General features: G+C 62.4%; 56 protein-coding genes (2 of these 56 only partly in view). 22 read left to right on the plus strand and 34 right to left on the minus strand.

Going from position 1 to position 56,112, the window contains the following annotated elements:
- The 5 genes from AC3CCE_RS18600 to AC3CCE_RS18620 form a co-directional block, all read right to left on the minus strand.
- On the minus strand, positions 1-582 hold the 5' portion of the coding sequence (locus AC3CCE_RS18600) for an ABC transporter permease (RefSeq protein ID WP_023726632.1). Its footprint begins 423 nt before the window's first position; 582 of the gene's 1,005 nt are visible here — the first part of the coding sequence; the start codon lies at positions 580-582; its stop codon lies off the left edge, out of view.
- Positions 579-2,123, minus strand: a complete 1,545-nt coding sequence (locus AC3CCE_RS18605) for a sugar ABC transporter ATP-binding protein (RefSeq protein WP_023707501.1) — start codon at positions 2,121-2,123, stop codon at positions 579-581. Before AC3CCE_RS18605 ends, AC3CCE_RS18600 begins: the two co-directional genes overlap by 4 nt.
- 60 nt (positions 2,124-2,183) lie before the next feature.
- Positions 2,184-3,164 carry an ABC transporter substrate-binding protein gene (locus AC3CCE_RS18610; protein ID WP_023672664.1) on the minus strand — a complete coding sequence of 327 codons (981 nt, stop codon included), beginning with the start codon at positions 3,162-3,164 and terminating at the stop codon, positions 2,184-2,186.
- A 103-nt stretch (positions 3,165-3,267) separates the two neighbouring features.
- Complete coding sequence (locus AC3CCE_RS18615) at positions 3,268-4,887, minus strand: GMC family oxidoreductase (RefSeq protein WP_352626171.1); 1,620 nt, start codon at positions 4,885-4,887, stop codon at positions 3,268-3,270.
- Positions 4,884-5,606 (minus strand): FCD domain-containing protein, encoded by a 723-nt coding sequence (locus AC3CCE_RS18620; RefSeq protein WP_023706881.1) that lies wholly within the window; start codon positions 5,604-5,606, stop codon positions 4,884-4,886. Before AC3CCE_RS18620 ends, AC3CCE_RS18615 begins: the two co-directional genes overlap by 4 nt.
- Positions 5,607-5,820: 214 nt before the next feature.
- Here AC3CCE_RS18620 and AC3CCE_RS18625 point away from each other — a divergent pair, with 214 nt between their 5' ends.
- Positions 5,821-6,915: a mandelate racemase/muconate lactonizing enzyme family protein gene (locus AC3CCE_RS18625; RefSeq protein ID WP_352512101.1), complete on the plus strand. Its 1,095-nt coding sequence runs from the start codon at positions 5,821-5,823 to the stop codon at positions 6,913-6,915.
- Positions 6,916-7,208: 293 nt separating this feature from the next.
- Entirely contained in the window at positions 7,209-7,619 is a 411-nt protein-coding gene (locus tag AC3CCE_RS18630; protein WP_023738748.1) for a hypothetical protein, read from the plus strand.
- Between the two features lie 661 nt (positions 7,620-8,280).
- Here the strand turns inward: AC3CCE_RS18630 and AC3CCE_RS18635 are convergent.
- The 6 genes from AC3CCE_RS18635 to AC3CCE_RS18660 all read right to left on the minus strand — a co-directional run bounded on the left by AC3CCE_RS18635 (position 8,281) and on the right by AC3CCE_RS18660 (position 12,280).
- On the minus strand, positions 8,281-9,018 hold the full coding sequence (locus AC3CCE_RS18635) for an SDR family NAD(P)-dependent oxidoreductase (RefSeq protein ID WP_352626172.1): 738 nt from the start codon (positions 9,016-9,018) through the stop codon (positions 8,281-8,283).
- Between the two features lie 70 nt (positions 9,019-9,088).
- Complete coding sequence (locus AC3CCE_RS18640; RefSeq protein ID WP_023752250.1) at positions 9,089-9,586, minus strand: 2,4'-dihydroxyacetophenone dioxygenase family protein; 498 nt, start codon at positions 9,584-9,586, stop codon at positions 9,089-9,091.
- A gap of 205 nt (positions 9,587-9,791) precedes the next feature.
- Positions 9,792-10,559, minus strand: a complete 768-nt coding sequence (locus AC3CCE_RS18645; RefSeq protein ID WP_352626173.1) for an NADH dehydrogenase ubiquinone Fe-S protein 4 — start codon at positions 10,557-10,559, stop codon at positions 9,792-9,794.
- Between the two features lie 70 nt (positions 10,560-10,629).
- Positions 10,630-11,136, minus strand: a complete 507-nt coding sequence (locus AC3CCE_RS18650; RefSeq protein ID WP_352626174.1) for an Hsp20/alpha crystallin family protein — start codon at positions 11,134-11,136, stop codon at positions 10,630-10,632.
- 74 nt (positions 11,137-11,210) lie between these two features.
- On the minus strand, positions 11,211-11,687 hold the full coding sequence (locus tag AC3CCE_RS18655; protein WP_352626175.1) for an Hsp20 family protein: 477 nt from the start codon (positions 11,685-11,687) through the stop codon (positions 11,211-11,213).
- 239 nt (positions 11,688-11,926) lie between these two features.
- The gene (locus AC3CCE_RS18660) at positions 11,927-12,280 is read right to left on the minus strand and encodes a hypothetical protein (RefSeq protein WP_352626176.1); all 354 of its coding nucleotides are present in this window, start codon (positions 12,278-12,280) and stop codon (positions 11,927-11,929) included.
- Positions 12,281-13,058: 778 nt separating this feature from the next.
- Between AC3CCE_RS18660 and dusA the strand changes: the two genes are divergently transcribed.
- Complete coding sequence (gene dusA / locus AC3CCE_RS18665; RefSeq protein WP_352626177.1) at positions 13,059-14,054, plus strand: tRNA dihydrouridine(20/20a) synthase DusA; 996 nt, start codon at positions 13,059-13,061, stop codon at positions 14,052-14,054.
- A gap of 5 nt (positions 14,055-14,059) precedes the next feature.
- Here the strand turns inward: dusA and AC3CCE_RS18670 are convergent, their stop codons facing one another.
- Together AC3CCE_RS18670 and AC3CCE_RS18675 are read right to left on the minus strand one after the other, a co-directional pair.
- Entirely contained in the window at positions 14,060-14,764 is a 705-nt protein-coding gene (locus AC3CCE_RS18670; protein WP_023752257.1) for a TIGR02281 family clan AA aspartic protease, read from the minus strand.
- Positions 14,765-14,777: 13 nt separating this feature from the next.
- Complete coding sequence (locus AC3CCE_RS18675; RefSeq protein ID WP_023824914.1) at positions 14,778-15,011, minus strand: DUF1289 domain-containing protein; 234 nt, start codon at positions 15,009-15,011, stop codon at positions 14,778-14,780.
- A gap of 188 nt (positions 15,012-15,199) precedes the next feature.
- On the opposite strand from AC3CCE_RS18675, the gene AC3CCE_RS18680 reads away from it, so the two are divergent.
- Positions 15,200-16,198 carry a nicotinate-nucleotide--dimethylbenzimidazole phosphoribosyltransferase gene (locus tag AC3CCE_RS18680; RefSeq protein WP_352626178.1) on the plus strand — a complete coding sequence of 333 codons (999 nt, stop codon included), beginning with the start codon at positions 15,200-15,202 and terminating at the stop codon, positions 16,196-16,198.
- A gap of 9 nt (positions 16,199-16,207) precedes the next feature.
- On the opposite strand, the gene AC3CCE_RS18685 is transcribed toward AC3CCE_RS18680, so the two are convergent.
- Complete coding sequence (locus AC3CCE_RS18685) at positions 16,208-17,731, minus strand: sensor histidine kinase (RefSeq protein WP_023706851.1); 1,524 nt, start codon at positions 17,729-17,731, stop codon at positions 16,208-16,210.
- A 75-nt stretch (positions 17,732-17,806) separates the two neighbouring features.
- Between AC3CCE_RS18685 and AC3CCE_RS18690 the strand changes: the two genes are divergently transcribed.
- From AC3CCE_RS18690 to AC3CCE_RS18705, 4 genes are all read left to right on the plus strand, one after another.
- A complete protein-coding gene (locus AC3CCE_RS18690) occupies positions 17,807-18,430 on the plus strand; it encodes a thermonuclease family protein (protein WP_352626179.1) in 624 nt (207 codons plus the stop codon).
- Positions 18,431-18,469: 39 nt separating this feature from the next.
- Complete coding sequence (locus AC3CCE_RS18695; RefSeq protein WP_023752261.1) at positions 18,470-19,081, plus strand: glutathione S-transferase; 612 nt, start codon at positions 18,470-18,472, stop codon at positions 19,079-19,081.
- A complete protein-coding gene (locus tag AC3CCE_RS18700) occupies positions 19,081-19,698 on the plus strand; it encodes a uracil-DNA glycosylase family protein (protein WP_023714215.1) in 618 nt (205 codons plus the stop codon). The genes AC3CCE_RS18695 and AC3CCE_RS18700 overlap by 1 nt, the downstream gene beginning before the upstream one ends.
- A gap of 143 nt (positions 19,699-19,841) precedes the next feature.
- A complete protein-coding gene (locus AC3CCE_RS18705) occupies positions 19,842-20,333 on the plus strand; it encodes an Lrp/AsnC family transcriptional regulator (protein ID WP_023669013.1) in 492 nt (163 codons plus the stop codon).
- Between the two features lie 48 nt (positions 20,334-20,381).
- Here the strand turns inward: AC3CCE_RS18705 and AC3CCE_RS18710 are convergent, their stop codons facing one another.
- The 12 genes from AC3CCE_RS18710 to moaA all read right to left on the minus strand — a co-directional run bounded on the left by AC3CCE_RS18710 (position 20,382) and on the right by moaA (position 29,751).
- Entirely contained in the window at positions 20,382-20,951 is a 570-nt protein-coding gene (locus AC3CCE_RS18710) for a DUF3299 domain-containing protein (RefSeq protein ID WP_352626180.1), read from the minus strand.
- Between the two features lie 102 nt (positions 20,952-21,053).
- The gene (locus tag AC3CCE_RS18715; RefSeq protein ID WP_352626181.1) at positions 21,054-21,758 is read right to left on the minus strand and encodes a DNA alkylation repair protein; all 705 of its coding nucleotides are present in this window, start codon (positions 21,756-21,758) and stop codon (positions 21,054-21,056) included.
- A 9-nt stretch (positions 21,759-21,767) separates the two neighbouring features.
- Complete coding sequence (locus AC3CCE_RS18720; RefSeq protein WP_023690739.1) at positions 21,768-22,637, minus strand: NAD(P)-dependent oxidoreductase; 870 nt, start codon at positions 22,635-22,637, stop codon at positions 21,768-21,770.
- A gap of 103 nt (positions 22,638-22,740) precedes the next feature.
- Positions 22,741-23,571 carry an ABC transporter permease gene (locus tag AC3CCE_RS18725; RefSeq protein ID WP_023820729.1) on the minus strand — a complete coding sequence of 277 codons (831 nt, stop codon included), beginning with the start codon at positions 23,569-23,571 and terminating at the stop codon, positions 22,741-22,743.
- On the minus strand, positions 23,568-24,284 hold the full coding sequence (locus AC3CCE_RS18730; RefSeq protein ID WP_023669007.1) for an ABC transporter permease: 717 nt from the start codon (positions 24,282-24,284) through the stop codon (positions 23,568-23,570). Before AC3CCE_RS18730 ends, AC3CCE_RS18725 begins: the two co-directional genes overlap by 4 nt.
- Before the next feature lie 75 nt (positions 24,285-24,359).
- Positions 24,360-25,145: an ABC transporter substrate-binding protein gene (locus tag AC3CCE_RS18735; protein WP_352497388.1), complete on the minus strand. Its 786-nt coding sequence runs from the start codon at positions 25,143-25,145 to the stop codon at positions 24,360-24,362.
- 317 nt (positions 25,146-25,462) lie between these two features.
- Positions 25,463-25,966: a molybdopterin-guanine dinucleotide biosynthesis protein B gene (gene mobB, locus AC3CCE_RS18740; protein ID WP_023690740.1), complete on the minus strand. Its 504-nt coding sequence runs from the start codon at positions 25,964-25,966 to the stop codon at positions 25,463-25,465.
- Positions 25,963-26,595, minus strand: coding sequence for a molybdenum cofactor guanylyltransferase MobA (mobA, locus tag AC3CCE_RS18745; protein ID WP_023682493.1), 633 nt, complete (start codon positions 26,593-26,595; stop codon positions 25,963-25,965). Before mobA ends, mobB begins: the two co-directional genes overlap by 4 nt.
- A 7-nt stretch (positions 26,596-26,602) precedes the next feature.
- On the minus strand, positions 26,603-27,523 hold the full coding sequence (locus tag AC3CCE_RS18750) for a DMT family transporter (RefSeq protein WP_023682494.1): 921 nt from the start codon (positions 27,521-27,523) through the stop codon (positions 26,603-26,605).
- A gap of 228 nt (positions 27,524-27,751) precedes the next feature.
- The gene (locus tag AC3CCE_RS18755) at positions 27,752-28,108 is read right to left on the minus strand and encodes a hypothetical protein (RefSeq protein ID WP_023682496.1); all 357 of its coding nucleotides are present in this window, start codon (positions 28,106-28,108) and stop codon (positions 27,752-27,754) included.
- A 121-nt stretch (positions 28,109-28,229) separates the two neighbouring features.
- Positions 28,230-28,700, minus strand: coding sequence for a hypothetical protein (locus tag AC3CCE_RS18760; protein ID WP_352626182.1), 471 nt, complete (start codon positions 28,698-28,700; stop codon positions 28,230-28,232).
- A gap of 55 nt (positions 28,701-28,755) precedes the next feature.
- Positions 28,756-29,751 (minus strand): GTP 3',8-cyclase MoaA, encoded by a 996-nt coding sequence (gene moaA, locus AC3CCE_RS18765; RefSeq protein ID WP_031196299.1) that lies wholly within the window; start codon positions 29,749-29,751, stop codon positions 28,756-28,758.
- A gap of 200 nt (positions 29,752-29,951) precedes the next feature.
- Between moaA and AC3CCE_RS18770 the strand changes: the two genes are divergently transcribed.
- Both AC3CCE_RS18770 and AC3CCE_RS18775 read left to right on the plus strand, forming a co-directional pair.
- On the plus strand, positions 29,952-30,305 hold the full coding sequence (locus AC3CCE_RS18770) for a gamma-butyrobetaine hydroxylase family protein (RefSeq protein WP_023668999.1): 354 nt from the start codon (positions 29,952-29,954) through the stop codon (positions 30,303-30,305).
- A 64-nt stretch (positions 30,306-30,369) separates the two neighbouring features.
- A complete protein-coding gene (locus tag AC3CCE_RS18775) occupies positions 30,370-30,981 on the plus strand; it encodes a pyridoxamine 5'-phosphate oxidase family protein (protein ID WP_352626183.1) in 612 nt (203 codons plus the stop codon).
- Between the two features lie 26 nt (positions 30,982-31,007).
- Here the strand turns inward: AC3CCE_RS18775 and AC3CCE_RS18780 are convergent, their stop codons facing one another.
- Positions 31,008-31,460, minus strand: coding sequence for a MarR family winged helix-turn-helix transcriptional regulator (locus AC3CCE_RS18780; protein WP_023668997.1), 453 nt, complete (start codon positions 31,458-31,460; stop codon positions 31,008-31,010).
- Positions 31,461-31,508: 48 nt separating this feature from the next.
- Here AC3CCE_RS18780 and AC3CCE_RS18785 point away from each other — a divergent pair, with 48 nt between their 5' ends.
- On the plus strand, positions 31,509-32,417 hold the full coding sequence (locus AC3CCE_RS18785; RefSeq protein WP_352626184.1) for an alpha/beta hydrolase: 909 nt from the start codon (positions 31,509-31,511) through the stop codon (positions 32,415-32,417).
- 45 nt (positions 32,418-32,462) lie between these two features.
- Here the strand turns inward: AC3CCE_RS18785 and AC3CCE_RS18790 are convergent, their stop codons facing one another.
- Together AC3CCE_RS18790 and AC3CCE_RS18795 are read right to left on the minus strand one after the other, a co-directional pair.
- Positions 32,463-32,861 carry a rhodanese-like domain-containing protein gene (locus tag AC3CCE_RS18790; RefSeq protein ID WP_023688500.1) on the minus strand — a complete coding sequence of 133 codons (399 nt, stop codon included), beginning with the start codon at positions 32,859-32,861 and terminating at the stop codon, positions 32,463-32,465.
- Between the two features lie 62 nt (positions 32,862-32,923).
- A complete protein-coding gene (locus AC3CCE_RS18795) occupies positions 32,924-33,532 on the minus strand; it encodes a TetR/AcrR family transcriptional regulator (RefSeq protein WP_023710494.1) in 609 nt (202 codons plus the stop codon).
- A 101-nt stretch (positions 33,533-33,633) separates the two neighbouring features.
- Here AC3CCE_RS18795 and AC3CCE_RS18800 point away from each other — a divergent pair, with 101 nt between their 5' ends.
- Entirely contained in the window at positions 33,634-34,380 is a 747-nt protein-coding gene (locus tag AC3CCE_RS18800; RefSeq protein ID WP_352543594.1) for a 3-oxoacyl-ACP reductase family protein, read from the plus strand.
- 212 nt (positions 34,381-34,592) lie between these two features.
- The gene (locus AC3CCE_RS18805) at positions 34,593-36,473 is read left to right on the plus strand and encodes a L,D-transpeptidase family protein (RefSeq protein WP_352626185.1); all 1,881 of its coding nucleotides are present in this window, start codon (positions 34,593-34,595) and stop codon (positions 36,471-36,473) included.
- A 96-nt stretch (positions 36,474-36,569) separates the two neighbouring features.
- On the opposite strand, the gene AC3CCE_RS18810 is transcribed toward AC3CCE_RS18805, so the two are convergent.
- The 3 genes from AC3CCE_RS18810 to AC3CCE_RS18820 form a co-directional block, all read right to left on the minus strand.
- Positions 36,570-37,040, minus strand: a complete 471-nt coding sequence (locus tag AC3CCE_RS18810; protein ID WP_023668992.1) for a hypothetical protein — start codon at positions 37,038-37,040, stop codon at positions 36,570-36,572.
- A gap of 91 nt (positions 37,041-37,131) precedes the next feature.
- On the minus strand, positions 37,132-37,698 hold the full coding sequence (locus AC3CCE_RS18815; protein WP_352626186.1) for a hypothetical protein: 567 nt from the start codon (positions 37,696-37,698) through the stop codon (positions 37,132-37,134).
- Between the two features lie 256 nt (positions 37,699-37,954).
- The gene (locus tag AC3CCE_RS18820) at positions 37,955-38,212 is read right to left on the minus strand and encodes a PepSY domain-containing protein (protein ID WP_023668990.1); all 258 of its coding nucleotides are present in this window, start codon (positions 38,210-38,212) and stop codon (positions 37,955-37,957) included.
- Positions 38,213-38,569: 357 nt separating this feature from the next.
- Between AC3CCE_RS18820 and AC3CCE_RS18825 the strand changes: the two genes are divergently transcribed.
- A complete protein-coding gene (locus AC3CCE_RS18825) occupies positions 38,570-40,342 on the plus strand; it encodes an adenylate/guanylate cyclase domain-containing protein (RefSeq protein ID WP_488377177.1) in 1,773 nt (590 codons plus the stop codon).
- Between the two features lie 129 nt (positions 40,343-40,471).
- Complete coding sequence (locus AC3CCE_RS18830) at positions 40,472-44,794, plus strand: cytochrome P450 (protein WP_488377178.1); 4,323 nt, start codon at positions 40,472-40,474, stop codon at positions 44,792-44,794.
- Between the two features lie 30 nt (positions 44,795-44,824).
- Here the strand turns inward: AC3CCE_RS18830 and AC3CCE_RS18835 are convergent, their stop codons facing one another.
- Positions 44,825-45,511, minus strand: coding sequence for a Crp/Fnr family transcriptional regulator (locus AC3CCE_RS18835; RefSeq protein WP_023682508.1), 687 nt, complete (start codon positions 45,509-45,511; stop codon positions 44,825-44,827).
- A gap of 505 nt (positions 45,512-46,016) precedes the next feature.
- Here AC3CCE_RS18835 and AC3CCE_RS18840 point away from each other — a divergent pair.
- The 6 genes from AC3CCE_RS18840 to AC3CCE_RS18865 all read left to right on the plus strand — a co-directional run bounded on the left by AC3CCE_RS18840 (position 46,017) and on the right by AC3CCE_RS18865 (position 53,309).
- Positions 46,017-48,284: a DNA/RNA non-specific endonuclease gene (locus tag AC3CCE_RS18840; protein WP_352626189.1), complete on the plus strand. Its 2,268-nt coding sequence runs from the start codon at positions 46,017-46,019 to the stop codon at positions 48,282-48,284.
- Positions 48,285-48,532: 248 nt separating this feature from the next.
- Positions 48,533-48,805 (plus strand): hypothetical protein, encoded by a 273-nt coding sequence (locus AC3CCE_RS18845; protein WP_023706833.1) that lies wholly within the window; start codon positions 48,533-48,535, stop codon positions 48,803-48,805.
- A gap of 240 nt (positions 48,806-49,045) precedes the next feature.
- On the plus strand, positions 49,046-50,401 hold the full coding sequence (locus tag AC3CCE_RS18850) for a tyrosine-type recombinase/integrase (RefSeq protein WP_352573744.1): 1,356 nt from the start codon (positions 49,046-49,048) through the stop codon (positions 50,399-50,401).
- Between the two features lie 127 nt (positions 50,402-50,528).
- Positions 50,529-50,753: a helix-turn-helix transcriptional regulator gene (locus AC3CCE_RS18855; RefSeq protein WP_352512070.1), complete on the plus strand. Its 225-nt coding sequence runs from the start codon at positions 50,529-50,531 to the stop codon at positions 50,751-50,753.
- A gap of 33 nt (positions 50,754-50,786) precedes the next feature.
- A complete protein-coding gene (locus AC3CCE_RS18860) occupies positions 50,787-51,341 on the plus strand; it encodes a hypothetical protein (protein WP_352626190.1) in 555 nt (184 codons plus the stop codon).
- A gap of 9 nt (positions 51,342-51,350) precedes the next feature.
- Positions 51,351-53,309 (plus strand): bifunctional DNA primase/polymerase, encoded by a 1,959-nt coding sequence (locus tag AC3CCE_RS18865; RefSeq protein WP_352512067.1) that lies wholly within the window; start codon positions 51,351-51,353, stop codon positions 53,307-53,309.
- A gap of 214 nt (positions 53,310-53,523) precedes the next feature.
- Here the strand turns inward: AC3CCE_RS18865 and AC3CCE_RS18870 are convergent, their stop codons facing one another.
- Positions 53,524-53,883, minus strand: coding sequence for a hypothetical protein (locus AC3CCE_RS18870; RefSeq protein WP_352512065.1), 360 nt, complete (start codon positions 53,881-53,883; stop codon positions 53,524-53,526).
- A 308-nt stretch (positions 53,884-54,191) separates the two neighbouring features.
- Here AC3CCE_RS18870 and AC3CCE_RS18875 point away from each other — a divergent pair, with 308 nt between their 5' ends.
- Positions 54,192-56,112, plus strand: partial view of a hypothetical protein gene (locus AC3CCE_RS18875; RefSeq protein ID WP_352626191.1) — the 5' portion only. The gene runs 1,451 nt beyond the window's last position; the window shows 1,921 of its 3,372 coding nt (coding positions 1-1,921); its start codon is at positions 54,192-54,194; the stop codon falls past the right edge of the window.

Consider the following 56,112-nt stretch of genomic DNA (forward strand, 5'->3'; position numbering starts at 1 on the left):
AACCAGCACGGCCATTATGATGACCTGCGCGGGAATGCCGAGCGGGCGGGCAAGTCCGATCCACTGGAATTGCGGCACGCGGAAGGTCTGCAGATTGCCGTTGGTCATGACCTGCGCGATCCCGCGCCCGGCGATGAACAGCACGAGCGTTGCGACGATCGGTTGGATGCGGAAACGCGAGACCAACCAGCCGTTGAACAGCCCGAACAGGCCGGCGACGAGGATCGAGGCAACCATCGCGACGGCTACCGCCAGATAGATGTTTCCGACCGGGAAGATCGTGCCCATGAAGATCATCGGCGCCAATGCGCCGGAGATCGCCATCAGCGAACCAACCGACAGGTCGATGCCGCCGGTGGCGATCACCAGGGTCATCCCCACCGCGACGATCACAATCGTGCAGACCTGGGTCAGGTTGACGTTGAGTGTCTGCAGCGTCGCGAAATTGCGCGTATAGGCAAGGTTGAAGACGACCAGCAGCACAAGCGCGATCACCGTCCCGTAGCGCGCCAGGAAACCGAACACATCAAAGCGGCGGTTTCCAGCGTCGTTGGCTGCGGATGGTGTGGCCAGATCGCTCACGCTGCCTCCTTCGCCGCGCCGCCATGCGCCATCGCCGCGAGCACGTCCTCCTCGTCGGCTGCCTGGCCTTCCAGTTCGGCCACCCTCACTCCTTCGCGCAGCACGAATATGCGGTCGGCTCCTTCCATCACTTCCTCGAGTTCCGAGGAGATCATCAGCACGCCGAGCCCGTCATCGGCAAGCTTGCGGATGAGGCGCTGGATCTCGGCCTTGGCCCCGACATCGATGCCGCGCGTCGGCTCATCGAGAATGAGCAGCTTCGGGTTCATTGCCAGCCAGCGGGCAAGCAGCACCTTTTGCTGGTTGCCGCCCGACAACTCGCGGACCTTCTGGTTAGGCCCCGAGCATTTGATGTCGAGTTCACGAATGAAGCGCTCGACGATCTCCTTCTGCCGGGCCTCGTTCAGGATGCCATTGCGGCTGATTTTCGGCAGCAGTGCCAGTGTTATGTTCTCCGCGACGGTCATTTCCGGCACGATGCCCTCGGCCTTGCGGTCCTCAGTGCAGAAGCCCATCCCTGCGGCGATGGCATCAGCGGCACGTGCGGGATGGTAGGACGCGCCCTCCATCGTCATCTCGCCTGCGCTCCGGCGGTCGGCGCCGAATACGAGGCGGGCTGTTTCGGTGCGGCCGGCGCCGAGCAAGCCGGCAAAGCCGGCGATCTCGCCGCGGCGCAGGTCGAAGCTCACGTCACGCACCAACTGGCCGGCCGCCAGCCCTTGCGCGGTAAACAGCACATCACCGATCCTCGACCGATCGCGTTCGCCGAATGCGGTCGCATGGCCTTCGACGGCTGCGACGTCGCGGCCGAGCATGGCCGCGACCAGCTCCAGCTTGCCGATGTCGCTCATCGCCGCGCTTCGCACCGTGCGGCCGTCACGCATGATCGTGACCCGGTCGCAGACCTCGTACAACTCGTCGAGCTTGTGGCTGACGAACAGAACGGAGACGCCGTCGGCCTTGAGCTGACGGATAACGCTGAACAAGACCGAGACTTCACGCTCGTCTAGCGAGGAGGTCGGCTCATCCATGATCACGAGGCGGGCGGAAAAGCCGATGGCGCGGGCGATCGCCACCATCTGCTGCGTGGCGGTGTTGAAATCGCTGAGCGGGCGGCGCACGTCGATGCCGATCGAGAAGCGGCTGAGCAGGCGCTCGGCTTCCGCATGCATCGCGCTCCAGTCGAGCAGGCCGCGGCGGCGCTTCTCGCGTCCAAGGCAGATGTTCTCGGTCACCGAGCGCAGCGGTACGAGATTGATCTCCTGGTAGATGGTGCTGATGCCGCTGACCTGCGCCTGATGCGGAGACCCAACTTCGAACGGCTTCCGTTCGAACAGCACCTGCCCCGCATCCCGGCGGTAATAGCCGGTGAGCACCTTGATAAGTGTCGATTTGCCCGCACCGTTCTGGCCGATGAGTGCGTGGATCTCGCCCGGAAGAACCTGGAGCGAGGCATCGGCCAGGGCAGGGATGCCGGCAAAACGCTTCTGGATGTCACGCATGTCCAGGAGCAGCGCGGCTTGGTCCGGCTGAGCGGTCATCGTCAAACTCCCAAACCCTACCCGCCGAAGCGGGTAGGGCAACTGGAAAGAAAGTGGATATCAGAACGCAATATCGAAGTCTTTCTTCGCGTTCGTGGCGTCGAAGAAGGCATCCTCGTTCTTGATGAACGGCGGGATCTTCTTGCCGGCCGCATAGTCGGCCATCGTAGCGAAGGCCTTCGGCCCGAACAGCGGGCTGCAAGCGCAGATAGCGCCGATCTTGCCGTCAATGATCGCCTGGACGCCTTCCTTCTCGCCGTCGATCGACAAGATCAGCACATCCTTGCCCGGGGTCTTGCCGGCTGCTTCCAGAGCGGCGATGGCGCCCAGCGCCATCTCATCATTATGCGCGTAGATGATATCCGCATCAGGGTGCGCCTGAAGCAGCGTCTCGGCGACCTGCCGGCCCTTGTCACGGGCGAAGTCGCCGGACTGCGACGCCAGGATGGTGAACTGCGAGTGCTTGGCGATGAAATCGTCGAAGCCTTTCTTGCGGTCGGTAGCGGCCGAGGCTCCGGTCGTGCCTTCCAGCTCGATGATCTTCGACTTGCCATTGGCGTTCTTGACCAGCCATTCGCCGACGCGTGTCGCCTCCTCGATGAAATCCGAACCGATGAAGCAGACATAATCCTCGCCCGGCTTGGCCATGGTGTGATCAACGTCGCGGTCGACCAGAAACACCGGTATGCCGGCATCGCGCGCGGCAAGAATGACCGGCACCAGGGGCTTGTCTTCGCGGGGCGGCAGGAAGATTGCGTCGACGCCCTGCGCGATCATCGAGTTCACGTCGGAGGCCTGCTTGGCCGACGAACCGGCGGCATCCGTGTAGACCAGCTGATGGCCAAGCTTGGCGGCTTCGTCCTGCATGCTCTTGGTCTCGGCAAGACGCCACGGATTGTTGCTTTCCGTCTGGGCGAAACCGACCTTGTACTTGTCCTTCTTGGCGAGCGGCGGGAGCGCCGCGAAGGCGCGTGAGCCGAGTGTCAGCGCGACCGCGCCGGCGGCGGAGCCAACCAGTAGTTTTCGACGGGTAATGATCATGCTCTTTCCTCCTTTATTGTCGCTTCTGCGACTGTGTAATTTCCTCACGATAATCGGCCCAGACGGCTTCGGCGATGACGCAGTCGGCAAGCTGGATCAGGCGCTATGCCGCCTCCAAAATAAAGTCGGCGCAGCGGTCGCCCAGCATCATGGCGGGCGCCGCCGTATTGCCGGCATTGATGTTGGGGCAGGCCGACATGTCGGCAACCCGCAGATTGTCTATTCCGCGCACGCGCAGCGCCGCGTCCAGAACCGCCATCCGGTCGCTGTCCGAGCCCATCCGGCATGTCCCGGCCGGATGGTAGTTGGTCTTCACAAAGCGCTTGCAATGCTTTGTCATGGCTTCGTCGCTGAGATCACCCTGGCTTGGCACGGCAATGGCCTTGACCCGATCGGCGAGCGGCTTGGTCTGAAAAGCCTGCAGGAAATAACGCTGGCCGTAGATCATTTCCCTCATGTCGTCGGGATGTTTAAGGAGGTTCGGCGAAACGATCGGCATGTCCTTCGGATCCGCCGAACGCAGCCTCACGAAACCGCGCGACTTTGGCTTCACCACCACTGTCGTCACGGTAAGCCCATAGGTGTTCTCGACCAAGGTCAGGATATCGCGGTCCAGATAGACGTGCGGCACGCAGAAGGCCTGGATCGTCGGTTCGCCCTCGGGATCGGCCGGATTGACGAAGGCTCCGGCCTCCACCCCCGCTGACAGGATCGTGCCGGTGCCGAAGAGCTTGAAATGCAGGCCGTTCCTGATCATCCGCCAGCCTTGGCTCTGCCTGAAATAGCCGTATGGGCCGTTTGCGGTGGCGATGATCGGCACCTCCGGATGGTCGATCAGGTTTTCGCCGACCCCAGGCAGGTCGGCGACGCAGGAAATGCCGTGCCCGGCAAGCGCCTCGGCGGGGCCGATGCCGGACAGCATGAGCAATTTTGGCGAGACGAGGGCACCGGACGAGACGATCACGTCGGCATCCGCATGGACGGTATGCTCGGCGCCCGACGCATCCGAGTAGATGACGCCGGTGACCCGACCTTTTTCGATCAGCAGCCGGCTGACTGTGCAATTGAGTTTCAGCGTCAGCTTGGGATCATTCGTCAGCGGCTCGATGAAGGCGTAGGCGGCGCTGCTTCGCTTTCCCCGCCGGTTCATGAACTGGTAGAAGCCGACCCCGCGCTGCGACGGTCCGTTGAAGTCATGGTTGTACGGCAATCCAAGGCCTTGGACCGCTTGGACGAACCAACGGGAAACATCATCGATGTGGCCTGGATCCGAGACCAGCAGCGGACCTTCGCTGCCATGCAGTTCGCCGCCGAGGCGGTTGTTTCCCTCCATGCCGGTGAAATGCGGCAGCACCGCCTGCCAGTTCCAGCGCACGCCGGCATTGTTGCCGCGCAGCAGTTCGTCCCACTCCTCATAATCGGCCGAGCGGCCTCGCATGTAGACCTGGGCGTTGACCGAGGTGCCGCCGCCCAGCACGTTGCCTTGCGAGATTTCATGGACGCGCCCGTCGAGATGGGCCTGCGGCTCGGTGCGGTGATAGCGCATGAATTTCGAGCCGTTGATCATCTTGAAGATGCCGGGCGGCATGTCGAGCAAGGGGTGATGATGGGAATGGCCGGCCTCCAGCAGCAGGGTTCGCCGTCCCGCTTTGACAAGCCTTGCCGCCGCGACGCAGCCGGCTGCTCCGCCGCCCACCACGATATGGTCGTAGGACTGCGTCATGCTTCCGGCGCCTCACGGCTTTCGAATGTTCCGCGGACATACTCCCAGGCCGCCGAGAGGTGGTTGAGCAGCGCCCGCTCGGCGCCGTCAGGATCTCGCTCAAGGATGGCCGTGCAGATTTCACGATGGCTGAGGAAATTCACGCGGTTGCGCTCGGGCGACCGTGGCATGCGCATCCAATGCGGCGACAGCCATGCGGTAAATGCCTTGTGCACGACAGGCAGCACCGGGTTGCGCGCGATGTCATAGAGCGCTGCGTGGAACGCCACGTCCGTCGCATAGAATTTCTCAGAATCCGGGATGGCCGCCTCGTTCATCGCCAGCGCCGCCCTCAGGGCTGTGACGTCATCCTTGCGGGCATGGATGGCGGCGTTGCGCGCCAGCGACGCCTCGAGGAAGACGCGCATGTCGTAGAGGTTCTTCACGCCCGCCTGGTCGCTCAGCAGATGTCCTACAATGCCGTCGAGGGCGCCGAGCGCGGCATCCAGGCCAGGCCGACGCGCCACGGGCCGGAACCGCGGACGCGCTTCCACCAGGCCGCGGCTGGCCAGGCGCGCAATCGCCTCACGCACAACGCCCCGGCCGACACCATACTCGATCATCAGTTCGCGCTCGGCCGGCAGGTAGCTGCCGTCGCCAAGCCTTCCGGACGTGATGTCGGCCTCTATGCCGGCCACCATCGCGTCGGCCGCGCGGGCGGCGAGAATAGCCGCGGGCATCTCAGGACGCTCTTCCGTATCCACCAAGCCTTTTCCTCCCAGATGGTCCTGTTATTAGAAGGTAAATCGGACCAAAGCACAAGCCGATTGATGCGTTTGTAGGACCAAACATGACGGATTGGCTTCAGAACCGCTGAAAGATCAGCCACATTGTTGCCAGTCAGCGCTGCCGGTGCAATTATGGTCCGATGAAAAAACCTGAATGGAGCGCAGCATGAGCCGCACCGAAATCAAGGAAGCCGAGACCCGGCTGTTCCGGGTCCCACTGCGTGAGGTGATGACCGATGCCAAGCACGGCGCGCACACGCATTTCGAGCTGGTCACCGTCACGCTGAGGCTTGCCGACGGCACCGAGGGCACAGGCTACACCTACACCGGGGGCAGGGGCGGCTATGCGATCAAGGCAATGATCGATCACGACCTCGCGCCGTTCCTCAAGGCACGCGACGCAACGCAAATCGACACGATCTACGACGGCATGCTCTGGCACATCCACTATGTCGGGCGCGGCGGCATCGCTTCTTTCGCGATCTCGGCGATCGACATCGCATTATGGGACCTCAAGGGCCGGCGTAGCGGCCTGCCGCTTTGGCAGATGGCGGGCGGGGCCGGGAAGAGCGCCAAGGCCTATCGCGGCGGCATCGACCTAAACTTTACCCTCGATCAGCTTTTGGCCAGCATCGATTCCTATCTCAATGCCGGCTTCACCGGGGTGAAGATCAAGGTCGGCAAGGACGACCTGGCCGAGGATGTGGCCCGGGTGAAGGCAGTCCGCGAGCGCATCGGCCCTCATGTCACCTTTATGGTTGACGCCAACTACGCGCTCGACGTCCCGCGAGCGATCGAGGCAGCGAGAGCATTCGCCGCCTACGATCTGCTGTGGTTCGAGGAGCCCATCATACCCGACGACTATGAGGGTTACGCCAGCATTGCCAAGGCGACCGGAATGCCCCTGGCAATGGGAGAAAACCTGCATGTCATCGAGGAGTTCGAGCATGCCTTCGCTTGGTCGAATCTCGCCTACATCCAACCCGACGCCTCCAACTGCGGCGGGGTCACCGGCTGGCTGCGCGTGGCAGCGCTCTCACGCAAGGCTGGCATTCCGGTCTGCAGTCACGGGATGCAGGAACTTCATGTCAGTCTCGTTGCAGGTCAGACAAATGCCGGCTGGGTGGAGGCGCATAGTTTCGATATTGACCTTTACACCACCGAGCCGCTTAGGCTTCAGGATGGTTTGGCGATAGCACCCGACGAGCCTGGAGTGGGCGTTGTCTTCGATTGGCGCAAATTGGCGGATTTTCGCCAATAGCGCCCCCTGAACGGCGGCACGGCCGCATGCATTTTGTCCAGATCCTGCTTCCTCGTTCCGGCAACGCGGAGAGCGCTTCGCCGAGGAAGACTTCGACCGTCTGAAGAACGAACTCGCCGCCGCCGCAGCCAGCGGGCATACCACTTATCGGATGCCACACTTACATTTGTAATTGCAGCGACGCTTCACCGGCTTTAACTCACGCGATCATAGCAGCGACACGACAAATGCAGGCGGCCGCCCGAAAACGGGCAGAAGCTGCAAGCATTGGGTGCGCCTGCAGGGAGGCGGCGATGGTTGCAACGCGTACGGACACTGCACATCCGGTTATGGAGGACTTCATTCTATCACGGCACCGCTCACCGGTCCGCGAAGTTGGATTTTACGAGGCTATGAGTCAAACCCGACAAGCGATCGCCACATCGCGCGAGGTGCTGAGGCGCTTTCGCGAACGTCAGGGCGACGACACTCCTCGAGCAAAGAATACAGACCGTGGTCCTGTCGCCGTGTCAGCCTTCGATGCCGACATCATACGCGCTGCATGCCGAGATCTGATCGCGGAGATGAACGTGCCCGAGTGTCAATGGCGCGAGCTGGCGCGAAGTCTGGTGCGCGAATTCGTGGCCTGCGAGCAGACCGAAGCCGGTTTGGTGGATTGGATCGTCCGCCGGCCAGCGATGACGGAGACGGACGAGGCCGGCTGACCGGAGCCAACTGGCGGGGCGGCGAATGAGCCAGGAGTCAGTCGACCGCAATTAACGCGAGCAAACAGGTCTCCCGGCGACTTGTTGCGCGGGAACTGCGGTGATCCGAGGATCGGAAATTTTGGCGAGCGGCTTGGACACATCTGATCCTCCTCGTCTGTAGCGTCGCGCTCGTGTTCGCATTTGAAGCATGTAGCGAGGACTGGCCGATGGCGTGACCTTTGGTTGAGTGGAGACGAATGCGTCCAGCCTACTGTCCAAGGCACGGCGACGGCCATGTCGCGTTGCTCCCGGCCTTCGCACACAAGGAGCCCAGGCCGGATGCCAACCAGGCTGCATTAGGCCAGTGGGAACAATTTGCGCGGGCCGAGCTTGGGCTAGCGTCGTACAGAGGTGCAAGTATGCAAGATAATTTTGACCGAGCTTCATCCGTCGCGGAGGTTGCGGAATCCTTCGTGAGATCCCGGAGGCCGTTCTCTGTCGTATCGACCCGGGATGCGGTCACGATTGTCAGGAAACAGGCAGCTTTTTGCGAGCATACGGATGGCGAGCTTGCGGAGTTGGTGGCGGCAATTGCGGTCAGGCATGGTCGACTGGTCGCGTTCGATCTTGATCTCGACGACACAGGCTTGGAGATCGGTCGCGCAGCATAGCCAACGCCTCACGCAATGAGATAGCCACCGTCAACCGGCAGAATTGCCCCAGTGATGAACCCCGCGAGCGGCGAACACAAGAACAAGGCGGGGCCGGTCAGGTCGCCCGGCGTACCCCAGCGACCCATCGGAGTGCGTTTCATCAATTCCGCGTTGCGAGCTGGATCGGCCCGTGGCGCGGCGGTCATGGCGGTCTCGATCCAACCAGGCGCCAATGCGTTTACGCGAATGCCATCCCCGGCATAGGCGATGGCGAGCGACTTGGTAAGTTGCACGATGGCGCCCTTGGACGCGGCGTAAGCCGGCGCATGAGCCGCGCCGAAAAACGCGAACATCGAGGCGATGTTGACGATGGCGCCCCCGTTCGAGAGTGCCCCTCGGAACGCGCTCGCACTCCGCATGGAGCCGGTGAGATTGATATCGACCACCGTTTCGAAACCCTGGACAGTGAATTCGGCGGCGCGCAGGTTTACCCCTGCGCAATTTACGAGCGCTGCAACGGATGTGAACTGACTGGAATATCCGTCGACCGCAGTCATGTCCCGGACGTCGAGTACTGAATACGAGACGGCGGTGCCGTATGCACGAGCGGCCGCTACCTCGGCGGCCGTGGCCCCCGTCGCATGGACGATTGCCCCGGCCTCGGCGAACGCCATGGCGATGCCGTTTCCGATGCCTGTCGTGCCTCCGGTAATGACGACGGTCTTGCCCGCGAAGAAGGGCATCGCCCACATGGAATCGGTCACCAAGATCTCCTCGTTTCGCCTCTGTGGCGGAGCGCGAACTTACCGCAGCGGAAGACAAACGGGCGGATGTCTACCGCACGAATTGATCGACGAAATCGTCCCCGAGACCCACGCTCGCATAGTGGCTTCTGCACATGTCGATCTTGGTGAAAACGTCCTCGAAACCAATCTGCTTGTTATCCTTGTCCAGGTAAACCATGCAGCCGGAGATGTTGAAGAAGGTGATCATCTCGGGCACGTCGCTTGGGACCGTGAGCGTGTGGATTTCACCGGGCGGCTCGAAAACGTAAGATCCGGTCTCTGCCACCCAGTCGTGTTCAAGGTAGTGCCAACGCCCCTTGATCACATAGCCATGCACGGGGGCCGGATGCAGATGACGGCTTAATATCCCGGCCCGGCGTACGCGGAGCAGATTGCACCACTGGCCTTGCATTGTGTTGAGCATAAGTGGTCGGAACCACACGCCCTTAGCCTGTGGGACCCAGACACGCTCGTCTTCGGGGACGGCAGCGATCGCGATCTCTTTCGGTGCCAGGGGATGGGCGGAGCCGTTGAAGGATTGATACATAGGAACCTCTGTCGCCAATTCATTGGAGCGTCCATATCAGCGCGATCCTAACAACTGTGCCGAGTTCTGCCGAGGCGCAATCGGGCGCCCACGCATTGGGAAAGTTGTCGGCGCGCGCCCGCCCGCTGCCGCGACCGCAAGCGGGAAGGGTTTGGGGATGGTCCGTTGGGCGTCGAAGACGATCAGTGGGTTCCTTCTTGCCTCATCATGCGGCTATCCGGGAGTGCACCGGGCTGGTCCTGGTCTGGAAGCCCCGGTTTCGGACTTCCAAGGCCAGCAAGGCGAGTTCGACCTCGTCCAATCGCGACGGGCGTGCATTTTCCGGCATGCCTTCGGCGGTGGCCAGGTCGATCAGGTACTCGTTCCAGGCCCAGTTCTTGAGCACAGCGCGTTTCTCGTCGGGTGAAAGGACGGGATCATCCACCACCTGCATCGGAGAGGCGTAGAATGTCTCGGGCTCCGAAAGCGCCGTCTGTATGTGCGCTGCCTGTGCACCGGCGCCATAGCCGTGACTTGCCTGGAGCCAAGCCAACTGCAGCCGCTGCCAAACCAGGTCGGAAAAGGCCTGTTTCTCCTCCGATACATGTTGTCTCCTGATCTTGGCCGGGGAAGCAGGAGGTGCCGCCTGCACCACGTAATTGAGGCCTTGACGCTCGGCATAACGGATCGCCGCTTCCAGCGTCGGAAAGTTCAGTTCAACCTGGGTCAGGGTGTCTCGGCCACCGGTATAGCCCATCAGCGGCTCGATGAACGGGGCTGTGCGGCGTTCGAAGACCAATCGCCAGTCCTTGCGGGGCTTTGCCGAGGTCATGGCCGAGCGGCAGGGCTGGTAGATCCGCGCCGTTGCGCCGTCCGGAAACACTGACCGTCCCATTGACAAAGCCGGCCCGTCTAGACGAGGCCGATTGTCATTGTCCGGCCGGACGGACGTCTTGGTTAGGTTTCTGTTGTCGCTGCTTTGAACTGTCTCCATTGCCTGTCCCTCCCGTTATGAAGGGTCGCACGGGCAGCGGCCGTAAGGGCCGCCACCCATACTGCATCCGTCAGTTCTTCCCGTTGATTGCGATCCGCTTGGCCTTCGCCTGCGCCCGCTCGGTCTTGGGCAACGTCACGGTCAGCACCCCGTTCTTGAAGGCGGCGTTGACCTTGTCTTCTTCAACCTCGTAGCCGAGCGGAATAAGGCGCTCGAAGCGACCGTAGAAGCGCTCGGAGAACTGCCGGTCCTTGTCCTCGGTCTCGGAACGCTTCTCGCCTTTAAGCTTGAGCGCCCCATTTTCCAGCAGGACTTCTATGTCGCTCTCGTCCAGGCCAGGTGTTTCCGCCGTGACGCGGACTTCCTTGTCCGTGTCGGAGATTTCGACACTCGGCCAACTGGCGGCGAAAGAGGGACCGAAGGCCGGCAGTCTGGCGCCAAAGCTGCGGAAGGCGTCATCGAACAGCCGGTTTACCTCCCGGTGGAGGGAGACGAAGGGGTCTCGATCATCAGGGAAGAGACTGGGCGCCGAGTTTCCGTTGCCCCGGCCCCATGGGATCAAGTCACGTACGCTCATTGTCTTTCTCCTTTTGTAGGTCTCTGAGTCGGGCGGGACGCCCGGCTCAAGCGAAAGCCTTCATGGTGGATTGCTCAGGCGGCCAGCTTGTCGGTCTCTACCTTGGGAGCCTCGATCTTCGGCATGGGAGCCCCGCTGGAGATTTCGATCTTGCGCGGTCTCATCTCCTCGGGAACCTCGCGCTTGAGATCGATGCTCAGCAGCCCGTTCTCAAGGCTGGCGCCCTCGACTTTGACATGATCGGCCAGTTCGAACCGACGCTCGAAAGCGCGCCCGTTGATGCCGCGGTAGAGATACTGGCCGTTCTCATCGCCGGGTTGCGACCCGCTCACAACCAGCATATTGGGCTGGTAGGTGACGGTCAACTGGTCCTGCGGGAAACCGGCGACCGCCATCGTGATGCGATACTGATCATCATCAACCTTGGCGATATCGTAGGGCGGCCAGTTGTCGAACGAGGCCACACGACTCGCACTTTCAAGCATGTCGACCATGCGGTCGAAGCCGATGCTGGACCGGTATAGAGGGGTAAAATCGAGGTTTGTCTTCATACCCACATCCTCCTTTGAGCAACATGGACAACAGAAGGCGCCAAGAGCCTTGCCGCCTCCTGGTGCTGCCGGCCCATTAGGCTGCCGGCGACCATCAATTTAGAATCGCGACTTACACCTTCAAGAGCAAGAATAGGAAAATTTTCATCGGCAATCTGGGCGAACGCACCAATGCCACCCCTTCCGCCGGCGGGGTCACTCGCCGACGGGTCCATGGTGCAAGAACAACGACGTCGCCCTTAAATCCGATCGACGAATGGTACGAACGCGGCCACTGCCGCGTTGTCACTGCAGTCAGGACCGGCACGCTCATCCGATTGATCCAACTGTTGCAACGCATCCATGATCGTGTCGAAGCTGACCGGTTCACCCGCTCCCGGCAGCATGCGAAGCGCTGGCACGGATTCTACGGCGCAGGCATCCGACGCCCATGACGAAAGAATGGCGCGCTTCTCCTGAGCGTCCAGGGCAACGTCGGCCAAAACGTCGTGGGGCTGTTTGAAATGCCGCGCCGGATGCAGCAAGCGGTCCAGAAAAACGTCGGGGGCCACGGGTTCAATCGATGCAAAATAGGTCGAAATGGGTCCTTCCATGGATGGTCCTCGGCTTCAGACAATCTCATGCGTGTTTGAGTCTGGCGGCTCTCGCCATTCCCGCCGGCGAAATTTTGGAACGTCTCAAGCAAGTTTCAATGGCTCGGCACGGGTCACATTGCCGTCGTCAACGCCTTGGAACCATTTTATCGGGCCGGTCAAACAATCGGCGAGAATCTCAATTCTGACCTCGGGCGAACTCGAAGGCCGAATCCGGCAGGAGAAACAGTCATGTCTTACCCTCTCCAGGACCTTGTGCATTGGCTTGATCATTGAGCCCTGATGCTCTCGACCGGCCGCCTTGTTCCGGCCATCGCACAGGAAATTCCGAACGACTTCAGCGCAATCGTGTGTCAGAGACTGCCAGCGGCTGTCGCGATCACGACCAGGCAGATCATCCAGGATCAAACGACGCTCAAGGACTTCCCCAGGTGATGTCGATACCGAGACTCATCGTCCGGCACCCTGGGCGGCTCGATCACGACCGAAGGGAACGAGCCGTTCGCGATCGAGGGTGGCGATGCTGCACTTCCCCAGATGTCTTCGGAGCATAGCGAGGGCTGCGGCCTTGGAGCGGCGAGGGGACTTGCCTACATCGCACATGTCGTCGATATGGAGGTCGATGAGTTCGCCGAAGCCTTCAGGCGCGCTATGCTTTGTAGGCGTCTCACTGCGATCGACTTGGTGTTGGTGCCCCAGCGCCGCGCAACGTCGCGTTGCAGGAAGGTCTCGCTGACGCAGCGTGTGCGGCAGGTTCTAAGGTTCTGATGTTAAACAGATGCTGAAAAATCAAGATCATAGAGTGGCCGTTGCACCTATGATGGACTGGACCGACCGGCATTGCCGGTTCTTCCACCGCCAGTTGACGCGGCGTGCGCTGCTCTACACCGAAATGGTGGTGGCGGACGCCGTGATCCATGGCGCGCGCGAGCGGCTGCTTGGTTTTGACGAGATCGAACATCCGGTGGCGCTGCAACTCGGTGGCTCCGATCCGCAAAAGCTGGCCGAGGCGGTGCGCATCGGCGAGGGCTTCGGTTACGACGAAATCAATCTCAATGTCGGCTGTCCGTCCGACCGCGTCCAGTCCGGCACGTTCGGCGCCTGCCTGATGAAAGTGCCTGACCTGGTCGCCGATTGTGTGGAGGCGATGAAGGCGGCGGTGACAATCCCGGTGACGGTCAAATGCCGCATCGGCGTCGACGAGCAGGATCCGGAGCCCGCGCTCGACGCGCTGGCCGACGGCGTTTTCGCGGCCGGCGCCGACGCGCTGTGGGTGCATGCGCGCAAGGCCTGGCTGGAGGGTCTGAGCCCGAAGGAAAATCGCGACATCCCGCCGCTCGACTATGACAGGGTCTATCGCCTCAAGGCGGGAAAATCAAACAAATTCATCGGCATCAATGGCGGCGTTCAATCGCTCGAAGAGGCGGCTCGCCACCTCGATCATGTCGATGGCGCCATGCTTGGCCGCGCCGCCTATCACACGCCAGGCATCCTGGCCGGCGTCGACGCGGCATTCTACGGCGGCAAGGCCGGGGCCTACGATTTTGCCGCGCTGATCGACGCGATGGCCGACTATGCGGCGCAGCATATCGAGCAGGGCGGGCGGCTCGGCCACGTCACTCGCCACATGGTCGGGCTGTTCCACGGCCTGCCCGGCGCGCGCCGCTTCCGGCAGATACTATCTACCGACGCGACGAAACCCGGCGCCGGACCGGATGTGCTGAAGGCTGCGTTCGCTGCCGTCGATTTCGACCGTGTTGAAAAGGCCGCTTAAGCAGTTCAGTCGCGCAGAATCATCCGGTCGCCGCGCACGTCGAAACCCGACAGGGAACCGATGAAGTTCATGCCGAGCAGGCTCTGGCTGAGCGCGCCGGGCGCGGCGACCATCACCTGCATGTTCTTGCGCACGATGCCGCCGATCGCCAGTTCGTCGGTGCGCACCGAAGCGGCGCGTGCCATGCCATTGGCGGTCGAGACCGGGACGGTGAAGCTCAGCGCTGCCGGATTGAAGCCGGCCGCCTGCGCGTCTTCGGCGGTGAGCACTGTACTGGTCGCGCCGGTATCGACGACGGTGCGGATCGGCGCGCCGTTGATCGTGATGCGGGCCTCGAAATGGCCGCTGCCGGCCTTGTCCAGGGTCACGGTGGCATGGCCGTCCTCGACGCCGAGCGCCAGCGGGCTGCCGGGAACGAGGCCCGCCGTCACCCGGCTGGCGAAATCCTGCAACTCGTAGCGGTACTGGTAGCCGGCGACGAGCGCCAGCACGATCAGGGCCCACGTGCCGAGATTGCGGGCCATGACGCCGAGCGGCCTGCCGGACCGGACAAGGCCGGCGCTGACGAGCAAGCCGATCGCCCCCAGCCAGACCAGACGGCTGAAATCGTAATTCTCGATGCCGAACGTGCTGCCGGCGTCGTTGTTGATCATCAGCAGCACCAGCCCGAGGCCGATTGCCGCCATCACGATCCAGAACAGTCGGTTCATTGGACCTGCCGCCTCAAGAGAGGACGTCGCGCTCGCGCGCCATGCGGCTGCGGCGTGTTTCCCGGCGCGGCCGGCGCTCGACCGTTTCCAATCGGGCCGGCAACTCGGCCATGACGCTGCGGCGTACCTCCGGCGTCATCCCCATCCAGGCGCCGATTTCATCGCGCGTGCGGCCACAGCCGAAGCAGAAGCCGGTTTTCATGTCGATCGAACAGACCAGGATGCACGGGGATTCGATGGCCGTCATGACTTTCTCTTGAAGGTTCCGTCCGGAATCCCTCGTTCCATCCCCACATGGTGCAACGGCAAAGCCAATGCAAGCCCTTCGGAATGCGGCGCGGGCAACCGCTTTCGCGCCAATGTCGAGGGGAGGTTGTGCCAGCCGGGCAAGGCGGTTATGCCGCTGATCAACCACAAGGGATGATCAGGACCGACATGACCAGCGCGCTGCCCTTCGACGACTTTCGCAATCTGCTGGCGAGCCTGCCGCCTGCCGATACAGTCGCGGAAAACAGGGTGCGCACCCTATTTTCCAAGGCCGACAAGCCGAAAGCCTCGCTTGGCCGCATCGAGGACATCGCCGCCTGGCTTGCTGCCTGGAGCGGGCGCGCCCCGCCGGCGGTGAACCGGTCCCTGGTGGCGATCTTCGCCGGCAACCATGGCGTGACCCGCCACGGCATCTCGCCGCGCCCTGTCGCTGCGACCGCAAACGCCGTTGAGCTGTGCGCCGCCGGCGGTGCGGCAATCAACCAGATTTGCGTCGCCAACAATCTTGGCCTCAAGGTGTTCGATCTGGCGCTGCACATTGCGACCGCCGACATCACCGAGGACGCCGCCCTCGACGAACGCGGCTGCGCCGCCACCATGGCCTTCGGCATGGAAGCCATCGCCGGTGGCGCCGATCTGATTTGCCTTGGCGATCTCGGCGTCGGCAACTCCACCGTTGCGGCGGCCTTGTGCGCCGTCCTGTTCGGTGGCAGCGGCGCCGACTGGGTCGGCCCCGCCTCGGGCGCGGACGCGGCCATGCAGGCGCGCAAGGCTGATGTAGTCGATAAAGCCGTCGCCTTCCATGGTGCGGCTCTGAAGGACCCGTTGGAAGCACTGCGCCGGGTCGGTGGCCGCGAATTTGCGGCCATTGCCGGCGCCATCCTCGCCGCCCGGATGCAAAAAATCCCGGTGCTGCTCGACGGCTTCGCCGCGACCGCTGCCGCTGCCGTGCTGCATGCCGCCAACCCGGGTGCGCTCGACCATTGCCTGCTGGCCAGCCAGTCGCCCGAACCCGGCCAAAGGCTTGCCGCCGAGCGGCTCGGCCTCAGGCCGCTGTTCGATCTCGGCATCAGCCACGGCGAAGGGGTAGGGGCCGCCCTTGCCGCCGGTCTGGTCAAGGCGGCGGCGCTTACCAGTTCGGGCATGGCGGCGGCGGTCAAAGCCTAGAACAAGCTGTCAACGTCGGCGGGCCGCCGCCACGGTCTTGGTTGGCAGCGCCGGCAGTTCCTCCATCACTCGGGCGAGCGGGAAAATGGCGATTGCCTCGGTGCCTTCGCGCAATTTCGACTGAAGTTCGAATTCGCCGCCATGCATGGCGAGCAGGCCCTGCACGATCGGCAGTCCGAGCCCGGTGCCCTGTTCGGCGCTCTTGATGGCGATCGAGCCCTGGCCGAAGGCGGACAGCACGATCGGGATTTCGTCTTCCGGTATGCCCGGCCCGTTATCCTTGACCGAAATGTACTGGCCGCCGCCCGCCGTCCAGCCGACGCGCACGCGAACTTCGCCGCCGGTGGCGGTGAATTTGATGGCGTTGGACAGGAGGTTGAGCGTTATCTGCCGCACCGCGCGCTCGTCGGCGAACAGCCGCGGCAGGGCACTTTCGAAATCCTGGACAATGCGGATGTCCTTGTTGCGCGCCTTCAATTCCATCATGTGGCAGCAATCTTCGGCGATGTTGAGCAGCATCACCGGCTCTTCGTTGAGCTGATAGCGGCCGGCCTCGATGCGCGACAGATCGAGGATTTCGTTGATCAGGTCGAGCAGATGCTGGCCGGAATCGTGCACGTCGCGGGCATAGTCGCGATAGGTCGGGTTGCTCATAGGCCCGAGCACTTCATTGGCCATCACCTCGGAAAACCCGAGAATGGCGTTGAGGGGCGTCCTCAGCTCATGGCTCATCGAAGCAAGGAAGCGCGACTTCGCCAGATTGGCGTCTTCGGCCCGCCGACGAGCTTCGTCCGACATCGATTTCGCGGTCTCCACCTCGGCGAGCAGCGCATCCTTTTCGGAGCGGAAGGACAGAAGTATCAGCGACGAGCGGTTGAGATGGCGCGCGATATAGGCAAAGAACGGCAATGCCGCGACCAGCAGGGCGACCATGATCGTCCCGACCGGCACCCAAAATTTCGTTTCGGCATAGGCATAGACCGCCACCGGAACGACGAAGGTGGCAAGCAGCGAGCCGCGCAAGGACGACGCCATGATAGCGGTCGTCGCCATGGCCAGCAGCAGCACCACCGCCTTGGCCACCTGGAACTGGTCGATCTGGCAGGTGGCGCAGCCGAGCCAGGCGAACCACGCCCAGCCGAGGCCGCACAGCGAGTGGCCGATCAGAAAATCCCTGCGGGTGCGAACAGGGTTGAGCTCGGCAGCTTCGGTGCGGCCGACGCGCCGCGCCATGAAGGCGACGATCGAATAGCAGATCAGGGTGAACAGCGCCCAGACGCTGATCTGTTTGTCCACACCGGCCAGCAGCCCGGCCGCCGCGACCGCCAACACCAGCAGTGGGATGACGGCTGCGCCGCCCACCATGGTCCCGGCGTGCAGCTTCAGCAGCTCGCGGTCGAAGTCGAGATTGCCGACCTGCTGCGAAAGACGGTCGCGCGTCTTGCGCACCGCGCGCGCCACATCGCTGTTGCGGTGCGGTTTCCGGCGGTCCACAATGAATTTATCCGCTGTGTTCGAGCGTAGCAGAGGCATGGAAACTTCGATTTATGCGCGCAGCGATCTCAATTCGTTAAGCTACGTTCGAATGATTAAGAGACTGTTTGCCATATGAGCCGTTCGTGGTCGCCAAGGCCGCGCCGGCGATACTATCCGCCGCCGCCGCGAAGCCTGTGGCGCAAGCTGCTGGATTACGCGCTGACGGTCATTCTGCTCGGCCTGCTGATCCTGCTCGCCGCACGCCTCGACCGTTTCGAGACGCGCAAGGCGCAAGGGGCGGCGATCGTCAACGATGGCGATTCACTCACCCTTGGCACCGAACGTATCCGCATGCGCGGCATCGACGCTCCGGAATACCAGCAGATCTGCCGTAGGGATGGCGCAGACTACGCTTGCGGCAGGCTGGCACGCCAGGCGCTGGTGCGGCTGATATCAGGCAATCCGGTGACCTGCAGCGGCTGGCAGCGCGACCGCTACGGCCGCCTGCTCGGCGATTGCAAGGCCGGTGGCAAGGATCTCAACCGGGCCCAGGTTGAGGCCGGCTGGGCCATTGCCTATGGCGATTTCGACGCCGAGCAGGCCATTGCCCGCGCCGGCAAGGTTGGCATCTGGGCCGGCACCTTCGATGCGCCGCAAGAGTGGCGCGAAAGCCACCACGGTGGCCCGCTCGAAAGAAAGCACGGCACCCTGGCTTCGGTCGGTGACGCCTTGCGAGAGATGTTTCGCTTCTGGTGACGAGCACTATAGTTGAAGGACCAGATCGGGAGGATAAGCATGAAACTGTTCGACGGCGGCCGCGCCCCCAATCCGCGGCGCGTGCGGGTTTTCCTCGCCGAAAAGGGCATCGCAGTGCCGCTGGTGCCGGTCGACATGGGTGCGATGGGGCACAAGCAGGAGCCGGTCAGGTCGCGCAACCCGCTGCAGCGGCTGCCGGTGCTCGAGCTCGACGACGGTACCATCCTCACCGAATCCGTCGCCATATGCCGCTATTTCGAGGAACTGCATCCCGAACCGGCGCTGTTCGGGCAAGGCGCGCTCGGCAAGGCCAAGGTCGAGATGTGGCAAAGGCGCATGGAGTTCAATCTGCTCAGCTGCGTCGCCCAGGCTTTTCGCCACATCCATCCGGCGATGAAGGAATGGGAAATTCCGCAGATCCCCGAATGGGGCGAGGCCAACAAGGCGAAAGCGGTTGAATTCCTGAAACTGCTCGAGCCCGAACTGGCAAACTGCGAATTCGCCGCCGGCGACGCCTATTCGATCGCCGATATCACCGGCATGATCGCCATGGATTTCATGAAACCGGCGCGCATCAAAGTGCCGGACGAGTGCACAAACGTGCTGCGCTGGTACAGTGCCGTCTCCAGTCGCCCGAGCGCTTCCGCCTGATGGAGGCGGAACTCGAACGCCTGACGGCAAAGGTCCGCGCTTGCCGCATCTGCGTCGACACTCCAGTCGGCAGGCCACTGCCGCACGAGCCGCGCCCGGTGCTGCTGCCATCATCCAGCGCCCGCATCCTGCTCGCCGGCCAGGCGCCAGGCACAAAGGTGCATTTGTCGGGCATGCCGTTCACCGACGCGTCCGGCGACCGCTTGCGAAGCTGGCTGGGCGTAACCAGCGAGGAATTCTACGACACGGAAAAATTCGCCATCGTGCCGATGGGGTTCTGCTTCCCCGGCCAGGACGCAAAGGGCGGTGACCTGCCGCCGCGCCGAGAATGCGCGCTGGCCTGGCGCGCGCCGCTGATGGCGCTGATGCCGCAGATCGACCTCGTCTTGACAATCGGCTCCTACGCGCAATCCTGGCATATGGGCGCCACGCGCCGGCCGTCGCTGACCGAAACCGTGAAGGACTGGCGCACCATCTGGGATGCGCTGGCCAGCCCGAAAGTGCTGCCGCTGCCACACCCGTCATGGCGCAACTCAGGATGGCTGAAGCAGAATCCATGGTTTGAAATGGATTTGCTGCCGTTTCTGAGATCGGAAATCCGCTATCGCATAGATTAGACTTTAAGCAAGATATCACTCGCTTTTGTGCCATCCGGCAGAATTTCTTTCTTGTGAAAGGTCGAAATAAGAGGGAGTATAGCCAATCTATTCCCAAAGCGCGTCGCGCCCGAGGGAACGCGGCCTGCACCAGGAGCACCTTAATGGATCGCCTCGACAGAAAAATTCTCCGCCTCCTGCAGGAGGACGCGACGCTCGCGGTTGCCGATGTCGCCAAGAAAGTCGGCCTGTCGACGACGCCGTGCTGGCGCCGCATCCAGAAGCTGGAGGAAGAGGGCGTCATCAAGCGGCGCGTCGCCATCCTCGACCACGAAAAGGTCAATGTGCGCGTCACCGTCTTCGTGTCGATCCGCACCAATTCGCACAGCCATGAATGGCTGCGGCGTTTCTCGGAAGTCATCCAGGAATTTCCCGAAGTGGTCGAATTCTACCGCATGAGCGGCGACGTCGACTATCTCCTGCGCGTCGTGGTGCCCGATATCGCCGCCTATGACGCCTTCTACAAGCGGCTGATCGCCAAGATCGAGATCCGCGACGTATCGTCGTCCTTCGCCATGGAGCAGATCAAGTACACGACCGAAATGCCGCTCGACTACATGCTGCTGGACAAGGAATCCGGCGCCAACGCGGCCTGAGCGCGGTTGTCCGTGACTGGGCGGTGACGCTGCACAAGCAGGCGGCGCTTAGTTTTTCTTTTTGTTGAGGAAACTCCAGGGCGAGTTGACCGGCAGCGTGATCGTGTCCGGCACCGTGTCGACTGCCACCACATCGGCTTTGCGTACGGTGTAGCCGGACTGGATGATGCTGACGCCGTCGAGAATGAACAACTGGCTCTTCTCCAAGCCGGGCCGCAAGGCGCCGGTCACGGCAACCGACTCATAGGCCTGCGACATCTTGTAGGGACGGGACGGCGTCACCAGCACGATCTGGTTGGGCGGCGGCGTCGGCATGTGGCTGCAAGCGCCTGTCCACGGCACCAGCAGGAACTGGTAGACGAGATCGCCATCACGGTCGACCGGCAATGCATAGCCGGCTAATTGTACGGTCTTGTCCTGCAGGTTGAGCGACAATGTCTCGCCACGATCGGGCAGTTTTGCCGCAATCATCGGCAGGCCGGCATCTTCGGCCACCGCCTGCGTCGCAGGACGCAGATCTTTCCAGAAGATGCGCGCGGTTTGCGCTGAGGCGTCGAAGGTACCGGCTGTCAACAACGCGGCTGCAAGCGCGAGGGTCGATTGGAGATGTTTGGTCATAGGCCGAGTAAAGACGTCCTGGCCAGTTGCGTCAACGCTTGAGCCGCATCATATGTCGGCGAGAGCCGGCGGCCAGGTTGCGTCGGCAAACGGGTTGCTAGGTCAGCCTTTTCTGGCGGCGATCCGCTCGATGATCTTGGCATTGGTGAGTTCCCGTACGGCGTCTTTGCCAATCCAGCGCGCCGTCTTGTCGGCCGACTGGGCCAGTCGTTCGGCGACGGCAAGGGCAGCGCCGTGCATCTCCAACGATCGCTTTCCGATCGAACGAAGCGCCCAGTTTACCGCCTTCTTCACGAAATTGCGGCTGTCGGTGGCATGCGCTTCGATGATCGGCAGGAAGCCGAGGAAAGTCGCCACCGGCTCCTGCTTCCGGTGCACGACGGACCACGCCATCATCGCAAAGGCCGTGCGTCGAACGAACTCGCGCTCGTCCGCCGCGAACTCTTCGATCAGCTCCTTCCAGGCGTCCGTGTCGACGAAGAGATCGGAGACGCCGTCGACGATATCCCAGGAATCGAAGGATGCGGCCCATTGTCGTGCATCCGCAGCTGAGAAGCGCTTCGGGTCGGCCGTGACGGAAGCGATGAATTGCGCCTCCATGATGCCGGTCTGCCAAAGTTCGAAAGCTCGTTCGTGGTTGCGCTTGATCTTTTTGGCGATCTGCCGCTGCATGCCATGCGAGATGCCGAGCGCGCGCTCGGTCTTGATACCGTAGCGCAACATGCCGCGGCGATTGTCTTCGGAGCCGACCGAGCGCAAATGGGCGACGATCTCATCGGCGCTCGATTGGGGCGAAAGCTCGGCCATTGCGAACGCCTATTTTTCCAGGCGCGCCAGCAGGGACGAGGTGTCCCAGCGCTTGCCGCCCATCGCCTGCACATCCTTGTAGAACTGGTCGACAAGGGCGGTCACCGGCAGTCTGGCGCCATTGCGGTCGGCTTCATCGAGGCAGATGCCGAGATCCTTGCGCATCCAGTCGACGGCAAAGCCGAAATCATATTTACCGGCATTCATCGTCTTGTGTCGGTTCTCCATCTGCCATGACCCGGCAGCGCCCTTGGAAATCACCTCGATGACCTTCTCGATGTCGAGCCCGGCCTTCTTGCCGAAATGGATGCCTTCGGCCAGTCCCTGAACCAGCCCGGCAATGGTGATCTGATTGATCATCTTCGTGAGCTGGCCGGCGCCCGACGGACCCATCAGCCCGACCATGCGGGCAAAGGCGTCGATGACCGGCCTGGCTTTGTCGAAGGCAGCCTGCTCGCCGCCGACCATCACCGTCAGCACGCCGTTCTCGGCGCCCGCCTGGCCGCCGGAAACCGGCGCGTCGAGGAAGGAAAAGCCAGCCTTTTCAGCGGCGTCGGCCAGTTCGCGCGCGACTTCGGCCGAAGCGGTGGTGTTGTCGATGAAGACGGAGCCTTTTTTCATCGCGGCGAAGGCGCCATCGGCCCCGGTCGTCACCGAGCGCAGATCGTCGTCATTGCCGACGCAGGAGAAGACGAAATCCTGGCCCTCTGCGGCGTCCGCCGGCGTCAAAGCAAGCTTGCCGCCATGCTGGGCCACCCATTGTTCCGCCTTCGCCGCGGTGCGGTTGTAGACGGTGACGTCGTGGCCGCCTTTGTTCCTGAGGTGCCCGGCCATGGGATAGCCCATCACGCCAAGACCGAGAAATGCCACAGATGCCATGGGTTTGCCCTTCAGACGGAACGGAATTGTCTTGGACAGCTCTAGGCTCTACGCGCCATTCGTCAAGACGCGCATGAGCCGATCAACTGGTACAGCCGACCGCTCAGCGGATCAGATGAATGGTGATCCGTCGCTCGATCCATTCGACGCCGTGGCGCAGGATCTCGACCATCACCAGATAGACGATGGCGACCCAGACATAGGCCTGGAAGTCGAAGGACTTGGCGTAGGCCAGCTTCGCGTTGCCCATCAAATCATAGACGGTGATGATGGCAACGATGGCGGAGGCCTTGATCATCAGGACGAGTTCGTTGCCATAGGGCCGGAGCGCGACGATAAACGCCTGCGGCAGGATGACCTTGCGCAGCGTCTGCAATTTGTGCAGGCCGAGCGAAGCAGCGCCCTCCCATTGGCCCCTCGGAACACTTTCTATGGCGCCGCGCAGGATTTCGGCCTGGTAGGCGGCGGTGTTGAGCGCGAAGGCGAACACACCGCAATTGAAGGCGTCGCGGAAGAACCACCACAGTCCGAAGGATTCGAGTTGCACCCGGAATGAGCCCAGGCCGTAATAGACGAGATAGACCTGGACCAGCAGCGGCGTGCCGCGGAAGAAATAGACATAGCAATAAGCCAGGACGGACAAATAGCGGTTCTTCGACATGCGGGCATAGGTGACAGGCAGCGAAAAGAGCGCACCGAGCACCATCGAGATGGCCACCAGCGCAAGCGTGGTTCCCAAGCCCTGCAGATAGGCAGGCGCGTATCTGGCGAAGAATTCGCCATTCCAGGCGTAAACCAGATAGACGGCGATGCCGATGCCGAACAGGATCCAGAAGCCGACCAGCGCGTAGCCGACGATACGGGCCCGCGGCCAGCCTCGCGCCCGTGGTGGTGGCTTCTCGATGTCGACGGCGGCGCGCGTCACGACGCTCATCGTGCCTCCCTCCTCCCGAGCGAACGCAGGATGAAGCCGGTGGCGATCGACGACAGGATGGCAAGGATAAGGAACACCATCGCCGCGACGCTGTAGAACAGGAAGGAATGTTTGGTGACACGGGCCGCCACGCCGGCGTTGCGCAAGGTTTCAGCCAGGTTGACGACCGACACCAGGGCCGTGTCCTTGAGCAGGCTCAGCCAGCAATTCTCAAGGCCGGGGAAGGCGATGCGCAGCAGCTGCGGCAGGATCACCTTGCGCATCGTCTGCCATTTCGACAGCCCGATCGCATAGCCGCCCTCATACTGGCCCTTCGGAATGGCGCGAAAGGCCGACAGGAAGACTTCGCTGGAATACGACGAAAAGATCAGCGACAGCACGATCATGCCGGCGAGGAAGCTGTCGACATCGACCGTCGCTTCCGGCCTGAACAGACGGATGACATACTGCAAGAGGATCGGCATGCCGAAGAAGAACAGGAAAAGCGTCACCAGTTCCGGCAGTCCGCGAAACACCGTGGTGTAGATGTTGGCAGCCACGCGAAGCGACGGCTCTTCGGATTGTTTTGCCCAGGCGACGAAAAAGCCGATCGTCAGGCCGATCGGCAGTGTCGCCAGCGCGAGCGCAATGGTGACCAGTGCGCCATAGGCAATATCGTCAATCCAGCCATCGGGTCCCCAAGTGAGAAGTATCCATATGTTCTGGCTTGGCATTGACGGGTCTTGTCTCCACTTCTGTCAGGCTAAGGCGGCAGCAGGAAACTTCCCCTGCCGCCTTGTTTCAGACGATCAGGACTCGGCGCCGAAGACGTCGAACTTGAAGTACTTGTCGTTGATTTCCTTGTACTTTCCGTTGGCGCGGATTGCGTCGATGGCGCTGTTCAACTTGTTGACCAGATCCTTCTCGCCCTTGCGCACGGCGATGCCGGCGCCCGGTCCAAAGATATCGACCGGCTGCGGCGAAGGCTGGCCGAGAATCTTGCAGCAGGCGCCATCAGGCGAATCCAGGAACTGTTGCAACACGACGATATCGTCCTCGATCGCGTCGAGACGGCCATTGGCGAGATCGGCCTGCTCTTCGGGGCTGCTCGGATAGCCCTTGACCGTGCTGTCCGTATAGGTTTTCGAGGCGTAATTGAAATGCGTCGTCGTGGTTGCGACGCCGATGGTCTTGCCGGCCAGGTCTTCCTTGGTCACGCCCTTGAGGGTCGAATCCTTGGGTACCGCGATCGCCGACGGCGTGTTGTAGTATTTGTGGGTGAAGTCGACCTTCTCGGCGCGCTCCGGCGTGATCGACATCGAGGCGACGATGGCGTCGAACTTGCCGGCCTGCAGGGCGGGAATGATGCCGTCCCAATCCTGGGCGACGAAGGTGCACTTGACCTTCATCTCGTCGCAGAGCGCCTTGGCGATGTCGATGTCGAAGCCGACGAGCTGGCCGTCGGAGGTCAGGTTGTTGAATGGGGGGTAGGCGCCTTCGGTGCCGATTCTCAGGGTCGTTTCCTGAGCCTGGGCGACGCCGAGCGTCAGCAGCGCAGCCGATGCGGCGAGCGCGATACGCAGTGCAATACGCATGATAGTCCTCTCTTTATGGCTCCCGGCCGTCGTTCCGGAACGGCTCTGTGGGGCGGTGCTTTTGACCGCCCGCTGGCGCGATACTCCCACTGTTTTCGGGAGAAAAGCAACTGTAAAACCGTTGCTTGCGGGATTTGCGGGTCCAGCCAATGCCGACGCCGGGTTAATGCATGTCGCCCAAAAGTGCGCAGCGGTTTTGGGACGACGACATGCATAAATAAAACAACCTGAAGCGCGTCGCATGGCCGTTCAGGCGCGACGCGCTTAGACAATGCAACGGCTGAAGAGGGCGGCTGAACCGGGCGAGGGCAGGGACCTCAAGGTTTGAGGCCGGTCATGCGCTCGATGAAGTCGGCTATCCCTCCCGTGTCGTCGAGATCGAACACAGGCAGGCTTTCGCCGGTAACCGCGAAGTCGGCGGCAATCGCCACGATATGTCCGTCGTTCGCCGACAGCGGCGAGCGGTCCTTGGCCTCCCGCCGCCGGGTCTCGATCTTTTTGTGCGCCTCGCGCTTGTAGCCTTCGACCAGCACGATGTCGCACGGGGCCAACCGCGACAGGACCGTCTCCAGCGTCGGCTCGTCCTCACCGCGCAATTCATGCATCAGCGCCCAGCGTTTGCCCGACACCACCGCGACTTCGGTGGCGCCCGCCTGGCGGTGACGAAAGCTGTCGGCGCCAGGCTTGTCGATGTCGAACTCATGATGGGCGTGTTTGACCGTCGACACTGTCCAGCCGCGCCGGACGAGCTCTGTGACCAGCTTCTCGGTCAGTGTGGTCTTGCCGGAATTCTTCCAGCCGGTGATGCCGAAGATGTTCATGGGCCGATGCTCTGCAACAGACGCTCGGCCACCGCAAGGTCGTGCGGTGTGTTGATGTTGAAGAACGGGTCGATCTCGTCACTGCCGTGGGTCAGCAACGGAAATTCCACTTCGACACAGTCGTGCCGCTCGATGAAGGCGGAGACGCGCCTGTTGTCCTCGTCGATCAGGAAATGACGCAAGGCCTCACGCAGCCCGAGCGGCCACAGCGCGAAGGTCGGATGCTGCCGGCCGGCGGAACTGGCAACAGCGATGGAGCCTGGTCGCTCGTCAACAGCCGCAGCCAGCCTCTCGACCAGGTCCACCGGCAGGAACGGCGTGTCGCCGGCGGCCGTCGCCAATGCCTTGAAAGCGGTATTCGCTGCCGCCCATTCGAGGCCGGTGAGGATTCCGGCAAGCGGTCCGGCATAGCCTTCCACCGCATCGGCGAGAACCGGAAGACCGGCCGCCTCGAAGCGCGCCGGGTCACCATTGGCGCTGAGCGCCAGCGATCCGACCTGCGGCGCCAGGCGGGCAACGACATGGTCGAGAAGCGGACGCCCGCCAAGCGCCAGCAAAGTCTTGTCGCCGCCGCCCATGCGCCGTGACAGGCCTCCGGCCAGGATAATTCCTGCAATGTCTTGGCTCATGGCCAAGCTATATGCCGTCCGGCGCCATGTCGGGTCCAGCGCTTTCGGCTGCGGGTTTTTGCCGGCCGGCGACCCGCTCGCGATAGAGCGCGTAGAGGCCGGAGCCGATGATGATGGCGGAGCCGAAGATCATCGGCAGGTCGGGGACATCGCCGAAGATGATGACGCCAAGCAGCATCGACCAAAAGAGGGCCGTGTAGCGGAATGGCGCAATGAAGGAGATGTCGCCAGCCCGCATTGCCATGATGATGAACTGGTAGCCGATCAGCACCAGCACCGCCGCCAATGCCAAAAGTGCCGTGCCTTTGCCGGACATCGGCGTCCAGCCGCCCATCGGCGACAGCAGCACGGCGCCAACGATGGTCATGGCGATTGCCGTTGCCGTCGACACCAGCAAGGTCGGGATAGCCCTCGGGATGCGCTTGGTGGCGAGGTCACGTACTGCGCAACAGGCGACGCTGACGAGTGCGTACAGCGAATAGACGCTGAAGCCTTCGAAGCCTGGCCGCACGATGATCAGAACGCCGCCGAAGCCGACCGCGATCGCCAGCCAGCGCCGCCAGCCGACCGCTTCGTTGAATACGAGTGCCGCCCCCATCGTCACCGCCAGCGGCAGCGCCTGCAGCACCGCCGAGACATTGGCGATCGGCAGATGCGCTAATGCCACAAGGAAGGCGACGGTGGCGCCGGCCTCGGCGACCACGCGAAGCGCCACCAGCGGCTGCAGCATCGACCTCGGTCGCGCGAGCGCGCCTTGCTGCCAGGCGAGCAGGCCGACGAGCAGCGACGCAAAGGCGCCGCGCACCAGCATGACCTGCGCCATGTTCATCGATTCCGACGAGAACTTGGTGATGGCGTCGTTGAGGGTGAAGCCGATCATGGCCACCATCATGCACAGCGCGCCGCGAATGTTTGGGGAAAGAGGCAAGGGCGTTACCGGTTTTGCAAGAGCAATTCCAGGAAAAGTGTGAAACGGTTTTCCGTCCGGAATTGCGTGAAAACAAAGAATAAAGCGGTTCGACGTTTCGGCGAAACGGTGAACCGCTCAAGCCTGTAGCAGCCGGCGGCAAGACAGCAACGTCAAAGAAATAGGCCACGGATTTTCACCCGTGACCCATAGAAATCCCTGAGAGGGCTGGCCGGATGACCGGCAGGCTCATTTCGGCGTCAGCACCTCGGTGCCGCTGCCGTTCTTACCGGCGATGGTCCACAGGCCGTGCAGCGAGCCGTCATCCTCTACCTTGTAGACGACGAGACCGATTTCTTTGCCCATGACATAGCCGGCGGAGAAGGCATCGTCGTTGCGCATGCAGATGCCGTCCGACGATGATCCGCCCGTCTCCCAATGGATGGTGCAGGTGGTCTCGCTGGTCAGCGTGATGGTGGCTTCGCCGCCATATTTCGAGCCGTCGAAATTGGTGCCCGCGACGGTGTAGCTGCCACCGATGGACTGTGCTGCTGCCGGCGCGGCGGCAAACCCAAGCAGTGCAAGAGAAAGTAAGAATGTGCGCATGTCGTATTCCCCCAAACCGAGCGACGAGCCGCTATGTCCAAGAATTTAGGCTCGAACGCGCTTGCGGTAAATCCGCCAGCTATATGCGCATGAGACTTTTTCTGGTGTGTGTCCGAAAAGCTCACGGTCCTTTGAGGCTGCCGGCGATGGCGCCGACCAGCGGATCGTATTTCGCTTTAACGGCCGGCGGATAGTCGATCCGCACGGTGCGGATGACGCCGTCCTTGCCGAACAGGCGCCGTTCGTAAAAGAACTTGCCATCCTTCAGTCCCGGCAGCACCGCCCAGTTCTTGCCGGTCTTGCTGTAGCTGATCTGGTAGCCCGCTTCCTTGATTGCCTTCTCCTCGGCGACGAAGCTCTTTGGGGTGTCGTCACTGACGTTGAAAATACCGGAGCAGATCAGGCTGGCGCCGTCGGCGCTGAGCCATTGCTGTCCGTCGCCATTGTACGGCTCGGGCTGGCGATCGGTGAAGATGTCGTCGGGAAAGGTGCAGACCGTGCCGAAGCGCGCATTGGTGTAGGTGAACGGCGCTGCATTGGCGCTGCCTGCCGCTATCAGTGCAACTGCCAATCCAATGGAAAGACGCTTCATTCGATGTCTCCAGCCAACAATGGGAGACACTCCTTGCACCAAATCTCGGAAAAAATCAGCCGCCGGTGACGCTCATATGCCTGGATACCGAGGGGCGGCTGGTGCGGCGGTCGATGATGAAATCATGGCCCTTCGGCTTGCGGCCGATCGCTTCGTCGATGGCAGCAGCGACCAGCTCGTTGCCTTCGGAGGCACGCAACGGCGCGCGCAGGTCGGCGGCATCCTCCTGACCCAGGCACATATAGAGCGTGCCGGTGCAGGTCAGCCGCACGCGGTTGCAGCTTTCGCAGAAATTATGCGTCATCGGCGTGATGAAGCCCAGCCTGCCGCCGGTCTCTGCGACATGGACGTAGCGGGCCGGACCGCCGGTCTTGTAGGGGATGTCGCTCAGCGTGAACTGGCGCTCGAGCGAAGCGCGCAGCAGCGACAGCGGCAGATACTGGTCGGTGCGGTCGGCGTCGATCTCGCCCATCGGCATGGTTTCGATGACGGTCAAGTCCATGCCGCGGCCATGCGCCCAGCGCATCATCTCCGGCAGCTCGACGTCGTTGAAGTCCTTCAGCGCAACGGCGTTGAGCTTCACCTTCAGCCCCGCCGCCTGCGCGGCATCGATGCCTTGCATGACCTTGTCGAGATGGCCCCAGCGGGTGATGGCGTGGAACTTGTCGGCATCGAGCGTGTCGAGCGAGACATTGATGCGCTCGACACCGCAATCGGCAAGCTCGGCGGCAAAGCGCGACAGCTGCGAGCCATTGGTGGTCAGCGTCAACTCTTCCAGCGCGCCGCTCTTCAAGTGCCGCGACAGCTGGCGCACCAGATGCATGATGTTCTTGCGCACCAGCGGCTCGCCGCCGGTGAGGCGCAGTCTGCGCACGCCCTTTTCGATGAAGACGGTGCAGAGCCGGTCGAGTTCCTCGAGCGACAGCAGGTCCTTCTTGGGCAGGAACGCCATGTCCTCGGCCATGCAATAGGTGCAGCGGAAATCGCAGCGGTCGGTGACCGACACGCGCAAGTAGCTGATCGTGCGACCGAAGGGATCGATCATGTCCATGCGTTCAAGCGTTTCCAATGCTACGAGTGGTGCCGTTATATACGGCTATGTGATACGATCCAACCCGCCATTCAAGATAGCCGCTCTCGATCTTTGGTGACATTCCCCGGCCGACATCCGATGTCGGCCGGGTCCAAATGGCCTTTTCCGCTCGCGCGAAGCAGCGTAGGGAAGGGCGGATCGATGCGGGATGCAGAACAATGACGGCGCCGAAGGAACTCAGGGTCTCGAAGGACAGAAAACTGCTGTCCGTCACCTTTCCCGATCATCGGCCGTTCGAGCTGCCGGCCGAACTGCTGCGCGTCGCTTCACCCTCGGCCGAGGTGCAGGGCCATTCGCCGGACCAGCGGGTGACGGTTCCCGGCAAGCGTAACGTTGCTATCCTGAAGATCGAGCCGGTCGGCAACTACGCCGTGCGCATCACCTTCGACGATTTTCACGACACCGGCATCTTCACCTGGAATTACCTGCACACGCTTGGCCACGAAAAGGACGCGCGCTGGAATGCCTATCTCGCCGAGCTCCAGGAGAAGGGACTGAGCCGCGACCGCTAGTCGGCACTGTCCGCAAAACGTCATTGACTGGGGGTAACGCCGGCAAAGGTTCGGAGACGGGAAAATGTCTGACATCACCACGGTCGAACAGCTCGAAGCCCTCTACGGCCTGCCCGGCGAAGCGTCGAAGATCAAGGAACTCGACCACGTCATTCCCGAATATGCCGCCTTCATCGAAGCCTCGCCTTTTGTCGCTCTGGCGACGAGCGGGCCGGAAGGGCTGGACTGTTCGCCGCGCGGCGATCTCGCCGGCTTTGTGCGCATGCATGACCCGAGAACGCTGATGATGCCGGACCGACGCGGCAACAACCGCGCCGATTCGCTTAAGAACATCATCCGCGATCCTCGCGTCGGGCTGCTGTTTCTTGTCCCGGGTTCGGGCACGACGCTGCGCGTCAACGGCCGCGCCCGCATCGCCACCGACGCCGCGCTTTGCGCCTCCTTCGCCGTCGAAGGCAAGCCGGCGCGCTCGGTCACCGTGGTCGATGTCGATTCGGTCTATTTCCAGTGCGCCCGCGCCATCGTTCGCTCGGAGCTGTGGAACCCGGCAAAGCAAGTCGACCCGAAATCGCTGCCGACACCCGGAACAATCCTGGAAGTCACCAGCCGCAAGAATATCGATGCCGGTACTTACGACAAGGAATGGCCGGAGCGGGCGAAGAAGACGATGTGGTGAGGTGGGAGGCGCGTGGATCGAACGGCTCAGGTATCCTTCAGCACGTCATAGATCTTGCGCATCTGTTCGCCGATCATGTCGCACTGTTCCGCTGTCGACTGGCTCATCGCCTTTTCGATCAGCGCCATATGCACCTTCAGCGCTTTCATCAGGAGCTCCGTGCCGGCCTCGGTAAGCGTCAGCCGCAGCACGCGCTTGTCCTTCTCGTCGCCTTCGCGGCGCAACAGGCCGCGCGCCTCGAGCTGCGGCAACAGCATGGTGATGTTGGAGCGGCCGACCAGCAGTTTGCGGGCGAGATCGTGCTGCGACATGCCGGGATGGCGATAGAGGTTCATCAGCACGTCGAGCTGCGCCGGCTTGAGGTCCAGCGGCGCCAGCTTTACCGCCAGCGCACGCTCCAGCACATGGCAGGCGCGCGCCACCGCGACCCAGTTGCGAAAGCGCGGGTTGTCCCAGGGCAGCTCTTGTTTAATGTTCATGTTTGAACTATTATGTTCATGCTTGAACGGAATGGATGGATCGCCACTATGGCATCATTTGGACTGAAGGTCATCCGGGGCGTGTTCGGCGCGGCCGAGCTTGTGGCGCCGCGTCTGAGCGGGCGCGCGGCCTTCGAACTGTTCTGCCGCACGAGGAGCGTGAAGGCGCTCAGCGACGGCGAGCGGCGTGCGGTCGACCGCGCCGCCGGCTTCATGGCCGAGGCGCGCCATCATCGGCTGACGACCAAGGCCGGCTGCGTCATGGTGCACGAATTCCGGCCCGAGCCGGGCAGGGCGTCCGCCGGCACGGTGCTGGTGGTCCATGGCTGGCGTTCGCGCACGGAATATATGCGGGCGCTGATCGAAGGCTTTCGCGATGCGGGCTACCGGGTCGCCTCGCTCGACCTGCCGGGCCATGGCCAGTCGCTGGGCCGTCATCTCAATATGGTCAATGCGGTCGAGGCGGTCAGGGTCGCCGGCGAATGGTTCGGTCCGTTCAAGGCGATCGTCGGCCATTCCTTCGGTGGCGCCGTCGCCGCCAATGCCATTGCCGGTTCGATCAAGGGTATCCAGCCCGTCGCGGCCGAGCGGCTGGTGCTGGTCGCCGCGCCAAGTTCCCTGCCGGCGATCTTCGCCGACTTCAGCCGCATGCTCAATGTCGGTCCGCGTTCGCAGGTTTCCATGGCCGATCAGGTGAAAAGGCTGTCGGGCCGGCCGCTGCATGAATTCACCGGCGACCGCCAGTTGGCTGAGGCGCCGGTGCCGACGCTGGTCATCCACGCGCCGGACGACCGCGAAGTCCCCGCCGATCATGCCACACGTTATGCCGGCGCCGGCAGCCATGTGCGGCTGCACTGGGCCGATGGGCTCGGCCACCGTCGCATTCTCGCCGACAAAGGTGTTGTCGAACGCGCTGTGACTTTTGTCAAAAACGAGCGCGAGCTGATACTGCATTGATTCCAATGGGTGTATTGTCGACTCTGACAACGCCGGAGCGGTGAGCTAACCGTTCTTCTTGCCGCCCGGCTCGACGGGCAATCCGGCCGCCTTCCAGGCGGTATAGCCGCCAAGGATGTGCTTGACCGGCGACAGCCCCATATCCTGCGCCGTCTTGGTGGCCAGCGCCGAGCGCCAGCCGCCGGCGCAAAAGAAGACGAAGCTTTTGCCCGAGGCAAAGAACGGCTTGTGGTAAGGGCTTTCGGGATCGATCCAGAATTCCAGCATGCCGCGAGTGACATGTTTGGCGCCGGGGATCTGGCCGTCCCGCTCGATCTCGCGTGGATCGCGCAGGTCGACGAAGATGGTGTCCTCGTCGTCGAGCAGCCCGGCCGCTTCCTCGGGCGAGACCACCTCGATCTCGGCATTGGCCTCGTCGAGCAACTCGCGATACCCTTTTTTCACGGATGATCCCTCCCGGCGCATTTCGCCGCCGACTGGATTTCCAGCACAAGCTCCGCGCTTTGTCACGCTGTTCCGACCAGCCCCTGCCACGCCGCCATCGCTCCGGCCACTGTGGCCATCAGCGCTTCGCACGAGGCGCCGTCGCGGGCCTGGATCGACATGCCGTGCTGGACCGTCGCATAGAAGGTCGCCGCCGCGTTGCTGTCGAAGCCCGCTGGCAATTCGCCTTCCGCCACACCGCGTTCCAGCCGTCTCAGCAAGAGGGTGTGGTTTTCGGCGCGGCGGCGGCGCAAATCATCGCAGATCGCGCCGCTGCTTGAATCCTGGTGCAGTGCGCCCAGCGCGATGAGACAGCCCTGCGGGCGGTCGTCCTGAGAGTACGCTTTTGCCGTCTGGCGCAGGAAATTCTCGATCGCCTGGCATGCCGTCGGCGCTTCGTCCAGCGCGCTCCAGATCTCGGTGCCTTCGTTGCGGGTGTAATACTCGGTCGCTTCCAGAAACAGCGCCTCCTTGCTGCCGAAGGCGGCATAGAGGCTGGGCGAGCTGATCCCCATCGCCGCGGTCAGGTCGGCGATCGAGGTGCCCTCATAACCTTTGGCCCAGAACAGCTCCATCGCCTGCCGCAAGGCGGCGGTTCGATCGAAGGTGCGGGGGCGGCCTCTTTCCGGCATGGCGCTCTTTTCTGTGTTGATCGATACATAATTCACTTGACGTCGCCAGGCAAGGCTGCCAGATATTTATGTATCGAACGTTACATAAAAGGAGAAATGACATGTCAGCGAACGGATTGAACGGCAAGGCAGCACTGGTCACCGGCGGCAGCCGCGGCATTGGTGCTGCGATTGCCAAACGGCTCGCGGCCGATGGCGCCGACGTCGCCATCACCTACGTCAACAGCGCGGCGCCGGCCCAAGCTGTCGTCGCCGAGATTATAGCGGCAGGTGGTCGCGCGATCTCCATCCAAGCCGACAATCGCGACGCTGCCGCCATCGAAAATTCGGTCACCGAGGCGGTGAATGCCTTCGGCCGGCTCGACATCCTGGTCAACAGCGCCGGCATCTGGCGCGCGGCGCCGATCGAACAGATGTCGCTGGCCGACTTTGACGAGACCATTGAGGTCAATCTGAGAGCGCCGTTCGTGGCCTCGAAGGCGGCAGCGGCTCACATGGGCGAGGGCGGCCGCATCATTTCGATCGGCAGCAATCTGGCCGAGCGCGTCACCGACACCAGCCTCAGCGCCTATTCGACCAGCAAGGCTGCGCTGGTCGGCCTGACCAAGGCGCTGGCGCGAGACCTCGGTCCGCGCGGCATCACCGCCAACGTCGTTCATCCCGGTTCGACCGACACCGACATGAACCCGGCCGAAGGCCCGCATGCCGAACACCAGCGGCGGAAGATGGCGACGCCCCGCTTCGGCAAGGCTGACGAGATCGCCGGCATGGTTGCCTGGCTCGCCGGTCCAGAAGGGCACTTCGTCACCGGCGCCGCGCTCACCATCGACGGTGGCGCCAACGCCTGAAGCAGCAGCCGCTTTGACCGGTCTGGAGCGGCAACGCCGCTCCAGACGTCACGATGTTGTGAAACCGTTCTGCAACAGGCCTGCGGAAATTTATGGAAGCTTAACGAAATCGGTATGAATCGGTATAGTAGCGCCTTACATCCGCCATGCGGTTGGCAAGATCGTCGAGCGGCGCGGAACGGGAGCCGGCTTGCAGCCGGAGCGGGTGATTAATGAAATTCCTCGGAAATAAAGCCACCGTGATGCCGCTTGCAGTGGCGGCAGCACTGGCCTTCGGTGTGCCGCAGGCAAGCGCGCAGGGCCTGTTCGACATGCTGTTCGGCGGTGGCGTCAAGCACAGGCCGCAAGGCGAATTCCCGCCGCCGCCAAAGCGCAAGCCGAAGCCCGCCGTATCGGGCGGCGGCGGCACCAGGATCAGCAGCCCGTCCTACTACACCTACAAGGCCGACCGGCTGGTGCGCGTCGACTTTGCCGCGTTGGTGGCAGCACCTCCCCAGGTGGCAACAGCTGAAGACGCCGCCTTTGTGCCGTCGGCGACCAGCACTGCCTTCCGCGAAGCCGTTGCAGGCCTTAGTGACTATGAACTCTATGCCGAGCCCGATATCGCCAAGGCACTGATTGCCTATTACTCTGCCAATCCTGATTTCATCTGGGTGAATGATGGCAATCCCAATGCCCGCGCCCAGGATGCGGTGCGGGTGCTCGGCGAAGCCGCAAGCTATGGTCTCACGTCGGCCGACTACACGCTCGAGGTGCCGGCAGCCAACGCATCGGCAGTCGATGCCGACGCCCATCTGAAGGAACTCGTCCGCTTCGAGATGGCGCTGTCGGCGCGCGTACTGCGCTATGCCCGTGACGCCCAGAGCGGGCGCGTCGATCCCAATCGCATCACCGGCTACTATGAATTTCCGCCGAAGCCGGTCGACATGGAAGGCGCGCTCAAGACGCTGGCCCACACCCAGGAAGTGCGCACCTACCTCGAATCGCGGCACCCGCAGAACGCGGAATATCAGGCGCTGCGCGTCGAACTTGAATCGCTGCAGGCGAGCGCCGAAAACGAAATCGTCGTCGATCCCAAGCTGTTGCTGAAGCCCGGCGAGACCAGCGCCGAACTGCCGAAGCTGCTGACGCTGATCGCGCGCAATCTCGACGACGAGATGGGCGGCGCCTATGGCGAGATCCTGTCTCGTCTCGGCACCAGCGATGTCTATGTTCCCGAACTGGTTCCGATCATCAAGGCCGTGCAGGTGAAGGCCGGCATGAAGGGCGATGGGGTCATCGGCCCGCGCACCGTCGCCTCGCTCGCCGGCGCATCCAAGGCAGACAGGCTGCAGAAGGTGCAGGTTGCGCTGGAAGAGTTGCGCTGGCTGCCGTCCGATCTTGGTAGCCCGCGGGTCTTCATCAACCAGCCCGCCTTCACCGCCAGCTATATCGACAATGGCGAGGAGAAGCTGAAGACCCGCGTCGTCATAGGCCGGACCACGAACCAGACCGCCTTCTTCTTCAAGGAGATCAAGCAGGTCGATTTCCATCCCTATTGGGGCGTGCCGCAGTCGATCATCGTCAACGAGATGCTGCCAAGGCTGCGTAGCGATCCGGGCTATCTCGACCGTGCCGGCTACGAGGTGACCGATTCGCGCGGCAGGCGGGTTCCCTCTTCCTCGGTCAATTGGGGCGCCTACGGCGCCAACATTCCCTACAGCGTGCGCCAGCAGCCGAGCGAAGCCAATGCGCTGGGCGAACTGAAGATCCTGTTCCCCAACAAGCACGCCATCTACATGCACGACACGCCGCAAAAATCCTTCTTCCAGCGCGATATGCGGGCGCTCAGCCATGGCTGTATTCGCCTTCAGGATCCACGTGGGATGGCGGCGGCGGTGCTCGGCGTCTCGGTCGACGACATCGCCGAAAAGCTCAAGCACGGCCATGCCAGCGAAGACGTGACACGCACGATTCCCGTCTATGTCTCCTACTTCACTGCCTGGCCGGATCTGTCCGGCAAAGTCGAATATTTCAACGACGTCTACGACCGCGACACGCGGCTGATGCAGGCGCTGGAAGCGACTGAAGCGGTGCGCTCGCCGACGAGCTGAACCAGCGGAGTTCCTCGTTCAACGAACGAGGAACTCACTTTGTCTCTCTGGTTTTATTAGATTTTTGGCCGATGGACGGTCGCCCGTTTCCTGCGATCAGCGCTGGATGAGCGGACGCCGGAAGCCGGCGTCGCGGCCCGCGATTAGCCAATAGACCAGACCGGCTACGAGGCCGGCGGCGGCGATGATGCCGATATCGGCCCAGCGTCCGGCATCCTCTTCCGCGGCCGGCCAGACCAGGAAAAAGCCGGCTGCAGCGGCAGCGGCGCCAAACAGCATGTGCACCAGGAAATTGCGCAGGGCAAAGAATTCGGCGAGCAGCGCGAAGATCAGCGTCTGCAGGCCGGTCAGCACGATCGTCAGGAAATAGACGACCATGCCGAGCGGCGGCCACAGCAGCACGACAATGGGCGAAAATTGCATGGCGCCGAAATAGTCCGGCGCGTTGGGCAATACGGCGAGTGCGCAATATATCGCCACGACCGCGAACAATCCGATCAGCACCGAAACGAAATAGCCGGCAAGCATCATCAGGATGCGCTTCAAAACATGCTTAACCATGGCCATGCACCCCCGTGCCCTGCAACTGTTACGCGCACTCAGCCATCAAAGGCGGATCGGCGCAAGAGTGCATCCAGCAGTGCTTTGCGGCAAATCTTCAGGCGCCGCCGCATAGATGTTGTGAATCCGGCAAAACCCATGTGCCTTTTATCGTGAGGTCGACGCCGTAATAGACCCGCCCGCGCTCGTCGCCCTGCGGACAATCCCTCGGGATCGATATCAGGCACATGACGACAGGATCGCCGGCTTTCGAACTGGCAAGGCCAGGCTCCCGCTCGTAGGAAACCCCGGCGCCGCCATTGCTGAACCGCGCCAGGCTGCCGGCTTCAGGGCCGGCGGTTTCCAGCGGGTCGTCGCCGAGCCGCGTCGTCAGCGCGGTGATGTGGGTCAAGGCGCATTGGCCGATCGACGAGGGCAGGGGCTGGTCGGGGCTGCCCGGATGGCGGGCCGCGGTGTCGAGCGCCTTCTTGCCGATCAGGGCGATGTTGTAATCCTGCACCCAGGACGGCGCATTGCCGTAGGTCTGCAGCGCATTGTTCTGGGCGCTGACGATGCAGGCGGCATCCTGCCCGCAGGCGTTCCTGTCAGTGATGAGCGCACGGGCGATCTTGCGCTTGTCGCGGCCAAAGGCTGGCTCGAAACCCGTAAAGGCCTTGGCGACCAAGGCATCAATTGCCGACAGTTGCGGTCGGCACAGATCGCCTTTTCCACCGGCAGGCTGGCTTTGCGGCAATCGAAGGACGGCCCGTCGGCACGCGCTGGACCAAGGCAGACCGCCGCGCCAGCCAGTGCGACGACAAGCGCAAGCGCGTTGGCAATTCGATTGGAAGAAAGCATGGTCGCCCCGTTGTCCGACAACTGCCACCATCGTAGGCAAAAAACGTGGCGGACGGAATTGCCGAAGCGGTGCGGTATCGGCGCTATTTCGGTTCGGCGGTCACGGGATCGAAGGTGATTTCGACTTTCGCCTTGTCGGCGGTGTAATAGGTGACGGTGTACCCGTCCTTGTCCCAGTCGACCTCCTTAACATAGCGAAAGCCGTCGCGCTGCTCGACCTTGGCGATGATTGCCGACAGTTTCTGGGCATTCGTCGGCGGCAGTGGGCTGTCATCCGCGGCAAAGGCCGTCGAGCCGGCCAGAAGAACGACGACACCGGTCGCCAGAACAAGATTTCGCATGATTACCCTCATTTCACGTTGGTATGAACCGCACCGGAAACTCGCAGGCAGCACAGTTTGTTCCGAGATGTGACGTCGCGCAGCTTCCGTGAAGCCCTAGATCGCCGCGCTCAGAGCGACGGCACGCCAATATTTGCGCCAACCGCCGGCCAACCATGAGTGCTGCCACGGCCCGCGCTGGACAACCCGATGGTGGTAGAGCTTTGCCCAAGACCCTGCTAGACTTCTGGTCCTGGCGGGGTGGCATGGCGCGCCAACCCCGCCGGAATCTTCATCTCTCAGCGCGCGGCGAAGTGTTTCAGGAACGGGTCGTCGCCTGTGCTGGACCAGAACCAGAAAGGGAGCGGGGGCTCGAACATGGCTGTACGGAACTACACCCGTCAGCTGGCGACAATCATTTCTATCGATGCCGTCGGGTTCTCCCGGCTGATGGGCATCGACGACGAGTTTGCTGTCGCGGCATTCGAGGAACGGCGCGACATCATCGCCGACAGCTGTGGCACATTTGGCGGCCGCACGTTCGGCGACGCCGGCGACAGCATCATGGCCGAGTTCGGCAATCCGATCGAGGCGTTGCGCGCGGCCTTTGATTTCCAGGGCCGCATCGTCGCCCTCAACGCCGAGGTTGCCGACGACATGCGCATGCCGTTTCGGGCCGGCATCAACACCGGCGACGTAATCGTGCGTGGTGGACGCCTCTACGGCGACGACGTCAACATCGCCGCGAGAATCCAGGAATTCGCGCCGGGCGACGGTCTCGCCGTTTCGGAGACGACCTGGCACCATGTGAAGGACAAGACGGCGGCCGAATTCACCGATCTCGGCGAATTCATGCTGAAGAACATCGCCTTGCCGGTGCGCGTTCTGATCGCCGGCCGCAGTGGCAACGGATCCTCGCCGGCGGCGTCGTTCGCCGCCATTCCCCAGGCCAATGCGCAGCAGAAGCTGTCGTCCAAGGGGCCGCCGGCGATCGCCGTCCTGCCCTTCCACGCCGATGGCGGCGAGCATGACATCGGCTACATGGCCGACGGCATCGCCGAGGACATCATCTATGGTCTTTCCAACACCAGATGGCTCTCGGTCATCGCCAAGGGCTCCAGCTTCCAGTTCCGCGACGACACGCTGGGCACGCGGGTGATCGGCAACGCGCTCGGCGCGCGCTACATCGTCAGCGGCACGCTGATGCGCAATGGTGGCCAGATCCGCCTCAACACCTCGCTGGCCGACGCGTCCAACGGGCGGCTGGTGTGGTCGCAGCGCTTCGATCGCGATCTGGTCGACATCTTCAACCTGCGCGACCAGATCGGCGCTGAGATCGTTTCGATCCTCGACAAGGAGGTCGACCGGGCGGAACAGGCACGCACCTTCCAGGTTCCCTGGGAAAGCCTGGAGACCTGGCAACTGGTGCGACGCGGCCGCTGGCACATGAACCGGCGCACCCGCGGCGACACCGAAACCGCACTCGAGTTCTTCCAGAAGGCCTACCGCGAAGACGCCAATTCGAGCGCCGTGCTCAACGAACTGGCGTGGTGGTATTTCTGGCGGGCATGGCTGCGTTTCGGCGACAGCGACGATTTGAACAAGGTCGAGCAGTTTGCCCGCAAGGCGTTGCTGGTGGACAGCCTGGATGCGCGCCCGCACGCCCATCTCGGCGCCGTCGACATCATGCGCGGCGAACCGCGGTCGGCCGTCGACCATCTCGAGGAAGCGGTCCACATCAATCCGAGCTTTGCCTTCGCGCGCTCGGCCATGGGCAGCGCCCAGCTGCTGCTCGGCAATGCCGCCACCGCGATACCGTTCTTTCTCGATACCGAGCGATTGAGCCCGTTCGACCTCTACCGCTTCCACAATCTGGGGGAACTGACGGCGGCCTACTGTTTGGTCGAGAACTGGCCGGCGGCGATCGCTGCTGCCGATCGCTCGCTCAACCTGTCTCCCGGCTATTTTTATTCCAGGTTCCTGAAGATCGGCGCGCTGATGCGAAGCGGCCGGCCGGAACAGGCGCGGCGCGAGATGACCATTTTCACCACCCGGCATCCCGATTTTTCAGAACAGCGTGTGCGCTGGATACCGTTCACCGACAAGGCCGCGAACGAGTTCCTCGTCGCCAATTTCCGACTGGCCAAATGAACATGGCGTCAATGCTGGCTGGAACATGGACCAACTGTGAAAAGATTCACATACGTGCAACCGATGCAAACCTAGGCGTTGAACGGCCGGCATCGCAATAACGTGGATAGCCGGGGGGCTTGAACGCGCATGACCAAACTGAAGTATTTCGACGCTATTCGCGCGGCCCAGAAAAACCAGCGCCCGCTGTCGGAAATGCCGCCCTTCGATCTCGGCCGGATCCGCAAGACAGGGCTGATTGCGCGCATCGTCGGGTCTCTGGCCGAAGACCCCCGCTGGGCGCTTTCCCTCTTGCGGCGTTTCCGGCCGACCGGCAAGCTCTTCGGCGTTCTCGTGGTCACCAAGAACGCCGATGTCCGCGACATATTGGAGCGCGGCGACGAATTCCAGACCCCATACGGCCCGGAAATGACCGAGCTTGCCCGGGGATCCAACTTCATCCTCGGCATGCAGGACGGCGCCGACTACCGGCGCATGAAATCGTCGGTCCTGAGTGCATTCCCGCCGGCCGAGGTCGAAGCCGCCGTCAGGCCGATCGCGGCGCGTCATTCGCAAGAGATCATGACGCGCGCCAGCCCCGGCTTCGATGCGATCTCCAGGTTGATGAAGATCGTCCCGGTGCACATCTGCCGCGATTATTTCGGCGTCGAGATGGACGATGAATTAGAATTCGCCGACTGGGCGATCGCGCTGAGTGCGCTGTTCTTTTCGGACCCGACGGCGAGCCCCGTCATGCGCGAACTCGCAGTGGTGGCGGGCGACCGTCTTCTCAAAGTCATCGATCGCTCCATCCAGTCGGCCAGGGACCGGGGCTTGAAGGCCGAGCAACCGCTGGCGAGGCTGGTTGTCCAGATGGATCAGGGCCGCCTGTCGCGGGATGACCTCAATTCGATCATGCTGGGCATGATCGCCGGCTTCGTCCCGACCAATGTGCTGGCCGCCGGCAATTGCCTCGACGTGATCCTGTCGCGGCCCGACGCACGGCAGGCTATCGATGCCGCATTGGCCGAAAACGATACCGCCAAGCTCGACAGGGCCGTCCTTGAAGCCATGCGCTTCAAGCCGATCTGGGTCGGCCCCTGGCGCTACACGGCCCGCGACGCGATCATCGGCAAGGGCACGCGCCGCGAGCGCCTGGTGAAAGCCGGCACGGTGGTGATGCCGGCGACGCTATCGGCGATGTTCGATACCGACGCCGTGCAGAACCCGGACCAGTTCGACACATCGCGCCCGCATCGCGACTACATGGTGTTCGGCCACGGCATTCATCAGTGCATCGGCGCCGAGATCGCCAGGATCCAGATCGGCGAAAGCCTGCGCGCCCTGTTCCAGAAGCAGGGCGTGCGCCGCATGCCCGGCAAGGCCGGGCGGATGACCCGCATCGGCGCCTATCCCGAAACCCTCAAGGTCGATTTCGAACGGGCAGAACTCTGCCGCACCGTAACGCAGTCCATGGTGACGGTGGTCTGCCCGGTCACCCGATCCGCGTCGCTGGATGCTGTCCGCGACAAGGTTGCCAGCCTCGGCAACCCGGCCGTCGAAGATATCCGCACCGCGCTCGACATTGCCGGCACCGTCCACTTCACCAGCCTGACCGTGGTCGGCACCGGCGAGATCGGCGCTGATTCCGGTCAGGAAAAAGGAGCTCTGGTTCTCGAGATTTCCGGTGACGGCAGCATCGACGATGTCATCGATGCGGTCACGCACGCCATCGGGCACCGGCTGCGGCCGATCTTCAAGGATGTCTGCGATCTGCGCGATGGCGGCGCATTGAACGATTTCCTGCGCAAGCACAATGTCGACATATCGCCGTCCTTCGGCAGCAATGCCGGACTGGTGTTTTCGGGCACGCCGGGGCACTCGGTCCAGCGTATCAAGGCCGAGCAGCAGCTTTTCGAAGCTGTCCGCGACATCGTCGAGCGGCCACGCAAAGGCGCCGGCAACGCTCCCGCCGTGCTCGCTGAAGTTCGCCAGCATGTCCAGTCATTAGGGACGTTTGCCTGGGCGTTCGAGCCGGCCGAGAGCCTGCTGGAAAAGCCGCCGGGTCATTGGGGCCGTGCCCTGATGACGACGTTGCTGGTACCACCGGTCTTCGTCACGGTGGCGATCATCTGGGCTGCTTGCTGGTACATGACCTACGGTGTGGTGTTCGGCAGATCTATCGACATCAGTTCCCAGGAAATCTCCTTCACCGCCATAGCCGTAGCAATCACCTCACTTCTGTTGTCGGGACTTGGAGTGTTGGTGGCAGCGGCGCTGCTGGCGTTTTCGTGCTTGCTGGCGCTGCGACGCCGCGAGGACAGGGATCGGCCGGAAAGCACATCGATCGGCATATCTGAATTGAACGCGATACTCGTCAAGGAGGGCCACGCGGCACAAAACCATCTGACTGCGATTTCGACGATGAAGGCCGGCATTCTGCGGCGGCTGGCGCTCAGGTTTTCTTTCTACCTGATCTCGATAGCTGCCCAGAAGGTATTCAAGCCAGGCTTCCTCAACACCATCAACACCATCCATTTCGCCCGCTGGATACTGCTGCCCGGCTCCAACCGATTGATGTTCTTCTCCAACTACGGCGGCAGCTGGGAAAGCTATCTTGAGGACTTCATCGCCAAGGCGTCCGCTGGCCTGACCGGCCTGTGGAGCAACACCGTGGGCTATCCACGCACACGATGGCTGTTCCTGGACGGCGCGCGCGACGGCGATCGTTTCAAGCGCTGGGCGCGGCGCCAGCAGGTGCCGACCCTGTTCTGGTACTCCGCCTATCCCCAAATCAACACAGAGCGCATCCGGATCAATTCCCGGGTCAGGCGCGGCATTGCTTCCGCCGTCGGCAACGAGGCGCGCGACTGGCTGAGCTTGTTCGGTTCGCTACGGCGCCCGGCGAGCGAAACAACCACCGTTCAAAAGACCACTTCGCTGCTGGCCAATATCAGCTCTGCCTTTCCGGCGCCTCTCGAACAGCAGCTGGAAACCGGCGAGATCCAGTCCATCTTCTTCGGCCCGCTCGGCCCGCTCGCTTATTCGCATATGCTTGCGATCCGGGTGCCGGACAAGTTGCCGGCGCCCAAGCGCAGAGCCTGGCTCGATTTCGTTGTCGAGCAGACGAGTTTCGGCGAAGGCAGGCCCGCCGGGCGAGCTATGATAGTCGCCTTTGGTCCCGGTGGCCTGCGGCAGTTTGGGCTCGACGAGGGTGTGGAGGGCGATCCACTGGAAACATTTCCGATCGCCTTTCGCCATGGCATGGGCAATCCCGAGCGTGGGCGCATACTGGACGACCGAGGCCGCGACGGCCCGGACGAATGGGAGTGGGGGTCGTTGGAGAACCCTGTGGACCTGGTCATCGTCTGCTATGCTGAAGACCTGGGACGGTTGAAGACCGAGATTGCCACCGTGAGACGAAAGACGACCGGTGCAGGCATGAAGGTCGTCGCCGAACTGCCGCTCGCCGTAAACCGGGGTCCGACCGACACGAAGACGAAATCGTCCGACGGGGCAAAGCGTGACGATCGGTCGGAACGTGGGCCAGCCTACGAGCATTTCGGTTTCGCGGACGGGATTTCGCAGCCGATTGTCCGGGGCACGACCCGCGCCAGCAGGGGCGCCGCGCACATGCATCTGGTCGCGCCCGGCGAGTTCCTGTTCGGCTATCGTGATGAGCATGGGTTCTATCCAGCCTCGCCCTCGGTAAGCGCATCACGCGATCGGACCGGAATCCTTTCTCAGGTGCGCCGTAGCCGGCTGATTCCGGGCCTGCCGCCACCGCCGCGCGATTTCGGGCGCAACGGTTCATTCCTGGTTATTCGCCAGTTCGAGCAGCACGTCGACGTCTTCAACAACTACTGCAAAAAGGCTGCAGCCTTGGTCGCGAGCCAACTCGGCAACCAAGCCATCACGCAAGACTGGATTGCCGCCAAGATGCTCGGCCGCTGGCAGAACGGTAGCTCGCTGGTGCGCAACCCCGATCATCCGGGACGCGTCATCGACAACAACTTCGCGGCTGGCGCCGAGGATCCGCAAGGCCATCGCTGCCCGCTTGGTGCCCACATTCGCCGTTCCAACCCACGCGACTCGCTGGGTGAGGACCGCGATACGCAGATCAATATCGGCAAGCGCCATCGTATCCTGCGGGTCGGCCGTACCTATGAGAAGCAGGACGGCAAGAATGGCAAGGTCGAAAAAGGGCTGCTGTTCATGTGCCTCAACGCCGACATAGAGCGCCAGTACGAATTCATTCAGCAGACCTGGGTTTCGTCGGCCACGTTCCAGGGCCTCGTCGCTGAAAAGGACCCGACGATTGGTTCGCGCAGCGGTGATGGCAGGTTCACCATTCCGTCATGGGAAAAGGTCACGACGCTCCGTGACATGCCGCAATTCGTCACCACCAAGGGTGGTGGATACTTCTTCATGCCCAGCCGCTCGGCGCTGCGCTACCTGATTTCGCGGCTCTGAGTCTTGGCCGGGGCTGATTCGGGATCGGCGTCAGTCGTCGTCCTGCGATTCGGCGATATGGCGCAGCGCCCCGGTGTCGGTGATGCGCAGGCCGCCGCGTTTGATGGCAATGAACGAGCGGTTGCGCCAGTCGTTGAGCGTCTTGTTGACGGACTCGCGCGTGGCGCCGAGGAACTCTCCGAGTTCCGATTGCGAGATCGGAATCCAGCCGGCGCTGTCGGCCATCACCTTGGCCAGGAAGACCAGGCGTTTGGCGAGCCTCGCCTCGATGCCGAAGAAGGCCTGGTCGCCGAGTTCGCCGCTGACCCAGCGCAGCCGGGCGCACAGAAGTTCGATCATCGCGCGTGCCAGCGGTGGATTTTTCTCAATGCGATCAAATAGTTGTGTCCTGCTGAGCGAAACCAGCTCGCAAGCGGTCAGGCAGATGGCGGTGGCGGTGCGTGGCCGCCCGTCAAGCGCGCCGATCTCGCCGACGAGGCTGCGCGACAGCTCGATATTGGCCACCAGCTTCTGCCCGCCGGGCGAATAGATCGAGATTTCCACCGTGCCGCTCATGACCCCGTAGATCCGGTCGGCGGCATCTTCCTGAACGAACAGATGCTGGCCGGCGGCGTAGCGCTCGACCTTGCAGCCGCTGAACAGGATATCGAACAGCTTTGGATCGATGCGTGCCAGGCGCGGCAGATCGTTTCTGTCGTTGGGGCCGCCAAAAGCCATGTTCCAAATTCCCAATTGCCGCAATCGGCGAAGTTTAAGGGCCGAAGTCTAAGGCAAGAGTGCACCGCGTCAAAGGCCGGCGTTCATCCCTTGCGATTACGCCTTCTAAAGGCGTGGCGCAGTGGTCGCGCCCAGTGCCTGGCTCGTGCCGGGCGGAAAGCCGTCTGCACGCGCGGCGGGAGGAGCCGCGCGTGCAGGCGCCAACTGATTAAAATGGTTAGGTGATAAATTTCTGTAAAACCGAGCGGCCGCAATGGCCTTTCCGCCTGTTGCGATAGCTGGGCGCAAACAGCGTGAGCGTCTGTGACGGAGATCACATACGGCATCGCTGAAATAATGCGAGCGTCATACACCGCGCGAGCGACTGCGGCAAAGACATGCCGACGTTGCACTCCGGTCATCTTCGACGCGAGTTGATTTGTTTCCTTGCCTGCCAATCAGAATTGCACCAGTCTAAAATGGGGCAATACAGTTATTTACTTCGACAGAACCTTTGGGGGCGACTATGCCGGTCAGCAGAGAGCAGCGAATCCGTCAATATCTCGATCTCGTCACCGGGGGCGAGGGGACTGAATCGGTCCTCGGCAACGTGGAGACGATGGCAGGCGGCGCTCTGGAATCCCTTGCGCCTGCGGAAGCCGGCAAGACGGAGGCGGCGTTTGAATCGGCGCGCGCTGGCATGGAGAGCCTCGCGCGGGGCGCCGAAGTCGCGCCCGAGCAGCTTTCCGATCTGGAAGCCATAATCATCCCGGAGTTGCGGCCGGTCTATGACATCAAGGATGGCACCTTTACGACGCTGACTTTCGACGGCGCTCCGACACCTGGCCATTCGCTGTGGACGAAGCTTACCAGCGAGGCCGCATTGAAGCAGCGCATCGAAGCCGCCCTGCCGGCGATCGGGCGTATCGAACTGTTGTGGAACACCAATATCCCTTACGGCGGCACGGGCTTCGTCGTCGGCCGCAACCTGTTGATGACCAATCGTCATGTGGCGCAGATATTTGCGGACGGCCTTGGCGACCGCAATCTGCAATTCATCAACGGCCGCGCCGCCGGCATCGACTTCAAGCGCGATTCGGCGGCGGGAAACGTCTTCAAGATCCGCAATGTCCGGATGATCCATCCCTATTGGGACATGGCGATCCTCGAAGTCGAAGGCCTGCCCGACAACATCACGCCGCTGTCGCTCGCGGTCGCCGACGCGCGCGATATGCTGCGCCAGGAAGTCGTCGCCATCGGCTATCCCGCGTTCGACAATCGCAACGCGGTCGATGTCCAGAACGAGCTCATGCGCAATCGTTTCCAGGTCAAGCGCCTGCAACCGGGCATGCTGCAGCAGGGCGGCTTCGATACGGAGAGTTTCGGCAAGATCGTCAGCGCGGCGACACATGATTGCTCGACCACTGGCGGCAACTCCGGTACCGCCATGATCAACCTCGCCACCGGCGAGGTCGTGGCGCTGCATTTCGCCGGCCGCTATCTCGAGCGTAACTACGCCGTGCCGACCGGCGCGCTGGCCAAGGACCAGCGTGTCGTCGACCTCGGCCTCAATTTCGCCGGCGCCGCCAGCGGCGGCCCAAACGATTGGGGCGCATGGTGGAACAAGGCGGACAGCGGGTCGCCGGCCGAGGGCGTAAACCTGGTTGAAGTCGGCGGCGTCCAGCAGATCCCGGGCGTCGCCACCCAGACGCCTCCATCCGGAGGCGTCGTCGTTTCGCCGGGCGGCAGCGTCACCTTCGAAGTGCCGTTGCGCATCACCGTCTCGCTCGGCGCAACGCCTGCCCATGAAGCGGTCACGGAATCGGTCGAGCTCGAAGCGGCCAAGCCGACCCCTCCAGGCGGCGCATTCGTTCCCAAAACGGTCGCGGACTATGCCGGCTATAAGGGCTACGACGAGAAATTTCTCTCTGGCGGCACTAAACTCGCGCCGGTCGTTGTGCCGATGCCTGAGGCCACCGACCTCTCCGTGCTGGCGCCGCTCAAGGCCGGCGGCACGCAACTCGACTACCAGAATTTTTCGCTCAAGATGCACGCCAAGCGGCGGCTGGCGCTGTTCACCGCCTCCAACGTCACCGAGGAGAGCAATCTGCGCGAGCCGGAAAAGGGCCGCAACTATTCGCGCGGCGGCCTGTTCAGCGAGCGCTGGTTCGCGGATCTGCGGCTCGACGACAAGTACCAGATCCCCGACGTCTTCTACACCCAGGATCAGGGCGCCTTCGACAAGGGTCATATCGTCAGGCGCGATGACGTAGCCTGGGGCAGCACCTTCGAGCTGCTGCTCAGGGGCAATGTCTGCTCCTTCCATGTCACCAATTGCTCGCCCCAGGTCGAGGGCTACAACCGCTCCGACAGCGGTGAGAAGAACTGGGGCGATCTTGAGAACCACGTCCTGTCGGAGGCGGCGAGCGAACGGCTGTGTGTCTTCGCTGGCCCGGTGCTCGCCGATGATGACCGAACCTTTGCCGGCAAAGGCCCCAAGGGAACAAGTCTTCGCGCGCCGGTGCCGCGCCGTTTCTGGAAGGTGATCGTGGCGCGCGTCACAGACGGGCTCGCCAGCTATGGCTTCGTCCTCGAACAGGATCTGTCGGACACGGAGCTGGAGTTTGCCGTCTCCGACGAATTCATCGGCGCCATGTACCCGCTAACCGAAATCTCCGAAATGACCGGCCTCACCTTCGACAAATCGATTGTCGACGCCGACCAGTACGAAACGGTTCGTGGCGGCGAAATTGCAATGCGGGCGGGATCACGGAGACGAAAGAAGAAGGCTTAGGCTCGCGCGGCGCTGCGATGCCTTGCAGGGAACACCATGACCGAATGGACGCAATCCAAGCCGACCTCCCTGCTGCCGGCCACGCGCCCCCGAGCGGTACCAATTAGCGCCAACACAGCGGAGATCTGGATCAGCACATAGCTGACGGCGAGCCGGGCACCGGAAAGAAGTCGTTCGTCAAAAAGCCGTGATGCAGCGCGTCGAGATAGCGGCAATAATACGGGCTGGTTTTCATTCGGGGTTTTTACATGCGCACACGTCACGCCATCATGCTTGCACTTTCCGTGCTTTCCATTCCTGCCGTCTCCATCCCGGCGCAGAAGGCACGAGCGCTGGAGCCTGAAAAATACACGGTCTACTGCGCCAACGATCACATCGAGGTTTCGTTCTGGGATCTCGAGCAGATGAAGGTGCGGAACGGATCCGATGTATGCCAGTTCCAGAGCTACACGAGCTACTCAAGCGCGTTGAACTTTGCGCAGAAGAATTTTGGTGGGGAAGGGGCGAGTTGCAGCTGCTAGGAGTGCTGGCTTGGAGTGTGCTGTTCCGGGAAAGAAAATGGTGGGCGATGCAGGGATTGAACCTGCGACCCCACCCGTGTGAAGAGTGAGTTCGCTCTACGCGTAGAAACGCTCTAATCCGCGCTTGCCGACAAGTGCCGGGTTTCCCTTACGAAATTAGACGACATAAGCCGACAGTTCGCCTACAATGACCGCAGTTCGATGGTTCCAATGTGGTTCCAGAAGAAAGGAGGGGTGTTCGTGGTCGACAAGGCAAATCTCACTGAGGAGCGCATTCGGGCTATCGCGGCACCGTCCGCCGGCGAATATGTATTGTGGGACTCCAAAATCTCTGGCTTTGGCGTGCGGTGTTTCCCGTCGGGCCGAAAGGTTTTCATCCTGATGTACCGCCCAGCTGGTGGCGGGCGCGCCGCTACCAAGCGGAGAATGACTCTTGGCGACATCGAGAAGGTCAAGCTCGGTGCTGCCCGATCGGCTGCGCAAACCTATCTCGGCCAGATTGCCGGCGGTGCCGATCCACAGGCCGATCGGAAGGCAGTGGCTCGGCGAGATGCCGCCCGCCTGGATCGGGCGCTCGAGAGCTACGAGACCCACCTGAAAAAGCGGCACGTTGTCCACGCTGAGCAGATCGTGCGAAACCTGAAGCGCTACATGCCCGGGCCGATAGATCAGATTGACCTCCCGTCGATCGACCGCCAGCTGATTGCTGCACGGATCGCCAAGATCGAGGAACAGTCCGTTGCCGATACGGCAATGCAGAAGACGTCGAAGACCTCGGGCGCTTTAAAGAAGAGCGTTTCGAAGGTGAAGCGAAGAGTTGGCGGCCCTGGCGCCGCGGCAGACTTTCGAACCAAGGCACACACTTTCTTCAATTGGGCCGTTGGCCGAGGTCTGATGTACGCCAACCCGCTGGCCGGCTGGCGCCGCGAGCGCATCACGCGCGCACAAATGACTGGCCGGACGGGCAGGGCGCTGTCAGACGCGGAAATCAAGATTGTTTGGGGCGCCTGCGAAAAGGTCGCCAAACCCTACGGCGACTATGTCCGCCTCTTGCTACTCACTGGTCAGCGCCGGACAGAAGCCTCTCTGCTCCAATGGGATGATATCGATGCCGGGACCGGAATTTGGACGATCCCGGCCGGCGTAGCGAAGAACGGCCGCGCCCACGCGGTCCCGTTGACGGTAGAGGCTCGCCTCCTGGTCGATCGGCAGCCGCGCTTCGCGGAGAACCCTTACGTGTTTTCCGGCCGAAACAAGGGCAGCGCCATTTCGAACTGGTCCAAGCGCCAGGGCGAGTTGGTCAAGCTCTCGGGCGTGTCGTTCACGCTTCACGATCTCAGGCGGACTTTCCGCTCGGGCCTTCGCAAGCTCGGCGTAGATTCAGAGCTCGCGGAAATGATGCTCAACCACGCGCGTGAAGAACTGATCGAGATTTATGACCGCGAGCCTAAAACCGACGAGCGGCGCGAGGCTGCCGAACTTTGGGCCAAGCACGTCGGCAGCTTGGTCGAGCCGCCGGCGGATGCCCCGAACGTGATTCCGATACACTCGCGATCTACACCGCAAAGCCCGCACTTGCGCGCCACGAGCATCTAGGATAGTATTCCTGTCGAGCTAGCGTTAAACGCCGATCGAATTCGCTGCGCGATCTGTATCCCTTCCGGGGAGCAGTCGCGCTTTTTAGCATCACGGCGCTCCCCCTGTTTTGACACAGGAGTCGCTGGTGACCTCAGCAACAATCAATCTCGATGCTGCCTCCCAAATGGGCGGTGCTTCTCTTTTGACGCCTCCAGAGGCGGCCGAAACGTTGCGTGTGTCGGCGCGCACTTTGGAGCGCTGGCGGATGACTGGCTCCGGCCCGAAGTTCGTGCGCATCGGCCCGCGCCGATTGGCGTATCGCGTCGCCGATATCCTGGCGTTTGCAGGATGCGAGCAGGCGCCTGCCTGACCGGCCCGATCTCGTAAATTTCCCGAAACAAAAATGCCCGGCGAAGCACAGGGCTTCCACCGGGCAAAATTAAATAGGCGGATCATGAATACCACAATCGGTCGTGAAGGCCAAGGGCGGCCATTCGATGTAGTTATCTGGACGCGCGACCACGGGGAAAAGCCTCGCCAACACTGCGTCGACGACTGGATCACTGAAATCCAGGATGGCAATGCTGGATCGGTGTTGATCCGGGACACGCCCTTCCGGCTAGGCCCGGAATCGTTGCCGCGAGACCTCTTGGTCCACACCTGCCTTTGGTGCTGTAACGTGGTTTTCATTATCGCGGAAAACAACACGCTGCTGCCTCTGGTGGATCTGCAGGAAAAGGACTGCGAGGCTGCCTACTCCGACGCCGACAAGTTGGCGGACAGGCCGGGCGTGAAGCATCTCATCCTGATTGTCGCGGCGGACGACGCTGAGAGATGGCGCGTTTTTGTCGAGTACCACAATCCGGGAGTGTGGATCTGCCAGATCGATCGTGAAGGCAGTCGCATCGTTAAGGTAGGGGCGGGCGACGCCTTTCCCTGCCGGCCTCTGCGTTCTTGAAGAGGCGCAGTGCATGAACAACACAAAGCTTACCGCGGCGCTCGACGCCGCATCTCGCGGCTTCCGGGTTTCCCGGTGTGGCGCGATAGCAAAATCCCTTGGGCAAAAGGCTGGCAGGCCGCCGCCACAACTGACGAGAGCCGGATCCGCGAGTGGTGGGGTGAAAACCCCAACTGGAATATCGGCGTCGCTACAGGCGCCGGCCTGGTCGTTGTCGATGTCGATGTGAAGAACGGCAAGCCAGGGGCTGCTTCCCTCGAAATGCTCGAGATGATGGGGCTGCCGACCTCGCTGCGCGTCCGCACGCCAACAGGCGGCACGCACGTCTATGTCGCCGTCGGCGATCGGCACAGTGGACGTGAGGGTAACATCGAAGGCTTCCCCGGCCTCGACACGCGAGGCGATGGTAACCTCGTGCTCTGGCAGGGCTCAAACATCGGTCGCAACAAATACGAACTCGAAATCGATACGCCGCCGGCACCTTGCCCTTCGTGGCTGTTCGACATTATCGAGACCAAGACGACCTTGCGCGTCGATCGCGCTGACGAATGGTTGGTCCAGCCGGACTTGCCGGCCAACATCGCCAGGGCCATTGCTTGGCTCGAAGGCCCCGCGCCGGAAGCGCTCGAAGGCGCCAACGGCGACAGAACGACGTTCAGCGTCTGCGCCGAGTTGCGCGCGATGGGAGTCAGCGAGGGGATGGCCTTTGACCTGATGGCCGATCACTGGAACGAAACGAAAGCGGACCCGTCGTGGCTGCCGGACGAGCTGCAGGTCAAGATCGCTAATGCCTACGCATATGGCCAAGGCAGCTTTGGCGGAAAGACCGCGGCGGGCGAGTTCGCCGAAGAAGTCAATGTGCCGCCGCCGTCGGCGGACGTCCAAGCCAACATCGCCGCATGGGCTGAGCGCTTTCGCAATCGACAGCTTCCTGTTCACGAGCCGGATCGCCGGCGCCGCATTCTCACTTACGCCGAAATGCTCCGGATGCCTGCGCCAGAATGGCTGGTCGAAGGCGTGATCCAGAAGAGATCGGCAGCCCTGATGTTCGGTCGTTCGAACACCTTCAAATCGTTCCTGGCAGTTGACCTTGCTCTGAGTGTAGACACAGGGCGCGACTGGCACGGTCGCCCGGTTCAAAAGGGCCGATCTCTGCTGGTGGCCACTGAGGGCGCCAATGGTGTTGGCAGGCTCCGCGTGCCCGGTTGGTACGACCACTACCAAGTGGATCCTGACAGGCGAGGTGCGCTGCTCTTACCCAACGAGATCAGCCTCGACGTAAAATCTGATGTTGAATGGCTGCTCAAGGAAATAGAGGCTCACGGCGCTATCGATCTTCTGGTGCTTGACATTTTCGGCGGTACGATGAGCGGGACTGAAGTCGAGGACACGACTGCTCGAGCCTGGGTACGAGCCATCCAACACATCATGTCGCAGACCGGCGCGGCGACACTCACTGTCGCGCACACCGGCTGGCAGGATGACAGCCGCGCTCGAATGCACACTCACTTCTGGGGATCATTCGACAGCCGGTTGCGGGTCGAGGGCGACAAGGACGCCCGCACGAGCTGCTTGGCCGTCGAGCGGCACAAAGACGCCGACAGCACCGGTTCCTGGGGCTTCAGTCTGGCGCCCAGTTGCGGGACGCTCGTACCAATCCTGGATGCGACCGTGGGGCCGGACAAAACAGCGAAATGGTCGAGAGCCAATCGTGTCGCAATGCAAGCGCTCGATGTGGCGATCGAGCGGGACGGCGTGCTCAAGAGTGGGGCCGGCTGGCCGCAGTGCAAGGTTATTTCCGTCGAGGCCTGGCGAGACGAATGTGATGCTCTGGAATTGTCGGCGGGCAACCCGCCTGCTCGTCGGATGGCCTTCAATCGAGCCCGCGAGTGGCTACGCGAAAAAGGCGCCATTCAAGGCTTCGAGGGCCACGTTTGGGGCACCTTTGAGGCTCCCGCGGTTACGTAATTTGCAAGAGCGAACAACACGAACAGAGCGTAACATGTTCGCTTTGTTCGCCAGGGGTCTGTATCGGACAACAGCGAACAAACACGAACACATCCTTATAGATGTGTTCGTTGTTCGCGTCCGGACATGCCAATGTTTGTTCCTCCCTCTGGCTCAGGCTTTGTTTCCCCGGGAGCGCGCCGGAGTTTGCAAGAGTGGTCAGGGCTGGGGCAATTTAGGCTGCTGGCCGATCCAGGTGCTCACGCAGCTGATCCGTGACTCCGGGATGCGCCACTAGCGACGCCATAATGCCGCTGCCGACTATTGCGGTTGCGATCAACTTCTCGAAGCTTTCCAGCACATAGTTCGCAGCCTCGGCGGCACTCAGCGCATGCCAGTACCTGGCGCTCAAATAAACACCTGCGCAGGTAAGAGCCGTGGCAATTACGGTGGAGAACGAGATGGTGACGAGCCAGAATGGCTTGATCGGGGCGCCGGCTAAATTTGCCAAAACGTGACCCAACGCGCCGGCGAAAACGAGCAGACTAGCCCAGTGATCCCCACGATCAAAGCAACGCTGTCCCACAAAATGCAATGCACCTCACGCCGGCGCGCAGCCGGCGTATCGAGCGAGGCTTTTGCGTCTACCCCCAATTAGCTGGACGCTCGCACGGCGATGTTTGCGGCACCGGCGCCAGCGAGGGTATCTTGTAACCCATACGATTCTCCGTCCAGCGTTCCGTCAATCGAAAGTTTGACCGGTTGGTCAAAAACGACAACCCCATCTCACCGGTCGAATTTCCGACAAACCGTTTGCCCTGCAGCTCCAAATTGGGTATTATTTCCTAGAGCGAGCGTTATGTGCCGGGAGTCGCTGCATCGGCCTTTCCCTGAGTGCACCTCATGACGATGCTCGAGGACACTGGCCGTCGCGTCCAGCCCACGCCCAATCCCTTCGACCAGTTCGACACGCCGGCTGCCAAGGCCAAGGCTCCCAACCCGTTCGATCAGTTCGATGAGCCGGCTGGTGTCCCGCCGAGTGAGTCGCAACAGCAACCGAAATGGCCGTCGATGGCCAAGGTGCCTGCGCTCAATCTGACGCCGCAGGAGCAGAACCTTTACCAGCATCATCTCGACGATATGAACAATGGGAAATTCGTCCGTAACCCTGACGGCGGCGTTTCTACCTTGTATCAGTCATCGCAAGAGATCGACGGAAAGACCTACAACTTTCCGACGGTTTGGGACGGCAAAATTCTCCCGCCCGATCAAGGAGCGAATGAATCGGTTCAGCACGGCGGCCTCGGCTCCTGGCCGTCTTACCCCGACGAGAATACGGCGGAAAGCCGGTACGGAGCCATGCACGATGCTATGGCACCGGATGTTGACACGCTCGATAGGCGGCAAGCCGTTGCGGCTACCGGGCACCTCCCGGACGCGGCCGCAGAGCCGCAGGCTGGCGCCAACCCGTTTGACCAGTTCGACACGCCGCCTCCGCAGGTTCCGGGCTCCGATTATGTGCAGCCGCTCGCCCCAGAGCTAGACTTGCCGGAAAGCCGCGCCGTCGCCGGTACACCTGAGCCTACCCTCGAAAACTCTGTCCGCTACGTCATGCAGAAGGCCGATCGCGGCGTGGCAGACTTCATTGGCGCCCCTGTCGATCTGACCACGGCAGGCTTGAACCTGTCCTTGGCCGCGGCCGATCGGGGAGCGCGTCTCGTCGGCGGGGACGGTATCGACTACCGGTTCAGGGAGCCCTTCATGGGTTCAGATTGGATCGCCAGCAAGGCAGCCGAGGGGCACGACGCTGTCGGGGGCAAATTGATTGGACCGGACGAAGTGTCCGCCAATACCCGGATGATCGGCGAAGCTACAAGATTTGGAACTGGCGCGGTGCTCGGGGGTGCCTCCCTGGCAAGTGCTCCCGTCCAGGCGGCGACGCAAGCCGAAGGACGATTAGCCTCTATCCTGGGCGGGTATGCCGCGCCCTACAAGGAAGCGCCCCGTGCGCTCGTCGGCGACGCAGCAGCGGGCGCAGGCGCAGGTGCGACCGTATCAAGCTACGACGACTATGTACCGGACTGGATGAAGGATCGTCTTGGCTCGTTCGGCCCGATGGTGGCTGCGCTCATCGGCGGCATTGGCGGCGCCGGCGTTCACAGCGTTGGCTCGGGCGCCAAAGACCTCGCCGAGACCGTCGGTCGTGATCTTGTTGTCGGCAAGGCGGATCCTGCGGCCCCTGTCTATGCGGATGCCGGTCGCCGGTTTTCCCGCTCGGAAATGGACGAGGCGGCGAGGGCAGTGCAAGCCCAGGCGTCTAACCCAACCCAAGCAGCAGCCGCTATTCGGGAGGGGACGGCGGACGCTCGACAGTTTGCAAGCGAAGGACAGTTGCCGACCACCGGCGCGCTGTCAGGGGACGTCGGCCTGACGCTCTTGGAGCGCGAGGCGCGATCAAAGAACCCGAAGCCATTTATCCAGCGTGACCGCGCAACGAACGCCCGCGCCTCGCAGATCGTCTCCGAAATGGCGCCCCCCGGTTCAAACTCACGGGACTTCACGGACGCCGCGGCCAATATGCAACAAAGTCGGGAAGCGGCCGCGCAGGCGGAGCTGGCAACTGCGAAGTCTGCTGAGCAGGGCGCTGCCGAGCAGATGAAGACTACGGCCGCCCCGTTCGCCGCCGGCGCCGGTCAGAAAGTGGCTGCGAGCCGCAATCTCGACACTCACGTCGTCGATCAGTCATTGCGCCCGATGCAGGAGCGCAAGAATGCTGCTTTCGCTTCAGTTGATCCTGAACGGACAGTGATCCGGGATGCGGCGC

Source organism: Mesorhizobium sp. P160187, assembly GCF_057766425.1.

Bases quoted from the DNA above. Each gene is read 5' to 3' on its own strand.
- AC3CCE_RS18725 (WP_023820729.1), bottom strand. From the start codon at position 23,571: ATGAGCGTCGTGACGCGCGCCGCCGTCGACATCGAGAAGCCACCACCA.
- AC3CCE_RS18715 (WP_352626181.1), bottom strand. From the start codon at position 21,758: ATGGCCGAGCTTTCGCCCCAATCGAGCGCCGATGAGATCGTCGCCCAT.
- AC3CCE_RS18670 (WP_023752257.1), bottom strand. From the start codon at position 14,764: ATGAACCGACTGTTCTGGATCGTGATGGCGGCAATCGGCCTCGGGCTG.
- AC3CCE_RS18610 (WP_023672664.1), bottom strand. From the start codon at position 3,164: ATGATCATTACCCGTCGAAAACTACTGGTTGGCTCCGCCGCCGGCGCG.
- moaA (WP_031196299.1), bottom strand. From the start codon at position 29,751: ATGGACATGATCGATCCCTTCGGTCGCACGATCAGCTACTTGCGCGTG.
- AC3CCE_RS18660 (WP_352626176.1), bottom strand. From the start codon at position 12,280: ATGGAAGGACCCATTTCGACCTATTTTGCATCGATTGAACCCGTGGCC.
- AC3CCE_RS18695 (WP_023752261.1), top strand. From the start codon at position 18,470: ATGAAACTGTTCGACGGCGGCCGCGCCCCCAATCCGCGGCGCGTGCGG.
- AC3CCE_RS18730 (WP_023669007.1), bottom strand. From the start codon at position 24,284: ATGCCAAGCCAGAACATATGGATACTTCTCACTTGGGGACCCGATGGC.
- AC3CCE_RS18755 (WP_023682496.1), bottom strand. From the start codon at position 28,108: ATGCGCACATTCTTACTTTCTCTTGCACTGCTTGGGTTTGCCGCCGCG.
- AC3CCE_RS18605 (WP_023707501.1), bottom strand. From the start codon at position 2,123: ATGACCGCTCAGCCGGACCAAGCCGCGCTGCTCCTGGACATGCGTGAC.
- AC3CCE_RS18735 (WP_352497388.1), bottom strand. From the start codon at position 25,145: ATGCGTATTGCACTGCGTATCGCGCTCGCCGCATCGGCTGCGCTGCTG.
- dusA (WP_352626177.1), top strand. From the start codon at position 13,059: ATGCTGAAAAATCAAGATCATAGAGTGGCCGTTGCACCTATGATGGAC.
- AC3CCE_RS18720 (WP_023690739.1), bottom strand. From the start codon at position 22,637: ATGGCATCTGTGGCATTTCTCGGTCTTGGCGTGATGGGCTATCCCATG.
- mobA (WP_023682493.1), bottom strand. From the start codon at position 26,595: ATGAGCCAAGACATTGCAGGAATTATCCTGGCCGGAGGCCTGTCACGG.
- AC3CCE_RS18780 (WP_023668997.1), bottom strand. From the start codon at position 31,460: ATGAACATTAAACAAGAGCTGCCCTGGGACAACCCGCGCTTTCGCAAC.
- AC3CCE_RS18680 (WP_352626178.1), top strand. From the start codon at position 15,200: ATGACCAGCGCGCTGCCCTTCGACGACTTTCGCAATCTGCTGGCGAGC.
- AC3CCE_RS18615 (WP_352626171.1), bottom strand. From the start codon at position 4,887: ATGACGCAGTCCTACGACCATATCGTGGTGGGCGGCGGAGCAGCCGGC.
- AC3CCE_RS18800 (WP_352543594.1), top strand. From the start codon at position 33,634: ATGTCAGCGAACGGATTGAACGGCAAGGCAGCACTGGTCACCGGCGGC.
- AC3CCE_RS18685 (WP_023706851.1), bottom strand. From the start codon at position 17,731: ATGCCTCTGCTACGCTCGAACACAGCGGATAAATTCATTGTGGACCGC.
- AC3CCE_RS18805 (WP_352626185.1), top strand. From the start codon at position 34,593: ATGAAATTCCTCGGAAATAAAGCCACCGTGATGCCGCTTGCAGTGGCG.
- AC3CCE_RS18650 (WP_352626174.1), bottom strand. From the start codon at position 11,136: ATGAGCGTACGTGACTTGATCCCATGGGGCCGGGGCAACGGAAACTCG.
- AC3CCE_RS18640 (WP_023752250.1), bottom strand. From the start codon at position 9,586: ATGTATCAATCCTTCAACGGCTCCGCCCATCCCCTGGCACCGAAAGAG.
- AC3CCE_RS18630 (WP_023738748.1), top strand. From the start codon at position 7,209: ATGGTTGCAACGCGTACGGACACTGCACATCCGGTTATGGAGGACTTC.
- AC3CCE_RS18690 (WP_352626179.1), top strand. From the start codon at position 17,807: ATGAGCCGTTCGTGGTCGCCAAGGCCGCGCCGGCGATACTATCCGCCG.
- AC3CCE_RS18770 (WP_023668999.1), top strand. From the start codon at position 29,952: ATGACGGCGCCGAAGGAACTCAGGGTCTCGAAGGACAGAAAACTGCTG.
- AC3CCE_RS18760 (WP_352626182.1), bottom strand. From the start codon at position 28,700: ATGAAGCGTCTTTCCATTGGATTGGCAGTTGCACTGATAGCGGCAGGC.
- AC3CCE_RS18860 (WP_352626190.1), top strand. From the start codon at position 50,787: ATGCCCGGCGAAGCACAGGGCTTCCACCGGGCAAAATTAAATAGGCGG.
- AC3CCE_RS18700 (WP_023714215.1), top strand. From the start codon at position 19,081: ATGGAGGCGGAACTCGAACGCCTGACGGCAAAGGTCCGCGCTTGCCGC.
- AC3CCE_RS18835 (WP_023682508.1), bottom strand. From the start codon at position 45,511: ATGGCTTTTGGCGGCCCCAACGACAGAAACGATCTGCCGCGCCTGGCA.
- AC3CCE_RS18810 (WP_023668992.1), bottom strand. From the start codon at position 37,040: ATGGCCATGGTTAAGCATGTTTTGAAGCGCATCCTGATGATGCTTGCC.
- AC3CCE_RS18840 (WP_352626189.1), top strand. From the start codon at position 46,017: ATGCCGGTCAGCAGAGAGCAGCGAATCCGTCAATATCTCGATCTCGTC.
- AC3CCE_RS18845 (WP_023706833.1), top strand. From the start codon at position 48,533: ATGCGCACACGTCACGCCATCATGCTTGCACTTTCCGTGCTTTCCATT.
- AC3CCE_RS18705 (WP_023669013.1), top strand. From the start codon at position 19,842: ATGGATCGCCTCGACAGAAAAATTCTCCGCCTCCTGCAGGAGGACGCG.
- AC3CCE_RS18675 (WP_023824914.1), bottom strand. From the start codon at position 15,011: ATGACGGCCATCGAATCCCCGTGCATCCTGGTCTGTTCGATCGACATG.
- AC3CCE_RS18645 (WP_352626173.1), bottom strand. From the start codon at position 10,559: ATGGAGACAGTTCAAAGCAGCGACAACAGAAACCTAACCAAGACGTCC.
- AC3CCE_RS18830 (WP_488377178.1), top strand. From the start codon at position 40,472: ATGACCAAACTGAAGTATTTCGACGCTATTCGCGCGGCCCAGAAAAAC.
- AC3CCE_RS18655 (WP_352626175.1), bottom strand. From the start codon at position 11,687: ATGAAGACAAACCTCGATTTTACCCCTCTATACCGGTCCAGCATCGGC.
- AC3CCE_RS18825 (WP_488377177.1), top strand. From the start codon at position 38,570: ATGGCTGTACGGAACTACACCCGTCAGCTGGCGACAATCATTTCTATC.
- AC3CCE_RS18710 (WP_352626180.1), bottom strand. From the start codon at position 20,951: ATGACCAAACATCTCCAATCGACCCTCGCGCTTGCAGCCGCGTTGTTG.
- mobB (WP_023690740.1), bottom strand. From the start codon at position 25,966: ATGAACATCTTCGGCATCACCGGCTGGAAGAATTCCGGCAAGACCACA.
- AC3CCE_RS18785 (WP_352626184.1), top strand. From the start codon at position 31,509: ATGGCATCATTTGGACTGAAGGTCATCCGGGGCGTGTTCGGCGCGGCC.
- AC3CCE_RS18620 (WP_023706881.1), bottom strand. From the start codon at position 5,606: ATGCCCGCGGCTATTCTCGCCGCCCGCGCGGCCGACGCGATGGTGGCC.
- AC3CCE_RS18775 (WP_352626183.1), top strand. From the start codon at position 30,370: ATGTCTGACATCACCACGGTCGAACAGCTCGAAGCCCTCTACGGCCTG.
- AC3CCE_RS18820 (WP_023668990.1), bottom strand. From the start codon at position 38,212: ATGCGAAATCTTGTTCTGGCGACCGGTGTCGTCGTTCTTCTGGCCGGC.
- AC3CCE_RS18625 (WP_352512101.1), top strand. From the start codon at position 5,821: ATGAGCCGCACCGAAATCAAGGAAGCCGAGACCCGGCTGTTCCGGGTC.
- AC3CCE_RS18795 (WP_023710494.1), bottom strand. From the start codon at position 33,532: ATGCCGGAAAGAGGCCGCCCCCGCACCTTCGATCGAACCGCCGCCTTG.